Source organism: Affinundibacterium danionis (assembly GCF_042432465.1).
Classification (GTDB): domain Bacteria; phylum Pseudomonadota; class Gammaproteobacteria; order Burkholderiales; family Burkholderiaceae_D; genus Undibacterium; species Undibacterium danionis.
In genome coordinates this window covers 288,358-334,401 of the sequence record NZ_JBHLXJ010000013.1, presented here as the reverse complement: position 1 = coordinate 334,401, position 46,044 = coordinate 288,358, and the positions used below count along the sequence as shown (strand labels likewise).

The window sequence follows — 46,044 nt, the reverse complement described above, 5'->3', positions numbered from 1 at the left end:
AATTCTCCTCAAAATAGTGCCTTCACCGTTGAAGGCTTGAGATAGAATTGTAATTTTGAATTTCGGAGTTGGTATGCTTTGTTTTCTCCGCGTAGCGGCTTCGTCCAACAATTCATTCAAGCCGACGTTGCTTCGCAACGCGGCTTAATTCAGGCGTTATGCTTATGTTTAAGGCTCTTCTTAAAGCGGTAGGTGGAAAATTTTCGAACTCGAAGCTACCAGCGCCGAACGAAATTTTCGTTATAGATTTCTTTACGCAAAAGGGAGAATTGGCAACGCACGGAACAATGTCGCTTAGTAATGGCTTGTCGAAATCAACGTGGACCATTGGTGACGGAACGACAGAAAGAAAATTTCCGGTTTTTGTTGATGAAGAAATGTTTCGCGACATTTGGGATTTCATTGGTAACACTCCGGATTTAGGTCAATTTCAAGTTCTCTCTTCAGAGGCACAACTTGATTTTCGCAAAAATTTTGTGATAGGAATTGTTTTTGATTTTAAAGAGCAAAGTGGTCAAAGAACTTACCTAGTGCCCCATACCTGTCAATCGACCACCATAATGGACTGGATCCTGAAAATCACAGCACTGTCCGAGACTCAATTGGCATAACATGACTTTCGAAAATGACGCGCATAGTGGCGCTTTCTTTAAATTTACAGATTGGCGCGCGCCTTTCAACACGTAAGGTGTAATAGCCAAAGGCGTATTACACCGTTCAACAGCCATTCGATCAACTGCAAAATAATTTCCATCTCACTCTTTTCGTAGGGTGGATTAGCGTCAGCGTAATCCACCGCTCACTGCTTAAATCACGTATAGCACTTGATCTACTGCTTGCGAACAAGTCACTACATTTTTACCCCCCATATTTACCGTCGAACAATCTCATCGTTCACAGGTCGGGTGTGGCCCGACTGCCACTTACTTTTCTTTGCTTCGCCAAAGAAAGAGTAAGCAAAAGAAAGGCGACCACGCTGCCACTGGCCTTCGGCTTCCCAATTGTGCAGGACAAAAAATGGGAAAGCCTTGAAACTCGCTGCGCTCAGACAACAAGGCTTCCTTTATCCATTTTCTGTCCTGCACAATTGGCAGTGTCAGAAGTGGATAAAGGTCAAAAGCAACATCAAAAGCAAAGTCAAAAACAAGGTCAAAAGATCGTAGGCTGGCGCTGCTAAGCCCAGCATCCTTTGATAGTCGTAACTATTGTTGGGCTTCGCTTTGCTCAGCGCCAACCTATTGGTAGCCCAGCTCAATGCACAAAAGGGAATTCACAATCAAAGACTCACATGGTCTAGTAAAAATCGTATCCTCAAAACTCACATTGATTTACATGTCGAATACGAAAGCAATTGACGTGTAAAGCAGGGATCAATAGCTATGCAAGAAGCACGCTCAGCGGCATATCGCTATCGCTGTTGTGCTTCATCTCAGAGTAGCAAATACGGTCGCCTGGTGAACTCAAAGTATTAGAAAAAATTACTATGAGTTGGCACGATGCTTGCTAAAAATAAAAGTTAGTTTCTCCACGAAATGGGCTCTTTCGCTTTTGCACGGGCAAAGCCCAGTGGCCGTGTCAACGTGGTGAAATTAGGCAATTTTAACGTTTTCCTCGCAGCGAGATCGGCGTCAATACGATGTCGATCCGTGTGAAAGCGCGATGATCACGTCACTAAATTGATACAGATAGTCAAACTATTCCTAGGCGATGCTTTCTAAAGAGGAGAACTTCATCATGACCATTCCACAAAATCCTACACCACCGTATCCAGAGTATTCTGACGCAGTGTTAACTGAGCCAGCTGACTACGGCATCTTAGAACAACTGATAGGCACTTGGGTGAATGTGAACCCAGACAATAATAAAACCGGCTGGGGCTTACACACGACTTGTATGCCATCACCGGGCACCAATACTGAAACTATTTTCGGCATCTTTCATTTCTTATGTGAAGACTATACTGAAGAACTCACTTTTACCCCGGTCGAAGGTGGCGTGCGTAATCGAGGCGGTACTAATGAACAATTCATAGGTGCGATCGAGTATAAACAAAGCATACAGCGCGCCAGTGATGGGGTTGGCTTGCACGAAGAAGTCGGCATGTATTTGTGGGTTGACCAAATGTATAACCATGCCGCGACGGAAGAATCGGTCATAGAAGATAATGGCTATCCGCTCATCTCTATAGGCGCTGGTGCAAACGGCCCTAACTTCGTACCGCCCTATGCGATTGCACGCAGCGGTACGATTCCGCACGGCAGCTCCATTATGTTGACCGGCAGTTTTGCACAAGATGTGACGGGCAAACCGCCGTTCCCAACCGGTACTGATAGTTGGACCAAACCATTTGTGGCGTCCTGGCCCACGATTCAAGTCGCCAACGCACCCGATCTCGCTGCTTCACCATTGGCGATCTCACCTAGCATGGGCGCATCCGCGCTGCTGACACCACCAGATGGCTCGACTGCGGTGCCACTCAATTTGGATGAACCAGCACCAGCCTGGGCCTTTGACAAGTCATTGCCTGTCACTCAACCGGACAGCAATTTAACTTACTTCCAGCGCATCGTCGCCGATCCGCATTATCCGTATTCAGTACGTCCCGATTTACGCTTGCGTGATGCGATCAAAGATCAAAACATCAGCAAATACACGCTGATCCAATTGACCAGCAAACACGACGGCGGACCTCAAGGTGGAATTTTGAATACACCGTTCGTGAAGAAGTTCGCTAACGTCACTGAGATGAGTTTAAACATGTGGCTAGAAACCGTGATCGAAGACGACGGCACAGAAGTCTTACAACTGCAATACGAACAAATTCTCTTCTTTGAATTTATGGTCGGATCGAATGGCCAGACTACACGCTGGCCGCATATTCAGATTAATACTTTGCGCAAGAAAGCTGAGTGAGATTGTTAGATGTACAGGCACAAAAATTGTGCCTGTACATCTACTTAGGTTCATCAGGATATTTACTATTAGATGAGGTGCCGCCAGCGCTATATCTGGTTACTAGCGATGCTAGCGCCAACCGTACCAAACGTGTATCAATACGAAGTAGCATATTAAATGGCATGTGAGGCATGCGTACCAAGCTAGGAGCGAATTAGCGCCCCTTAGCACTACGCGCAAGAACTTCATCTAGTGCAACTAACTCGCTATTACTATTCGTCGAGCTTGGAATACCACCGATACTACTTAGCCGTTTTGGATCAAAAAAAATCTTACCCTCCAGCTCGGTAGCGATTGACCAATGTACTCTACCGGCCTCTTCACTAACGACGATCAGCTTATCGGTGACTGGAAAACTTGGCCCCCATTCGCCTATACGCGATTTAAATTGCCTAATCTGTTCTTGGACTACACCGCGATAGATGCGGGCAACCTTCACCTCCATCATTTGACAGCCGCCAGAGTTCGATATGCAAACGGTCTGACTTCCGTCAGCATGAGTTCGCGACGTGACGGGGCAAGGTGGTGGGCAATTCTCAGTCCCTGAAGGTTGAAGAATCACACGTTGCACATGACCAGTCAGCACGATGTCCTGCGCTGATGCGGTTGAGCAGACGACTAAAAGGATGGCAGCGATCAAATTCAATTTGTTCATGTTTTACTTTTTTCAGGATAAGGAATTTATTTCAACCAACGAAGAAAAATGAAATCAAAATTTGATAGCAAATCTACCGACTTTTCATATGCAAAATCGACTCACCGCGGGCTAATTAGTTTAAGTCTAACATGTGACCAATAACATTGATACTGTATCTAAATCATAATAAACATAAAGTGTCTGTCGACACCACAGGCCTCAACCTTGCACCAGCATTACGATGCAAGTCCCACCTAATATTAAACTATCATCACACTGCAAATTGGGCATTCGACTTACCAGCCCAATCTGCTTGTTGCAATCGCTTCCAACGCAATTCCAAAGCAGCGATACTCACGACATACATCGCTACCACAATCACAGGTTGCAAAACGAAGCTGTGTTCAGGATACATAATCCAAGCGAGGGTGCATAAAATGGTGCGTACGACCGCATGAAATACGCCGACCCAATGCTGTATCAACACACTCAGCGGTAACCACATCAAGCCCGTCAAGATCGCTACTGTAAAAGGTAAGCTACGATAGTTTTCCAAGAAAAATGGAATCGCCAATGCATAACATAAAAAGCTCATCGCGACTGCGGAGAGAAACAGGGTATCGAAAAAATTACGCTTTTTATTTGATTTAAATTTCAATTGCTCGCCAGTCAATTTTGCCAAAAACATCGCTACATAAACAATACTGCCAGTACCAACAAATACCGCCAAAACTTGCGCTCTAGGGCTAAGGAATAGGCCAGTAAAAATCAGCGCAAACCACACCAAAATACCCGCCAAAGGCATCGCTAAAAAACGGCGTTGGCGGAATTCGGCTAGTTGTTGATCCAAAGAGATAGTAGAAGCTAAAGATGATGTCATGATGCACTCCTGATTAAATAGGCTGCTCAAACTATTTGTGCAGCGATGGAGACATCATGCAGGAAAACAATTTGCTCGCGTAGTAGCGCTTGTCATGACTTTAAATGACATTTGTCACTTGATCGTAGCACCGATCAATTTAGCTAACTGTGCCCAACTTGCCGCCTAATTTGCCAGCCAAAGCTAGGCCTTGCGCTCCTAGAAAAATGATTTCAGGTGCGACACCAAGTATCACAATTTGAGACTTTACATAAAAATTCCATCACATTTCTACATCCAAGATATGCTCCGTGAACCATCTCACCCCAACAAGGATCATATGAAAATTCTCAAAACTGTCGCCAGCCTAGCGCTCCTACTTTGTGCTCTATTTTCTCTAAGCGGCTGCGCAAGTATGGCCGGACCGCGAGAATCCAAACAAGCCGCCAGCATCGTCGATTATCTCTATCCCAAAGCGACACAAACGCCGCAACTTGCGCCCAGCATCACCTATCTACGACCACCGATACGCGTTGGCATTGCCTTCGCTCCTAACGATCCTAGAGTACACATGCTTCCAGAAACAGAAAAAATAAAATTAATGGAGCGTGTCAAAGTAGCGTTTGCCACGCAGTCTTTCATCGCATCGATCGACATCATTCCGTCGCAATATGTAAAGCCCGCAGGTGGATTCGGTAATATGGAGCAAGTTGCTCGTATGTTTAACGTCGATGTGATGGCAATGGTGTCTTACGATCAGATTCAGTTCACCGACAGTAATTCTCTGTCGTTTTTATACTGGACGGTGATCGGTGCGTATGTCGTCCACGGCAATCAACACGATACCCAAACTATGCTGGACATATCGGTATTTGATGTCGCCAGCCACAAGTTACTCATGCGTGCGGCAGGTACTAGCCAAGTCAAAGGTAGCGCCAATTTATCGAACTTCAGCGAGCGCTCCCGCACCGCCCGCACCGAGGGCTACCATAAAGCCGCTGATCAATTAATTCCTGGCTTGCAGGCTGAGATTGACCTGTTCCGTGAAAATCTCAAAACGAATCGCAATATACGGGTTGAACCTCGTCTCGGATCTAACGATAATAGCAAGCCTCAATAATCTTCCATGACATCTATGTTACCCAAAAATACGACACGCTATCCACTGTCATTCGTGCTTGCTTGCAGCGCATTTTTTTACACAAGTAGCGCCACGGCTCAACAAGGGAATGAAGTCCCAAGCCTCTGCCAAACGGATGAAAGCAACTTAGTAAGTGCATGGATGGGCAATACCGTGAATACTGAAAGTGGCATTCGCAATAAGAAAGACGGCAAAGTGGTTTCCATTTGCACCAACGCAGACAAACCACCTTACAAAAAAGTCGTCTATCGCTATGGACTTCCTGGAAAAATCGAACTCGACATGCCAGCGAGTGAATCAGCGCCGTTTTATATGTTTAATCGTTCCACGGGACCGCACATGGGCGAAGACTTGGTTTTCTTTAAAAACGGCAACTACACCTACTATGTGGTGATCGCAACGGGACAGGGCAATGGCGTCACACTACGTATTTACAATGACAAAAAAATGATTTTTAAACGCTTTTCGGGAAACTTCGACGGCGAGGATTTTATTTTAGGACCAGCAGAAATCGACCTCGAAGCAAAGAAATCATCTATCTATAAAATCAAAAAAGCGACGCACGACTTCTAAATATGCAGTGCTCGCTAAATTATTTTATTCATTAAAAAATCAATCATGTTCAGACAAAGCACTAAGCAACTCCTCTCCCAATTGGCTTGCTACATTTTTTTGATATGCAGTATTGTTTTGACAGGCGGCCAATACGCGCATGCGACAGGAGAGAGCGACTGCTTTCAGATCAACGATAGCAATGCCAAAAATATTTGCCTTGCAAGCGTGAAAAAAGACAGTAGCTATTGCCACCAAATCAGCCACGCCGATAGTAAAAATATCTGCCTCGCAAAAGTCAAAGGCGAGACAAGTTATTGCCATCAAATTAGCGATTACGATGCAAAGAACACCTGTTTAGCTGGGGTGAAAAAAGAAACGTCTTATTGCTATCAAATGAATGACATCAACGCGAAAAATGCCTGCTTGGCGGAAACCAAAAACGAAGTTTCTTACTGCCACCAAATTAATCAAAGTGACGAGAAAAATTTCTGCCTTGCGAAAATAAAGAAAGAAATAAGCTACTGCCACCACATTAGCAATTCTGATTTAAAACGACGCTGCCTAGCGCGTTAAATAGAAAAGAAATAGCGATGGCAAACAGATGGTTTAAGTGAGAAACTTCAGTAATCAGTAAATACGAAAAAGCAGATACGAAAATACAGATCTAGAATTCGTCAAAAAGTCGATGTTGACAAGGATCGTAACTCGGACAAAACCATCTCCCAAGCCGTAGTGGCGGGATCAATCAAAGCAAAGTGACCGCAGTCCGACAGGCGCAGCAATCGCGTTTTCGGAAAAGCCTCGCAATAGGCGACTGCGAGCTTAGGCGGCACAATCTCATCGTCCTCGCCTTGTACGATAGTCACCGCCACCGATGGCGCTGGCAAACACATGGGATTTACGTCCGGGCGATGCACTGGGTCTTGTCCCAAAAAGCGCTGAACCGCACCATCGCCCAAATTCAGTGCATGTGCCATCTGCAAATCGGCCGCCGGTGCTAGTGCTAGTACACCTTGCAAGCTAAGGCTAGGGCTAACACTCGTGCTCTGCACCGCCGCCCATAATGCCAAATGCCCACCAGCGGAATGGCCGATTAATAGAATTTGACCATTATGTCTCTGCACCTGCGCTGGCAATTGCGCTAACGCCGTCTTGACGTCGTCTAAAGTGACATCTGGCTCACCTGAGATTCTTCGATATTCTATAGTCAAGGTCGTCCATCCTGCCTCAGCCAAAGCACATGACATGGCTTCGGCGTGAGTACGGTCATACTCAGGCTTCCAAAAACCACCATGTATCAGCACGATTAATGCTAACTCGCTACCTTTACTTCCATAGCGAATATCGGCGACTTGATCGGCATGTTCACCGTAGCTAAGGGTCAAGTCGGGAGGGTAGGCAGTGCGGCTGAGGATGGATAAATCTTCGGACATATCAGTTTGAATTTAGGTTAGAACAATCCATTCTAACATTCGCTTAGCTACGAATTCAAAACCAACTTGATTGGCTGTTCCTTGCTTTCTTTAGCTACCGAATTTAGTTTCTTAACTGAATTCGTCAATAGCCAAATCAAACCGACTCGGCTATTTCCAAATACCTACAACTACTTAAGCAATTTGGCCGCATCCACCAACTGCACTTCATGCATCATATTCAAATACGCATCGAAGTAAGGCTTATGGGAAGAGCCAACCACAGTTAACACTTTCGCGCCGGGTTGATTGCCAAATGCACTGCGAATATTCGCCACCATACGCAAATTGCGAGTCTCCCACCAAGCGACATATTGGCGACCATAAAGTTCAGGCGTTGCATGTTTAATGCCACCACCAAAATCAGCAGCAATAAAGGCGCGCACTTTGACGGGATCATTATAGAAGCGATACAGGTTCATCACACCTTGTGCAGAATCCAACTTCGCTTCTAATGCGAGCGATTCTTTTTTCTCAGGGATATTGATTTTGCTCCACATATCTTGCAAGGCATCGCCATACTTGGGCCCAGCCTTGTCGGTAATATCGTCCGCAGTATGATCGTCGGTCGCATACACGCGTTCCAAACCTAATCTCGCCGCCAACACCGCTGCTAGCTCATAGTTCTCATTGTATTTAGGCACTTCGCGATTTAAGAATTTCAACATATTTTCAGGAATACCATCCGCAGCCTTACGCTCGCTAGCATCCAGTCGCAACCATTGCACCAAGGCTGAAGCACGATCATTCGCTGCCAAAAACACCGCCACTAAACGACGTCGCGCTGCAGCGCTCGGCGCGGCCTGAGGCTGTTGCACCCACGTCGTAAGAGTCGTTTGAATTTCAACCAAAGCATCTTGCAAACTGAGACCTAAGGCTTTTTGTACTGGCGCAGGGTCCCAGCAATAATCCTTAAAGACATCAGGATGCGTAACTGCATTGGCGCGCACAAATTCGCACTGTTCACCAGATAAAGCTTCAATCGTGATGATATCTGGCTTAAATTGCGCCAATCGATCTAGCAAACCCGATAGATGGGCCGGATTCAATTTATTGCCATAGGCGCTCAAATGCGGCGATCCCAACACCAAGACTTGAGTCGCCGGACCATACACCTCTTTTTTCCATGAACGCGGATCAAAGTCCGCCGTTTGTGCCTGTACAACGGTATGGAAAAAGCCAGCGCAGCAGGCCAAAGCTAACAAGGATTTTTTCATCGTTTGTCTCCTTCAATAATTAAAGTGAGACTAGCTTATCAAGCACGGTAGATGGGTGAAATGGCAGAGCGATAGATTACAAAAACGTGGGATTACGCTGCATAGTTTGAGGAATGAGTGGCAACGAATATTCGTCGCCACTCTGATACAAGGCATGAAGCACGAAGCGCATCCCCAGCGCCATGCTGAGGATGCGGTGATTTCATTTAAAACTTATACTCATAAGTCATACTGAAATTACGTGCGGTCGGTACGGCTCGTCCTGATTGGCTTCTAGTGTTGCCTACGCTGGCGTAAGTGAAGGAATCGTACGCTTTACCGCCTAAGAGATTGTTCAATGCAAAGCGCAATTGACTTTGTTTGTCGAATTTCCATAAGGCGTAGATATCGACGTTCTTAGGTGTCTTCAAGTATTGGCGCTCAGTCAAACTAATTTGCTGCCAATGTGAATCTTGAATTTTGGCGCTGACACCGGCCGTGAGCGGGATATCTTTAGCACGGTAGTTGGCACCAAAAGTCACGACGTATTGATACGGCGTTAGTGAGTTATACGGTGTCGCTAAGTCTTTGACATTCGACCAGAAGTGAGAATAGCTGGCAGAAAAATCCATGTCAGGCGCATTATCCATCCAACGTTTTAATGGAAATTGTGTGGAAAGCTCTAAACTTTGACTTTGTGCAGTCCCTGCATTCACAAATCGTTTCCAATATGCCTTGTCGGCTTCAAATACCACCTCACGGTGAATGTCCTTAATCGCTTGTGCTTTGGCACGAATCGCATAATTGAGCCCATCTTTGCCGTTATGTTCAAACGCGGCATCTAAACTCCATGAAAGCTCAGGACGTAAGTTAGGGTTACCGACAATGTTCGGGCTTTCGATGGAATTATTGATGACATAAATCTTCGGCATCAAGAGTTGTGTGCCTTCTGGTGCTTTAAAGGTACGCGATACACCAAGACGTATCCTTTCCGTATTCTGTGGGTCGAGCTGCCACATAGTTTGGATCACAGGGCTCAATACACTGGCGCGATTAGTCACTTTATCGCCGTCGTTATTTTCGGTACGTATGCCTTGCGATTCCCAACGCAGGCCGAGAGAAACTGAGGAGTTCTTCTTAAATTTCCAGTCGTCTTGTACAAAGAACGCCGCATTATCCATGACCGAATTCGCATTATGTGGACGATAAATCGATGGTTGATTGCTCGCGAATTGATCACTCTGGTTATTGTCGACATCGACGTTCGCACGCCAGCCAGACCAACCCACTACCAAATCGTGTTCTGCATTAGTTGGTATATTTAATTTACCGTTAGTGATACCTACCATCACATGCACATCGGTATTTAAATCACGATTGAACTTAAGTGTGCCATCGGGTTGGTAGTTTTGTGAGTGTGAACGAGCAATAAAGCTTTGAGATTGAAAGCCTGCCGTGACATCAACACCGATTTGATTATCGAGACTAGTGACTGCCTTGAGCGTACTACCAAAATTGGTACCTTGATTTCTGTCTTTGGAAGTTGTTTTTCCGATTTCAAATACGCGGCCTGACAGATTGTTGAACTGACTGGTGCCTTCTGAGTTAAAGCGATTGTGAGCAACGATAGAAGTCGAGGTAAAGTTAATATTCGAATCGGTTTTGTATTGAATACGCGGAGAAATACGCAGAGATTCATCACTACGCCTGCTATTGGTGACGTTCTGAAATTGGCTCTTAGTACCTAATAACACATTTTCATTCACATAATTGGTGGTCGAATCGTCTGATTGACCAGCGCTAATACGATCTTTGGATAAGCTAACACTGACAGTATGTGAGAGATTGCCGTTTTTATCGGAATGAAACCAATCGACGCTACCATTGTTTTGGAACATATGACCGATACTGGCCTTGATACTGTGCTGCTTATTAGACGCCGCTTTTTTGAGAATAATATTGATGGTACCGGCCATCGCTTGCGTACTAAATTGCGCATTCGCTCCGCGATAAATCTCTACGCGATCAATCATATTCAGCGGAATATCTTCCACGGTAATGCCACGCGGTGCTTCACCATCAATCAGAATTTGGGTATAACCAGCCGCCATCCCTAACAGGTGCAATTTGTTATTGGTCACTTGGACACCAGGCACACGTTTCATCGCTTCGACAATATTATTGTCGCCAAAACGCGTGAGTTCAGCATTACTCACGATAGAGCGCGAGGCTGTTTCGGTACGTGCAAATTCTTCTTGAGATTTGCCTTGGATTTCAACGCGCTGCGTTTGTGCTTGCGCTTGAGTCTGTGCTTGGGTCTGCACCTTGGCGTCGCTAGCCTGCTGCGCATGCGCAGAGACAGCTATGACGTTGCAGAGAATAAGAGTGATGACTGAACTTTTTGGTATTTGCATGATTGCCTCAAAAGAAAAAACGGTACTAGCTGCTGTGTAGCTATTAGCTACGTGTTGACGGCTCGCACTGTATCGAATTTGTCTTTTTGTTTTAAGCGACATGCGACGAAACGACAAAAACCGACCCTGAAAAAACAAATTACCGTGTCGAAGTAATTTCAAAGAAATGAAAAATCAGTGTTGAAGAAGCATGCCCAAGCCAGTTTTTGTGCAGGAAGAAATTCAGAAATATCGCTAAACGTTCACCCTAGCCTAAGGGACGTTCCGCAACAGTCGCTGAGTCAATTGAGCTACGAGAAATCATTGAGCACCGTATTTTTCTAAAGATAGAAACGGCATCCAAGGTCTCTACCTATGGCGCTTAGATCTCTCAATTCACGCTACCGATTTCCTAGGTTTTGTCGCCCATTTTCCCTATTTCGTCGGAATTGATTCGTGCAAAAAAGTATAGCCAATTACCATTTTCATGGCGATTCACCTGCTTACGTCGCTAGCATGTCAAACACATGCATAGTCCCAACAAACCAAGTTATTTGGAGCATGCATGATTCACAAGAACAAGTTTAATTCACTGATTTTTTCTCTCTTTATCCTTGCCATATCAATCAGTTCGAGCGCCTTCGCACAGCGTGGTCCTTCGACTGAGGAAGAACGCGCACGGGTCGTCGCACTCGCTAAAGCCTCTGATCTTGATCCCCGTGCCGTCATGGAATCCGAAGATGGAATGTGGTTTTTAAACTGGCGCCGAGAAGTCCCTGAATACGAAATCGGACTCGATAAAGGCGCTTACTGGGCCAAAACCGCAGTCAAAGGCGATCTACGCAAAGCGACGCGCTTTCATCATCTGCTGAGCGTTGCGGCGTTTCAAGTTCAACACCAGATTTTAAACCCCAAAAAAAATCCCGAGGACGAACTTGCAGTAACACAAGCAGGTATCGAAGGCTTGTTGCGTGCTTACGAAAACCTATTACCACGACGTCCAGCAAATTTTTCCAAAAAAATGGATGAAGCGCTCAAGCGCCGCAACATGGTCGATCTGAAAGCATTCGTTATCAACCTGCCGCCGATTCCCGAAGATTGATAAGAAGCATTGATCCACAGGTAATTTTTATTGAGCCCATTTTTCCATCATCCCTATTCCACATCGAAATCAACTATGTCTATCAATTTATCTAGGACGCTCATGAGACGCGCCTTACTCGCTACCTTCAGCCTGACTATATTCAGCCTAAGCTCGCTCAGCCTCACTGCCTCCGCTATCGCACAGGTCAACACATTCACCCCTAAGCAATTACAGGAAGACTTACAGATCGCCAAACAAGCGCTAGAAGAAGGCCATGGTGGCATTTATCGCTACACTTCCAAAGCGATGGTCGATCAACACTTTAGCGATGCGCAACGAGCACTCGATAACAGCACCGATGCTTTGGGCTTTTATCGCCTGCTGAAACCCGTAGTCGCCAGCATTGCTTGCGGTCATACTACAGCCTTACTTCCTAGAACGATCAAAGACGCGCTGAACAAAACCTCGCTATTCCCTATGGATGTGAAACTAATCAAAGGCCGGGTATTCGTTTTCCGAGATTTTGCCGAAGGTGGCAAGCTAGCTGGACGAGAAATTCTAAGCATTAATGGCATACCGACTCAGCAGATAGTCAACACCATGACCGTCGCAATGCACGGCGACGGTAAAATTCCCAGCATGCGTGCCATAGAAGTAGGACGTGCATTCAAAGAGCAGCTCTATACCTTGCTGGATATGCGTGAGCAATTCAAAGTCACCTTACGCGATGCCAAATCTGGTCGCACCGAACAACGTGATATTGCAGGACAGGAATTCAGCAGCTTAAAACAAGCTTCTCTCATGCTGTATCCGCAAGACCAAGATTCGATACGCTATCTCAGCTATGCATTCTTAGACGATGGCAAAATCGCGCACGTTAAAATCGATAATTTCAACGATGCCGAAGCGGACGAGGACGGCGCATCTATGTTGCAAACCGTATTTGAAGCTATCCGCGACAAAGGATCAAAAACCCTCATACTCGACCTGCGCGATAACGGTGGCGGCGAAGATGCATTGGGCAAATTACTCTTCTCGTATTTGGTCGATAAACCGTTTTCTTACTACGACCAACTCACCGTCAAAACGGATCATTACGCCATGAGCCAATACGCGGAAAGACCGATTCAATTAAAAGCAAAATGGCTATCGGCACGCCCCGATGGTCAATTCAACTTTCTAAAACATCCTAATCTCGGCTTACAACAGCCCAGCTTGCCGACGTTTCAAGGACGCGTCTTTATCCTCATCAATGGTGGCAGCTTTTCCACCACAGCCGAATTTCTGACACAAGCGCATACCCATAAGCGCGCCACTTTCATTGGTGAAGAATCAGGCGGCGGCTATTTTGGCAGCACTTCCGGCAACAATATGATTTTGACCTTACCCAACACCAAAGTGCGATTAGTTGTGCCACTCATGACCTACCAATTAAGCACCTTAGGTCCGCATGCAAACGACCGCGGTGTGATGCCTGATTATCCGGTACAACGTACGATAGAGGATTATCTCAAAGGCCGTGATCCCGAATGGGAATTAGCATTAAAACTGGCACGGCTATCGAATGCTAAGGCTGTCAAAAAATAGGCGATTTAGATGACAGAGCGGAGCTGATGAATCGCGTTATCAGCGCAGGTTTTAGCTACTAGTTGTCAGAAAAATGGTTCGAAAAGGCGCTATCAAGTAGTTGAGCGTGATCGCTTCGTTGACGACAACACCTCACGTAAGAGCAAACTACTCGACATGATTTCATCTTCATTCAACGAAGAGAATCCCAACAATAAGCCGGGTGAATATGCGGGACTCACATACTCCGCTCTTGGCGACAGGAAGAACGACAAGGGTCGCAATTCCAAACCCGCAGCCGCGCCAGCTTGCACCACGGCAGCCTCCGAACGTCGCGTCCTAAAATGCACAGCGAGGTCCAGTCCACCATCAGCGTGGCCACAATCTAGCTCGTCTGCGAGATAAAACTGAATGGCGTCCAATAGTGTCGCTTGCCTTTGGGCGTATAGCTTGCGCGTACGTTTGATGTGTCGACCAAAGTGTCCTTCACTAATGAAGTCGGCCAATACCATCTGCGGCACAATCGCGGTATGTCGATCAAGCATCGATTTTGCTTGAATAACGTGAGCCACTAAATCTGTTGGCACGACCATGTAACCAAGACGCAAACCTGGAAATAAGACTTTCGACATGGTGCCGACATAAACCACATTGCCATTGTTGTCCAGGCTTTGCAGCGAAGCGATAGGTGCGCCTTTATAGCGGTATTCGCTGTCATAATCATCTTCAATAATCCACGCCGAATGCGCTTTAGCCCACGCCAATAAATCTAAGCGCCGTTGCAAACTCATGGTCATGCCCAAGGGAAGATGGCGCGATGGCGTGACGCAGACGACTTTTGCATGCAGATAATGTCGTGCCGCAAAATCGACATCGAATCCCTCTTGATCGACAGGTATATGACACACCTCAGCTTGCGCTGCATAAAGGGCAGAAATCGCCCCGCGATAACCTGGCGATTCTACCCATGCACGCTCCCCGGGATCGAGCAAGGTGCTGGCTAATAAATATAAGGCTTGTTGTGAACCCGAGGTAATGATGATTTGCTCTGGCAGGCAATCCACCCCTCTCGACGTTTTTAAATAGACGGCTAATAACTCGCGCAGGCGAGCATCTCCTGCGGGATCACTATAGCCAAGTTTGTTCTCATGATGACGCCAGCGACGTGCTTCCAAGCGCGACCACACATCAAATGGAAACACATCTAAACCGGGCATACTCACTCTAAAGGCGCGCGACTTGTCGTGATGCACTGGTGCCGGACTGGCAAATTCTAGAAATTGTCGTCCTCGCTTCGATAAGGCTGGCGCGATTGGCGTCGTTGTTGTGGTTGGCATAGTTGATTTCGTTGATTTTGTATGCACCAGTGTTCGCTTCGCGGGAGGCTGAGGTAAATCAACATTGACATAAGTGCCTTTGCCGACTGTTCCCGATAGATAGCCTTCTGCTAGCAATAATTCATACGCGTTCAACACCGTTTGTCGGGAGATAGCCAAATGCTGACAAAACTCTCGGCTAGGCGGTAGCTGCATTCCGACTGGCAGCGCGCCGTTCAAGATCGCCTGTTTGATTGCGGCGTACAGTTGCCGAAACAGTGGCGTATCTGAATTGCGCGTGAGCTGTAAGGACGTCAAAAATAAAGAAATATGCATCGTAAGTGCGGTTCACGTTATCGGTATTGCCAAAAAATTGGTAGCTCAATATTAGCTCTAATTGGCACTTTTAAAAAGCCAATCATGTACCTACAATTTCCTGCATTCACACCACAGAGCTACTCCATGCAAACTATTCACTACCGACTCGACGCCAGCATCACGCCAACCCAGCTTGCTGAAATTTTTCAACGTGCGGGCTTAAAACGTCCTACCGAAGATCTAGCAAGAATGGCGCAAATGCTGGAGCATGCCAGCTTATTGATCACGGCTTGGGACGATGAAAAATTAATTGGCGTTGCGCGCTCCCTCAGCGACTTCTGTTTTTGTTGCTACTTATCCGACCTCGCGGTCGATCAAAACTACCAACACAAAGGTATAGGGAAGCAATTAATTCATTTGACGCGAGAAAGTATCGGTACGAAGACGACGCTCCTGCTACTTTCCGTACCAAGCGCCATGACTTACTACCCCAAAGTAGGTTTTACAGCCGTGGCAAATGGATGGACGATACAGCGCACACAATAGCTTCCCACACACAAATAGGCTTTTTGCATTTCTCTTATGGCGAATCAATCGAATCATGTACACCCCAAAACATTTTGAAGTCAGCGATCACGACAGCTTGTTTCAACTGATGCAAAATTATCCTCTGGGAACTTTGATCACAGTCGAAGAAGACGGCATTAACGCTAATCATATTCCGTTCGAAATCGTCACACCGAATACAGAAGCACCGTTTGGCATGCTACGCGGGCATGTCGCGCGCGCCAATCCGGTATGGAAAAATCTCAATGTTTTACACGAAGCCTTAGTCGTGTTCCAAGGACCGCAAGCGTATATAACGCCAGCATGGTACGAGGAGAAACAGCTCAGCGGCAAAGTCGTTCCCACCTATAATTTTGCGGTGGTACATGCCTATGGTCGATTGCAGATCAAAGACGATGCACAATGGCTACGCCAACATCTCGGACACCTCACTGATCAACAAGAACGCCAACAAACCATACCTTGGAAAGTAGATGATGCGCCCAATGATTATGTTCAAAAACTAATGAGCGCGATCGTTGGTATAGAAATCCCACTGACACGCCTAAGTGGTAAATGGAAAACAAGTCAAAACAGATCACAACAAGATCGCATCAATATAGCCGCAGGCTTACGATCTGGCCAAGATGCAACGGCACATGGCATGGCTGAGCTAGTTACACAGCAAAGCTCTTAACTGAAAACAAAAATTATGACTACCGAATAAGCACATTATTTCTGAAAGGACGGCGCGATTGATTGCTATCATGCGTGACATTTCATCTAGCGGATTTTTGGTGAAATTCATTAGGCTAAGCAATATTATATGTACCTAATTATTTGAAGATAGTAGGGTTAGGCTTAGGGTTCACTAGGTTTGTGACCTTATACAAGAAAGGAAATTTTGGTGAATATCGAAGTCACTTTGGTCAATGCATTTACGGCCAATGGAAAAGGCGGAAACCCCGCTGGCGTTGTCTTTAATGCTGATCAATTATCGGATGCGCAAAAACTAAAAATTGCCCAAGCTGTTGGATACTCAGAAACGGCCTTTGTTTCTCAGGATGATGAAGCTGATTTTGAGGTCTCATTCTTTACCACAACAGCTGAAGTAGATTTTTGTGGACACGCGACGCTTGCTACTTTTTCCACCATGTACCAAAAGGGGATGATTACCGCCGGTTCTTATGTACAACGCACGAAAGCTGGCTTGCTATCCGTGCTCATCGAGCCAAATGGCAAGGTAGTCATGGATCAGCAATTACCTCAAATAATAGATTGCTTTTCATACCAAGCAATTTCGAGAGTGATTGGTATTGAAAGTCGCATACTAGAAAGCACACAGTTACCAATTGAAGTTATTTCAACCGGACTACCTGATGTGATGATCCCGGTTCCTAGTGGATATTTGGATGCAATAAAACCTGATGATAAACTGATCGCGGACTTTTGCAAAAAGCATCAAGTGATTGGCTTTCATGTTTTTGAACTATACGAGCAAGGGAGTAAGTTCACCGCAAGTTGTCGTAACTTTGCGCCATTATTTGGAATCTCCGAAGAATCCGCTACCGGTAGCGCCAGCGGTGCCTTAGCCTGTTATCTCGCAGAGCATCTCGCTTTGGGGAATGATTATGTTTTTGAACAAGGCAGGGCAATGAATTGCACATCGATCATTACCGCATCCGTTAAGACGGATAATTCAAGGGTAACTGAAGTAAAAGTAGGCGGCTTTACGGGTAGTGTTGATACTATGTTTATTACTTTATAGTGTGCATTCGTATAGATTGAGACTGCTGTATTGGTAGATCGAACCTGACATCATTTCGCAATTGCACAAACAGCAGTCCGATCTAATACATCGAATGCGGTATGCTGAAACACCTCAATCCCACCAAAAATACCAAACCTCGGCATTCAACAAGCTTGCAGCCAAATTAGAAATCGTCTCGCAACCTTGATCGACAATATCCGTGCAATACCAATATTGTTGCCATGCGAGTTTGATCGCGGCTTCTTTGGTACGCGGGGGATTTGTAACTATGCACTCAATCACATCACCTGAGACGCTCACGATTTCTGCGCCGAATTCTTTTTGCCAGTATTGATGCATCGCACAGTGAACGATGGGATCGGGGCAATCGTTCCAGCCACCATATTTTAAGGTCGCAGGTAAATGCCAAGGCTGGGCAATTTTTACTGCCCCTAAAAAGACCTCAGGCTTCAATTCGCCACTAAGAATATCACGATGTAGTGAAATCGCACCCTTTTCAACAAGGTCATCAGGCCACTCACCTATCACCTCATCGTCACTAAATTCATATTCTTCAGCTTCTGCACGACGTTCTTGAATCCACGCCGCTACGTCCAACTGCGTCGCTTCATCTAGTATTTCATCGACGGACTGTTCGTTATATTCAGCCGCTTCTTGCAAGCGCTCTACATCGGCGGCATCACCGATCAAAAAAGGATAATCGCCTGTTTGAGGATAAGCACCACGCAGTTTCATCAGCGTTTCAATCGCTGCTGCGCCTGTGGTTTTGCTTGTCGTAAAAAGATCTATATTCATATTTTTCAATCAACGATAGAGATACATTTAAGATTGGATTTATGTTGCATCGACACTGTCCTATTTAATAAATGTTATGTCAAGATTTAATGCGTTTTACATGCTCAGGCATTTAACGCATTAAAGTCCCAGACTCAAATCATTATCGCTCCCCCTTCATCACGACATCACCTACGCTTAAATTCAAGACCAACAAACACCAAACCAGCACCGCCACGCTCCAATTCAAAGTGACTGAGTCGCCGGTCACGGTTTTGTTGACGTGCTTGCTGCTCATCACGTTCTGCAAGTTTTTGTGCAATCAAAAGCGCCGCCAATTTTTTATTTGCGTATTGGCTGCGTTCGGTTTGCACCTTCACCGTGATCCCACTTGCCAGATGCGTGGCGCGAATTGCGCTATCGGTCTTGTTGACGTGTTGCCCGCCTGGGCCGCTGGCGCGACAGGCTTGGTAGCTAATCGCGTGATCAGCAGCACGCTGTGCGCACTCAAATAAGCGTACGCCGATAAACCAATTTTTACGCGGGTAACGCAAACGATAAGGGCTTACACATATCCACTGCAGACTACCCTGCCATTCCTGTATCCATGTGGTCGATGAATTCGCATCATCAGCTTCAAGACTCAGCAATAAGGACTTGTAGTTAGCTGCTCGCGCAGCGCTAACGCTCTCGACTAAGTCTAGGCGACAAGCATGGCGCTTGGCTTCGGCTTGCAAAGCTTGCCAGGCTTTCGCCACCCCAAGGCAACATTCTTCGGGTCCTTGACCCGCGGTGATTTGCACTAAGATCATACGCAGCACCCACCCGAAGTTTTATAACTGATCAAAGGCTTGAGCTTAGCGACCAGCTTGATTAAACCCGCCTCTTGCAGCGATTCAATCACACTGTCAATAGGTTTGTAGGCCTCTGGCGCTTCTTCAAAAATCAGCCCTTTATCATGGCACACCACCCGACTATCCAACGCGGTTCTGCTTAATTGCGCCGCGGTGTAGCGCTGCTTAAGACGCGCTTCACATTCGCTACGCATCCACTTTCGCCCAGCGCCATGCGCCAGTGAAAATAAACTATGGCTGGCCAGCTCACCATCTAGCGCTTGCACCACGAACGAATAATCACCACGCGAACCAGGAATCACGATTAAACCTTGATCCGCTGGTGCCGCACCTTTTCTATGCAAAAAGCCGCGCACACCATCAATGCTGACTTCACTCAAAAAATTGTGATGAATGTCTAAGACCGGCTCGGCCTGCATCGCCAAATTCACACAGATACGCTCGGCAATTAAACCCCGATTACATCGCGCAAAATCCAAGGCTTGCTGATGTTGCTGCCAATACGCGCTTGCAGCAGCCTCATCTTCAGCCAGCCCATGATGTCCAAACTGATCAATATGCTCGCGCAAAATCTGCCCACCCAAACCGCGTGAACCACTATGCACCAACAACATCAGCTGTTTGCGATCCAAGCCCTGCGCAGAGAAAATCGCTTGATCAAACACCTCGGTAATTTGCTGTAACTCAGCAAAATGATTACCGCCGCCTATCGTGCCCAAGCTAGCTTCAAAGCCACTATCTTGCAATTGGCAAGCACGCACGCGCTCGTGCCAATAATCGTTTTGCTCGATCAGGGGCGCATCGATATTGCCCAAACGTTTGACTAATTTGTCGAGCGAAAGCTTAGCAATAGGCAGATCGGTTTTTAATAAACGCATACCGCAACCGATGTCGCCACCAATCAATGCGGGATAAAAGCGGCCAATCGAAAAGAAAGCCGCACCCACAGGATAGCCACGCCCCGGATGTAAATCAGGCATACCAACCACCCTGTGCATACCAGGCAGTTTTGCAGTCGTTTGTAATTGCTGGATTGCGCCTCCTTCAATCCATGTTTTTGCTGAGGCGATCACAGAAACATTTTCTGCGATGAGTTGTAATGAGGAATTGCCCATTCGGTTTCAACCTGTAAAAATGCAGGTCACCGCCAGGACGTCTTGGTCGTAATTCTGTTTATCTAAAAATTTTCTGCTCTACAATCTGCTGTATTTGCTTAGTCAGCGTGTAGAAGTGAAAGAACTACGCTTAAGCCTGACGCAACCCGCTAATAAAAAAAGCGTGGAGTGGGAACAGGTTGATTGCATTCATGATGAGCTCCTTTTTATTGTTATTATGAGAGAGTGGGAAATTGAAGTCGCTGTGAACTTCGGGCTTGATTATAGCAAGGATTGTTTTTTTTAAACAAGCGGTGGTTGGATTGCTTGATCCTCGCGTTTAACCTTTCAGCACCGCAGAGCTAGCAAAACTATACTGCAAATTGTCCAACTGAAAACGGAAATTCACGCTCACTAATAGCTTGATTAGGGAGTGAACTCAGTGGGTCAACATCGCTTGATCAGACCATAGACATGGTAAAACCACCAAGAATCACACCCACTGCAGCATGCTAAATGTGTCTGTTTATTGCGATATTTCACATTTCTTAAAGAGTTATAGGTTTAAGATAGAACACATACATCGTGCGAATTCTCATTTTTTCATTATGCGAATTAAAGAATGTCATTCAACAGTTCAATTAAGTTGCAAGTTAGATGCATTAAGTAAATTCTTTAATGCATGCCTTAATTAAAGATACCGTTAAAAATACCGTTTTGTAGTTCGTGCGTCTGAAATTCATCATCAACAATGGACAAGAATACTCAGTCTGGACATGTATGAACCAACAAATGCTTTCGCTGGCGAATTTCACAGAAGATAATCTGCGCGCCATACTTCAAGCTCTGCCCGCACTGATTTGGCTGAAAAACGCCGATGGTGTTTATCTTGCCTGTAACGGGCGCTTCGAACAATTTTTTGGGGCTTTGGAAAAAGACATCATAGGTCGTACTGACTATGATTTTGTCAACAAAGAATTGGCCGATTCTTTCCGCGCCAACGATCTGTTAGCCATGCAAAAAGGCGGCCTGCACATCAACGAAGAATGGATTAGCTTTGCCAATGACGGACACCGCGAACTACTCGAAACCAGTAAAACACCTTTATACACTGCCGACGGCAAACTCATCGGTATTTTAGGTATTGCGCACGACATCACCAAACGCAAACAGCTAGAAAAATACGAAAAATTTCGCAGCTCCACCTTAGAATTACTGGCAAAAAATATCCCCTTACCCAGCGTTTTAGAAGCTATCGTACGCGGCGTTGAGCTACTGCATGCCAACTTCATGTGTAGCATTTTATTGCTCGATAAAGAAGGCAAACATCTAGTCGATGGCGTCGCCCCCAGTTTACCTACGTTCTACAACCAAGCTATCAATGGCGTCGAGATCGGTATAGGCGTTGGCTCATGTGGAACGGCTGCATTTTTAGGTCAGCGTGTGGTGGTGGATGATATCGCCAACCATCCTTATTGGGAGCCGTATGCCGAGCTTGCAGCGCGCGCAGGTTTGGGCTCGTGCTGGTCGCAACCGATACTCTCATCCGAGTTGCAAATATTGGGAACCTTCGCCATCTATCACCGAGAAAAAAATGCGCTCGCTGATTTGGATGTCTACATCATTGAACAATCGGCACAGCTCGCCAGCATCGCGATCGAACGCAAACGGATAGAATTGAAAATGCAGCATATGGCCTTCCATGATGCACTCACTGGTCTGCCGAATCGCAGCCTGCTCGACGATAGGTTAGAACAAACCAAGGCCGCCTGCAGACGTCACCATCGTTTTGCTGCCGTGTTGTTCATCGACCTCGACAATTTCAAACCACTCAATGATGAGCATGGTCATAACGCAGGCGATTTACTGCTGCTAGAAGTCGCACTACGCATCAGCCTCTGCGTACGCGAAGTCGATACCGTCGCGCGCTTCGGTGGTGATGAATTTGTGGTGATCCTCAGCGATTTAGAAAGTGAGCTAACGCATGCCGAACAGCTAGCTTGCGACATCGCAGAAAAAATACGCGCTTCCTTATCCGCGCCTTATCAAATCAATATTTCAAACACGCACAAACAAACCTGCGTTCAACATCATTGCACCGCCAGCATCGGCGTCGTCCTGCTACGCCACCTGCAACACAATGATATCGACATCATCAAATTAGCCGACCAAGCGATGTACCAAGCCAAAGCCACAGGCCGCAACAAAATCTGCTTCCTGGATAGCAAACCCTAAATTCTCGGGCAACATAATTGAAAACTATGTCACGCGGCAATTCAAGTTGGTAGGCTTCTGATCTCCCCATAACCAAGCGTCAATTCTCATCCTACTTATAGACAGCTTGCATTAAAATTGTGCTACTCCCTTGGTTTCACATGAAGGAACTTGCGTGTCTGATCTAAGCCTTCCACTCCCATCGTTTATCAAACCCGAACATGCGAACAGCTATCGCTACATGATGAGCCAGTTGGTACCAACGTCAACTGCTCAAGCACCGTATGCGGCACATGAATTTTTGTTGGGTTTACCTGAGGTAGATGACGACTATTGGCTGGCTAACGTGATTGCATTGGCGGCACAATTGCAAGAGCTTGATGTGGCTCGCTTAACGCAACTGCCGTTGCCCGGAGTGCGAAGTTTGGTGAAGCTATACTGTGTGCTGGCAGGACGTTTGCAGTTTGATGCAATGCAAGGCTATGAGGGTGAAATTTGTCGCGCCGCGATTGAAGGCCGATTGGGTAAGGATGAATTAGCCACCATGCCCGTGCGCAGACTACTGGCCGAACGCGGATTATTGGAACAAGCCCAGCTCAATTATGTACAACAGCACTTTGCGATCGATCAACGTGAAGTTTTACCCGCTGGACAAGGCATTTGGCTAGGCTGTGATGCCAATGTGGTTGGCTTAAACTTTGCGCTGGAGGCCATTGCTGCGCAGTCACATGCTGCGTTAGACCGAGTAGGCCTGATCCTGTTAACCCGCAATGGAACCGCCATTCCCGCCATGTTGGAGGCCGCCAAGAAATTTAAAAATGCGGTGATGATCCACTACACTTGTGAAGCTGAATTAGTGGAAAGCTTGCGCGCAAAAAAGATGCGGGTGTTTATCGAGTTGCATGGCTTGCAGAATCCAGTAACGTTTATTGAGTTGTTAAAAAGCGGCGTCGCGAATACCCAATTGACTTGGGCTGGCGTGGCTGAAAGTTGTCCTTTGCCCTTCATTGACGGTCAGCTATTAGACCCAGTTCTATCGCAGTCACCGATCGCCTCATGCCGGGCGCTACCTTTGCGATGCTGGTTGCCGCCACCGACCAATTTTATCCACATCCGGCGTGGTACGGCGCTTGGGATCTGGAGTGTCACCCCTAAAATATCGAAGAGTTTTCTGTATTTTGCGGCACAACTAGCGGCACGGCTGGCTTGCAAACTACAGTTGTGGACCATCACACCCCATCCTTACCTCGGGACGTTGCCGGAGAATGTAGAAATCGTTTCCCAATTTACGGATTTTTGCCCAGCGGTGTTGCTCGATACAATTCCCCTCAGTGGCGGTAGCTCTTGCTTGTTTGCCCTTCAAAACGGGATTCCGGTCGTGACCATGCCCGGTACCAGCATTTCCTCGCGATTGGGGGCCAGTATTTTATTGCATTATGGTTTTGCCGAAGGCGTCGTCGCGAGTCTTGACGAATATGCCGAACGTGTCGTGGAATTTTATAAGCTAAGCACAATGCCCCGCGTTCCAAGGCAAATTGATTGGGAATTCGTGAGTACGGTCGATCGATTTTTTCCGGCAGATAAATGATTTTCACTGAAAAATCGTACAGGAAAGCCGGATCAGTTTTAACACTAAGAGATCCATCATAAATCCCTTTTTGCAACCCACACCGCTCTAATCGCGATCATCTGATGCACGTCAAAATAGCTCGCGATTTCTGCCATTGTGTAAGTACCGAATTGTTAGGCTGCGACCATTGCAGCATTACGATTGTCGGCTTGTTCTGAGCATCCCAATAATCCAATTCCGACTTACCTTACGCCAAACACAACACCGTGCTTAAGTCATCAATGTGTTATGTCAAGACTTGGCTCTGTTCTCGGGGGTGATGGAGTAACGGAGTCAAACAAGAATATTCATTTGATCGAGTTTGGATTGTGAATTACAGAAATGGCAAGCTCAGGCTTGTCTTATTTTTATGGCTTTGTCGATTAAATGTCGTCAGATTTTTTATTCGACTGAACATGTACTGACGATCTGGCGATTGGCTTGAATATTTCGGCTATGCGATCTAATATATTAATAGTATACTTAATTTATGCGCTCATTGCCTTGCTTGAATTTCCTTTGCTTCTTGGTGAAAGGAAATATGATGAGTGGGTGTTTGTTATTTCAGTTGTTCAGATATAGAAGTTAAAAGTGCGATCTCGATAGCAAAGACAATATGCGCTCAGGGAGCGACCGAAGTTTGGCAAGTTTTGGCATGTAATGGGCTTAGAGCATTAATTTAAGCCTTTGACGGCGTAACCCAATAAGCCTCCAGTTTTACCGAATGTGGTTCAACTGCTATGACCTATTTGGTGGAATTTATATGTAATGTTTTTAAATGTAGGGCTTACGCAAAATTGCGCTAGCTAGGTGTGTCGCCAAAGACAGTACATTTCTACGGCGAGGTGACAACAACGACGCTAGTGTCTGTTTTGCGTAAGTCCTAAAATAATGGGAAATATGATGGAAACAAATAGCAAAGATTGGCGATATACGGTGATGCCAGCGGTGTTCACATGGCTAAAAGAGTCAGAATCAGGTGCTCTCGAAATTGATTTTGATGAGACAAAAAGACAAGCCGCATTGGTTTTAAGAGCACAAGGCCAGGGCGGCAGCCGATTTGGTGGATTGGTCGCCTCTGGTACGCTAGGTGAAAACAGTTACCTGACTCCCGAGCAGCGTCTTGCTTTACTCAAATCCCTATCTGCAGTTGCTAAAGAATACGATGTCCCATTGATCAGTGGTGCCGCAGCAGAAACCAAGGAAGCGCTTGCGACTATCATTGAAGGACTCGCAGCGGTTGGTGTGAATACCGTCATGGTCATGCCACCAAAAACCAAGGAAGCGCCTACGGATGAAGAAATGTATGCCTACTATGCGCTTGCCGCAGCCACTGCAAAAAAAGTAGGCGTCACCATCATGCCGTATAACAATCCAGATGCAGCCGGCTATCATGCACTGTCAACCGATCTACTCAGAAAACTGTCTGCACTACCAGAAGTCGTCGCTCTTAAAATATCGACACTCGATGTGTCAATTATCGAAACGCTGATAGTAGAAAACAAAGATTTAAAAATCTTGGCAGGTGTGGATTCCGTCACGGTACATGCAGGATTAGCTGGCGCATGCGGTGGGATTACCGGTGTAGGGACGATCTTCCCCAAAGCAAGTATTACGATGCAAGAACATGTCCTAAAAGGCGAATGGGCTGAGGCCAACAAAATTTCTCAAGCTCTCAATTCCATTTCCTATCTCGATGCGCAGCCTTTGCTGTTGGAATATCTGAAGCTTGCTATGGGCATTCATCATAATGATACCGAAGGTGGACTGCGCACCTATGGTAAGAAATTAACGCAACAGCAAATTGATGATGTCCGCGCAAGATATCTGCTTGCAAAACAAAGACTGGAACTTCTCGGTTTGGCGGACTGATACTTCCAAATAGAGGACTTACGCAACATTGCACTACCTAACGCCCGCCCCCGAATGCTTGAGTCGGGGGCGAGGCGTCGAAGAAAGATCACTTGTACGGCAAACGCTAGCGTCTGCTTTGCGCGAATGGGTGGCTCCTGCCTTCTCGCAATCACGAATCTAAGGCATCAGGCTTCTTCAAAACTTTCTTATCTGCCGCACTCAAGCGACGCTCAACTTTTTTCACGTCTTCGCTTGGAGGCAAACTTTCAGGACGAATGCCACGCTGTAGTAAAGTGTCACGCACTGCTTGGTTGTTCGTGACATGTTCTTTAGAAATCGCGGTTTCACTATCCATCTGATGCTGCTTGGCGTTGAAGATAGTAATCTCCGCAGCGAAATCTTTTGCTTTCAAAATGATAGTGGGCGCAAAGTCTGCCAATGGCCGATTGTCTGGCACTTGCCATTGTGCTTTCATGGCTTGCGTCGTTTTACCAAAAAGTGCGTGATCACCTTTACTGCGAATTAATGCAAAATCTTGATTGCCACCTGTTTGCTCGTAGATCACTGCCGATAATTCTTTTTCTGTCTCAGATAACTTCTTGCGCGCTGTCACACGTTCAGTTTCTAACAAGCGTTGCTCGATCAATTCGGCTTTACGCGTTTGTACGGCAAAGTAGGTTTGCGCGAAGGCAATTTCTGGTTTGCGCGGGTCACCATTTTGCGCAATCAAATAACAAGCGTAACGAGTCAACATCAAATCATCAACTTCACGCTGGCTTCCTGAGCCTAAGTCGACCATTTTCCTGACGTCAGGAAAATGGTTCTCTATGACATGTCCAGAGACCTCGCAGGCTGTCTTCGCTTTACTGAGCACATTAAGAAAATTTTCCCACTTGGAATAACCTAACAGGTGCTGAATATCCCGTGCCAACCAAAATTCCACGCCTTGATCGGTGCGCTGCGCATGCGCTTCAAAATTGGTTGTGAGCGATTGAATAATTTCGGTTTTCATAAGTTATTTAAAGTGCGTGATGAACGATAGCAAAAGTATATTACACCACCCGACAGATGCTTGATCAAGCGTCAATAAATTATTTGGTTTTAACGCCGTCAACATATGACGCAATGCACTCTTGACTATTGACGCTCGGCGGGCAGGGCAAAGGGGCAGATCTTACATTTGACATTCAACAATCAATCCACACCACGCTCTTTCTGTTTCACAGCACGACTAACCGTCGCGTAACTCACCCCAAAATGACTACCTACTTGCTCTAATGTGTAGTGCCCACTTAAGTAGGCCATTGCCATATTTTCGTTTCGCGCATTTCCCAAATTGGCAAAATAATCCAATGGTTTGATCGGCGCTTGTTTTTGTTTTTTGGGGATGTCTTTGAGTGATTGTTCGGGATCGAGCTTACATTGCATATCGAGTACAAAATCGTCGTCACCGAGATAAATTTGATTCTTCAGGCTCTGCCAAGGCGAAGGCTGTCCTTTGCCCTGCTGTACAAATTCACGATAGCGCTGTTGGGCGATATTCTTGGTCTTGGCAAATCCACCCAGAACCCAATCGGTCGTCAAACATGCCGCGCCTTCTGCCAATCCTGCAGTAGCCCGATAACTACTCCACGGCCAATCTTTGGCACTACGCACCATGCCAGCACGCACCGGATTTAAGGCGATGTAGCGCGCCAATTCAAACAGATAGGATTCTTTCTGCGCCAAAATCGCTTTAAATCGACCCTGTACAAAAATGGGATCAGTTCTAACATTCAAACATAGTGTATGAATGTTAGAACTGATCCCCTTGCTGTGCTCAGGCTCATGTCAAATGTAAGGTCTGTCCCCGTACTTGTTAATCGTGTTCAAATGCCCATTCTCCGCTGAAGCCATTGTTGTTAAACCAAGTACCAAATAAAGTCTGCGGCGAAGGAAATTGTCCATTAAAGGTTGCGCTTGTTTCTTTTCCCATTTTTAAGTTAAATGTGATTGTAGCGTCTTCTTTAACTAATCCAGATATTAAAAAAGTACCGGCTTTTGCTCCGTTGCAGCTTCCACTGATAACACCCGAAATATCAATTTTCAACTTGCAATTTCCTTGATCATTGCCAGAATATTGACCTGTCCAATCTCCAGCATAGCTAGCAATTGGCGGATTTTTTTTCCCTAGCCCTGCTATTGAGTAGCCTACTAGTTCATTGCTGTTTACTCCTGGGTAACTAGCACTTGGAAGTTGATCACATCTGACATTCAGCCCAGTAACTGTGTCTTTCCAGCAATTTACTATTGCACTTGGGTTACTTTCAATGTTTGCAGATTTCAAAGTAATTTCGTACTTAAGTGTGTTGAAAGTCCCTGCTGGAACTGTAATTGTCTCTAAACCTAAAACTTTGCCTTGATAAGTTGTTGTAAAAGAATCTGGTATTCCATCAACTGAACAGTTTGCCTTTGTCTCAATTGACCAAATTAATCCAACTGTAAGTAGGTTAGGCTCCCTCCTAAATGGTGGAGTGTATCTGCATTCATATTGGTCTTTAAAAATATAAAAAGCACTTAATCCGTGATCAGAACTAAAAAAAACTTGTGCTTTTGTATTTTGTATTCGTTCTGGCAGCGAGTTAGGGGTGGGATAATAACCATGGGAAGTTTCAGTCTGCTTGTAGGAACTATCCGCATTTACGAAAACGACTCTATTAGTGGTAAATTCTCCATAAGGGACATAAGTGTAAGGCGGAGCATTTCCCCTTCTAAGTTCCGCTTTCCTCTGATAAGTTACAAAGTCACCAGCGGTTGGAGTCGGCCTTGAGATTGAGGTGGGCTTGATGTTTTGTGTACCACCACTGCCATTTTCAACGCTGCTTCCCCCACCTCCACAGCCGGTTAAAATAAATAAAATTATAATTTTCACAACGAAAATACGATACATATTACATTCCCAATTTGCTATTTAATTCAACATTCTAATCGAGTTCTTGTCACAAATGTTGCATTTATGAAATTCTTTTACCGTGAAGAACAATATTTACGTAAAGGACAAAGCATTTGTAGTGAATAATGGGAATTGTCTATTGCGCCGTATGGCGAATTTAATCGCATAACAGACTAGGCAAATGGAGCCAGTTCCAACATTAATACATCCATCAAAATGGCCCTTCCCCCTTACTGCTGTCTGTTTAGTTTTTAAAGCCAGACAAAACCGAAAAGTATCGAATATTTTTAATTGATGCTGACCCCTTTGGTTAAAAACACAGGGTTTAAGTATCGAGAGCAACAAAAGAGTGATTTGATTAAACGTCTATTTCGAAATCATTCAAATGCCTCAGAGGGGCATTCTGTGAATAGCGATCTGCTCTTTTCAATTGTGTCATGTCAAGACTTGACCCTTTTTTTCCCTCAGTATGCCAGTACCATACTTCCGTTCGCTGGTTTCCTAAATTGATAGAGTAATTCGATGGTTTGAAGATAAGCGTTCATTGACATGTCTAAATTAAGACTTTAAACTGACTTTTGATCATTTATTCAAGAGAGCTTGCCATGCGCCTTTCAGAACAAGTCAAACCTATTAGCTATTTTAAAGATAACGCCGCTAAAGCTATTGCTGAAATGACGGAGACGCATGAACCTTTGATCATTACTCAAAATGGCGAAGCGACTTGTGTCATACAAGATATTAAGAGCTATGAAGACACAAAAAACACCATGGCTCTGCTGAAAATATTGGCGCTTGGTCGCAAGCAAATTGAAGAAGGTCAATTTAAACCTGCTCGCAAAGTCTTCGCAAAAATGGACAAGGAAATACTCAAGTGAGTTACACCGTGTACATGCTGGACGATGCGGAAGACGACTTATGGAACATCCATAGTTACATCAAGAACCAGTTCTCCAAAACCTTGGCAGATCAAATTTATGTCAACATTCGCGACAGCATTCTCCTGTTAGAAACAAACCCACTGTTGGGAACAAGCATTCCGCAGCTCGCCGCATTAGGAATGACGCAATGGCGCCAAATGGTCGTCATGGAAAAAAATAGAATAGTCTATGAGGTTGAAAAAAATCGCCAGCATATTTATGTCTATTTAATCTGCACAGAACGGCAAGACTACGATGCTTTTCTTCAACAAAGAATTTTTAAGAGATAAAGAGGATTACCCGTTCTAGTTAAAAGACTAGCCCCCAATTTCTAGAGCAGAGTAAGATTTACTTTTCAGAGTCGGTTTCTTCACAACATCCTTAGCATTCATGTTTAAAAACTTGCTCAAAATATTGCGCTTACCAATTTCCATTGAAGAACTACGGAACTGCGAAGAATGGTTTAACTTCACGGCTTGGTGCGCAAGCAAATAGTAGATCGTGTAATCCGGGGACAGTGCTTTAGCAGATTCACCGACCATCCATCGCTGCGCTTAGAGACAGGCGTGCAGAAATCACCGAAATCCGCAGCGACTGTGTCACCGATCCAAAAAATCCCCTATGGCGTCACCTTCATCGTTCGCCTATTCGACGAAGCCATCATCTCCCGCGCTAGCTTGGCTTTGGAAAAACATTTTGTCGTCGCGGGAGAGAGGCCGCCCGAGTTTTGAGCGTGGCTTTTTGAAATTGAATGGTTCCTTGATACGTATATTGAAAGCGAATGTTGAAAAGACACCCGCTCAACACGCGCTCAAGGAAGCTACTTTTCTATCTTACAAATGGGTATCCGAAGTTTTTGCAGTTTTCTTGGTCGACGCATCAACCTCAAGTCCATTTTTGTCCAAAACTTTGATGTACGGTTGATCCTTGTTATCGACACCTATCAAGATACGATCCTTCCCTTCTCGATCTTTAATGACAAGCGATGCTACATTCTCTTCCACACCAAGTGTAATTCGATCGACCATCAATGACTGTAGTTTCTTCATTTCTTCAGGATCGTTCACCTTGATTTTCTTTACGTCGACCGTATCCTTTGGATTGTCCATTACCTTCAGCATCGCGCTTTGACCTGTTTTCCCTTGATAGGTTGCAAGTCCAATTGCCTCGATCGGGGTATCTCGATAATCAAGAGCAACCGTTGTATGGCGTGAAGATACGCCAATCCCACCAACCTCATTTCCTTTTGGATCTGTAAAGATCATTCCTGACATGCCAGGCGGCACCGTTCTGGCAATAAATTCGCCTTGTATCGGAGCCAATGGTGCAGTGTTTGACAGAATGAACCTTTTAACGCCGTCCTCTCCCGCTATATTTAATGTCGACAACGTTTGCTCGCTCGCGTCCTTGCTTAGTTTCTTTTGGTCGAGAGTCAGTTTGACTAATAATCCACCAGAAACAGCAAAGGATGCGATGCAGAGCAAAGCAAGCATGCGATTTCTCGTCTCCAATTTTTCCAAACGTTTTACGAAATCAAAATTTTCCAATTTAGTACCTTTCACGTATTGATAATAAAAAATGCTCTTTCAAATTCTATTGAGAAGAAAATCCATTTTCTTAAAATTTTCGAACAATTCTCGAACCCACTCCGCAGCTAGCCGTGTTTCACAGTTGTTGCGGGTACACATTGACTTTTCTAATAGTTAAAAGTTCCATTAAGACGCGATTCTGAGGTGGCCCCGTGCTTGTACTGCACGTCTCAAACTATAGCCTTCGAAGACGTGCGTTTTTTTAATATATGATTCGAAATTTGAAGGAAGCCAAAATGACTTTCGTGTTAGAAGAAATTTCCCCATCGGATCATGAAAAATATCAATTGACGGACAAAAATCCATTCACTCATAACAGAGTACTGGCATATGTATGGATGATAGATCGCGAACGGAATATGTATCTCAGAGAGTTAGGTGGGAGACAGCGTGACGATCCCTATACTCTTGAATTTCATTGTTTCTGGCGCGGCGCTTTACTAGCGATTTGTTTTGATTGTAGGTTAGAGTACATCACCCCAAGAGACGTAAAAGTGAAATGGAGATACGGTGGTGGCGATTCCTTGCCTGTGAATTTAAGACCTTATGTCAATGAATTTTACGCAGATTTGAAGGAGGCTTTGACCTTATATAAATCTTCAGGGCTTGCGTCACCATTCGATTCCTATGTTGTTGAATTTGATTTTTAAGACTGGCGAAAAGTGTCGACATTTTTTAGAGCCATGTTTAGGATCAAGCCTTGATATGCAAGCTCACTAAACCTAACTCGCAGGTTGAGTCACTGCCGAGCAAAACAAAATTGGAATAAGTGGTTCAGAGGTCGAGCCCATTTTTCTACGATTCACCTCACGCCTAATTCAATCACTATCATATGAATTAAGGGCCAAGCCTTACATTCGATATTCAACAATCAAACAACACCACGCTCTTTCTGTCTCACAGCCCGACTAACCGTCGCATAACTTACCCCAAAATGACTACCTACTTGCTCTAATGTGTAGTACCCACTTAAGTAGGCCATTGCCATATTTTCGTTTCGCGTATTTCCCAAATTGGCAAAGTAATCCAATGGTTTGATCGGGGCTTGTTTTTGTTTTTTCGGGATGTCTTTGAGCGATTGTTCGGGATCGAGCTTGCATTGCATATCAAGTACAAAATCGTCGTCACCGAGATAAATTTGGTTCTTCAGGCTCTGCCAAGGAGAAGGCTGTCCTTTGCCCTGCTGTACAAATTCACGATAGCGCTGCTGTGCGATATGCTTGGTCTTGGCAAATCCACCCAGAACCCAATCGGTCGTTAAACACGCAGCACCTTCTGCCATGCCTGCGGTAGCGCGATAACTGCTCCACGGCCAATCTTTAGCGTTGCGAACCATGCCAGCACGTACCGGATTTAAGGCGATGTAGCGCGCCAATTCAAGCAAGTAGGATTCCTTCTGCACCAAAATCGCTTTAAATCGCCCCTGAAAAACATGGCCGACGCGCTGATACTGCCGATTGACGTACTGGGTATAAGAACCATTGAGCAATTTCATACCGTCAGACAAACTTGCGCGGTTTGTTTCAATCAACAGGTGGTAGTGATTGTCCATCAAACAGTAAGCGTGGCAATACCAATCATAGCGATCCACTGCGATTTTCAACAGCGATAAAAACCGCTGTCTATCGTCGTCATTCGCATAAATATTCGCGCGTGCATTCCCGCGGGCAGTGACGTGATACAAAGCACCTGCAAATTCTATGCGTAAGGGTCTCGCCATTTCAATCTCCCGTTGATTTAGTTCCGGTAGAGTTTAGGATGATAAACGAGGAATGTCAAATGTAAGGCCTGACCCCATGCTTGTGCGGTCGAGTGTAGGATGGTGAAAGGGAAATGTCAAATGTAAGGCCTGACCCCGTGCTGTTTGGTTCGGCTACTTGACTACCGGGGGCTAATGGGTGCACCCGTGCTTTTCGCGAAAATCTCAAACCAGATACAAAAATTCGAGACTTGGACGAGTTCTCCCCCGCAGTACCGTAAAATAATGGCTCGAAAACTCAAAAAAAAGAAACAAAAACAATGAAAACGATACTTAGGTGGTCTGGAAGTAAAACGCGACTTCTTCCCGACCTACTGAAATCAAAGCCAAAAAATTACGAGAGATATGTCGAGCCGTTCGCCGGTTCTGCTTCGTTATTTTTTTCAATCGAACCCAACGAAGCAATACTAGGTGACCTGAACACCTGTGTGATGGAAGTATATCAAGCAGTGCGTGATGATCCTACGGGAGTTCATGAGACATTATGCAGCATTCCGAAAACCAAAGATGCCTACTATATGTTACGTGGGCTGTCACCTTCTGACTTAACAAGACTACAAAGAGCCGCAAGATTGATATTTTTGATGAAAGCTTGCTTTAATGGTGTTTACAGAACGAATCAACTTGGCCAATTCAATGTTCCGATGGGCGATAAGATCTACTCCCTCCCTTCAAAAGAAGAGCTACTCATCGCGCAGTCACTTCTCCAAAGAACCCAACTATATAATCAAGACTTTTCAAAAACTACGGCGCTATGCAAACCCAATGATTGGGTATATTTCGATCCACCATACAAGGCGGTGAAGCGATACCGAGGCGAATATGGCTACGAATCAAAATCACACAATGTACTTTTCGATGAGCTAGTAAATGACGCGCAACGCTTGGCGGAAATTGGGTGTTATGTAACAATCTCTTACGCCTTTGATGAAGAATTGATTGGTAAGTTTTGCGGCTGGAATTTTTTACATGTAAATGCAAGAAGAAGTGTTTCCGGAAGTATGAAAGAGCGAAAATTGGCAAAAGAACTCATTATCCAAAACTACTAGGATTCAATATGACAGAGCTTATAAAATTTCTAGTAGTGAGTGATATTCACGCGTTTGTCGACAAGAAAAAAAATGATGGATCACTTTTGGACTACTCAGGAGACAGTAGAACATCTACGAATCCGTTGAAGGACCTCATAAAAGTCGCTAGTGCGCAGAGTATTAAGGTTGATGCACTTGTTTGTGCTGGAGACATATGCAACAAAGCAGATCCTGCTGGACTTGCGGCGGCTTGGAGCGATCTTCATTGCCTCGCTAGCACGCTTGGAAATGCAACATTACTAGCAACGAATGGTAATCATGACTTAGACTCTCGGCACCTGACCGAAGACGTAGATCCCGATCCCAAAGGCGCACTTCTAGCGTTAGAACCACCGTTCCCTTTCGAGGACATCGCTCTAAGCAATCAGTATTGGGCTAGAAATTTTGTTTTTGTGCCGCAAAAAGAGGATGTTCTTACGGTCATTCTAAACACTAGCGCTTACCATGGTGGGCAACAAAACGAAATAGATCATGGAAGAGTCAGCAAAAAAACAATTCAATCTTTATGTGAATCACTTAAAAGAGAGAGAAAATATCGCGCTTATGTCCTAATCTGTCACCATCATCCGATTCCACAGGACGGTTGGGGAGGTCGTACGGATGGTGAATTCATTCTAAATGGCACAGAGCTCTTAAACTCAATTGTTAGTGCTACTGGAAGTTCTTGGCTCGTTGTTCATGGACATAGGCATCAACCGAAACTTGTACACGGAACCTCGGTGAACAACGACGTGCCTTTCGTACTTGGAGTCGGAAGTCTCGGCGCACGCATTACAGGTGTATCAAACCAATTCCATATCGTCACACTCTACGAATCGAATGAAAGTACCTTTGCGTCAATTTCTGGCGTTGTCGAAACCTGGTCCTGGTCAGATGTTGATGGATGGGAACAAGAAAGTAGAAGCAAAGGACTACCAACGGAATGTGGTTTCGGATATCTAGGGCGCGTACCTCAATTAGCGATGTTGATACGAGACCTCTTAAATAACCATAAACAACCATTTATGGAGTGGACTCAAGTCGCTCAACACCACCCAGAAGTGAAATTCTTGTTACCAGAGACGCTCAAGTCTTTTGAGAGAGAACTAGATACTTTCGGACTCAAATTAATGCAGCATCGCGGTCGAATTTACCAGGTTGGAGCGTAATAAATGCAAACGGAAAATACGAATAGCGGATTCTTCGCTAGCTTCAATGCACGGCATCTTGATACGGTCCAAGTTGCTCAATCTTTTGTGCCAAATTCAAAGTTCACCCAGCTCGTCGGGTTGCAGCATTCTCTACTTGTAGGTGCTCGTGGGAGCGGCAAAACGCACATGCTAAAAATGCTCCAACCAAAAGCTCTTAACCGTTGGACACATTCAACCGCAGACTCTATTCGTAACGCAATTCCATACTTTGGAGTTTTCATTCCTGCCGATGAGGCTTGGCGGCAGCAGGTAGAAATAACTTCTGAAGCGATACCGGGTGAATTGCAAAATTCGTATAGGATGGCTGTATTCACAACGCATGTACAACGATCTCTTGTAGACTGTTTTATTCAATTGACTCGCGATCGAAGCAATACACAGTGCAGCTTCGGGAATGTAACACTTGACGCAAATGGTGAATCTGAAATTTGCAAAACATTGGCAGTTAGCTGGAAACTCACTCCTCGAATTCATTCGTTCTTTGGTGTAAGGCAAGCTTTAGTCGATCGACTAGGTGATTTATATGACGCTGCAGAAAACCCTCAACTAACGAACCCCTTACTAGCACTATGCCAACGCCAGCCGGTACAAGCGGTGTTGCAAGGAACAGGGGCATTTGACACGCAAATCGGAAGATTCGAAGGTCGATGGTGCTTGATGTTTGACGAATTAGAAATTGCTCCAATTGAAATTCAAAAGATATTATTTCGGAGCTTAAGATCAACAGATCAAAGTATTCTTTTTAAATTGGCTTTGAGTCCGTCTGCACAGGCTGCTTCAGTTTTTCGCGAAGTACTTGGCCCCTCAGTTGGCAATGACTTTGACGAAATTTCACTATATTCGGATTCAAAAGAAACACAGGTGTTTTGCGAAGCACTCTGGGATAAATTGACTATCGGAACAAACGCAGAACACCTTAAGCCAACAGCTGTACTAAGCCACTCTCTATTTTACGAACCAGATGCAGCAAATCCATACAGTAAAACGGGACGTTGGCAAGCTGCGTCGACAAGCTTGGCAAAAAAAGACGCTTCTTATGTCAAGTTTCTGTCCCGATACGGTATAGACCCAAATGACCTATGGTCCTCAGCGCCAAACTTAAAAAATACCGTCATTCGAAAAATAGGACCAATTGTTGGTTATAGAGATCATCTTTACCATTTCAACCCAAAATCACAAACAGTAAAGATTCGTAACGATAAGTCCAAGCCAGCAACGATATATAGTGGTTGGGAGGTGTTGTGTTTAGTAACAGAGGGGAATCCTCGTTGGTTCACAGGCATCGTACGAAATCTGCTAATAAAGCGAGATAGTTCAGTTTCAAAAAAAGAGCTTTCAAAAGAAGCTCAGTACGACAGCCTATTGGCGGCGTCACAAAAATTCATGGATTATGTTTCAACCATCCCGAGTAAGACTAAATTGTCATCTAACATATCGAACAACAGCCTAAGTCAAATGATCGAGACACTAATTACAAGATTTCGCACCGAATTGCTTGAAGATGATTTTTCTCTTGATCCGGTTTTTAGTTTCCAAGTTGACGAGGGAAATGAAGATTTATGGCAGTCAATAATCGATGGTCTTTATGCAGGCGCATTTATACCCGTCGGTGGCTTAGAACGCAAATTTGCTTTTTCGAAAGATCTTTCTGGACAACGTTTGCGCTTGACTTATTTACTCGCACCACTAAAAGTACTCCCACTCAGAGCTGGAAAATCTCGAACACTATCAAGCTTACTCCAGCAAAGTCAGACTATTTTTCCAAGGAAAAATAGTCGAGAGTTAGATGGAGCGCCAGATGACCAGCCCAGCCTATTCAATGATTGAGGAAATCAGATGAAATATACAACGATAGAATCTGATTCGCTCGATGCAACCAAGTATAAACTTCTCGTTTCCGCGCTGGGATTTGAAAGTCGATCAACTGCCGTATCTGAAAAACTGGCACACAAAACTGAGAATCGCATAGCGTTGGGTTTTGATCATAACTTGACATGCTCATATTCTCGAAATCTCAGTTGGTTCAAAGAAAATGACTTTCAAGTGATATCAGAAATAAGTGCAGAAAAATTTTCAGGAGTGTTCGAACATGAGGTCGGTAAATTTCTCAATGAACGATCGGAACAAGACGCGACCGTTAAAATTGCCATAGATATTTCCTGTTTTGATCGTCGGAGAATGGCTGAAATACTTCAATTTTTGTTGTCCAATAAGTCACCAAATATTGAAATCGACTTCTGGTATTGTATTGGCAAGTTCCAACCGCCTCAAAATGAATTGAGCAGAAACGAAGTTGCTGGCCCCATCCACAAAAAATACACTGGTAGATTCACAGAACCAGGAAAACCACTTGCGCTTGTTGCAGGTTTAGGCTACGAACCAGGTCGAGTAATGGGTGCTGCAGAGTATCTTCAAGCATCTACAGTCGTAGCGTTCCTTCCGCAGTCGCCCATATCGGAATACTTTGAAGTTGTGAAAACTTCGAACAAAACAATGTTAGAGGAAATTGAACAGAGAAGGACTCTAGATTACGATGTTACCGACCCAGGGCGACTAATTGCCACACTCGATTCAATCATTAGAGGACTAAACGACAAACATAACATCATATTATTACCGGGCGGCCCAAAAATCTTCGCCCTTTGCGCATTGATAGCTGGTACATTAAATCGTCAGGTCGGCGTTTGGCGAGTTAGTTCGTGTGCATCCTTAAATCCAAATGATGTTGAATCAAGTGGGGTCTTCCTAGGTTTAAGACTTTCTTCACATACGGATGACTGAGACGAAATTGGCTGTGACTAATAGCATCACAGCCAATTTCATGTCGGTATCAAGCCAACCCACGCAACTCCCTTAACGCCACAGACACAGGCGCCAAATCCGCACCCTGCGTCGTAATCGTCGCCAACAATTGATTCAACTTCGCAATCGCTGCGGTGTGTTGCTCGCGCCAGGTTGCGATGTCTTCTTGGCGTGATAGCAGTGATTTGGTGACTTGGCTGGCGATGGAGTACACGTCGTCGCGGGCGCTGCCGCGGGCTTGTGTTTGCCATAGCGTATCGGTTGGTAGGCGATTGATTTGATCGCGCCAGCCGGTTAAGCCAAGTTCGGCATCGACACCAAAATAGGTGCGCGCTGCTTTTTCTAAATCGCTGCTTGTGCTTTGTGCGAGGTCGACTAAATCCAGCGCTGGGAAGATGAATTCCAAGGCGGCGAGATTTTCGGCGAGACCTGCTTCGACACCGGCTTGGACCAAGGCTGCGCTGGCTTCTTGCAAGCTGGCGTAGGCCGCTGCTGGCAACCATGTGGAGACGTTGGCGCGTAGTTCGCGTGCGCCTGGTTGGTAGCGTTGGATCAGCGTTGGCAAGTCGGCGTTTTGGGTGCGGGCACGTAGCATCCAACGTGAGGCGCGTTGCGCGATCGCTGTGAGTTTGCTGAGCAAGTCTAATTGCAGTTTGGAATCGACTTTGTAATCCAAGGCGTCGATTTGATCCCACAAGGCTTCTAAGTCAAAAATCTCGCGTGCTAAGGTGAAGGCGCGGATCACATCGGCAGCGGAAGCGGCGGCTTCTGAGGCGATGAAATTGACAAAGGTCGCGCCAGTGCGATTGACCACGGTGTTGGTGATGAAGGTGGCGATGATCTCGCGTTTCAACTGGTGATTGGCAATCGCTTCTGGGAATTTCTCGGATAAAACTTGCGGGAAGTAGGCCTTCAAAGCGCGGCTGAAGAATGGGTCGTCTGGCAAATTAGACGCGACCAATTCATCAAACACCGCCATCTTGGCGTAGGCTAAGACGACTGCGTTTTCTGGTGCGGTGAGGCCTTGTTTGTGGGCGCGACGACGGGCGATTTCTTCATCCGATGGGAGGAATTCAATCGCACGGTTTAAGCGACCTTGGCGCTCTAAGGTTTGCATCAAACGTTGCTGACCATCGAGTACATACAGCGGACGATGGCAAGCGATGTCGAGTGCTTGGCCTTGGTAGTAGTTGTCGGTTAACACTAAGTGGCCGACTTCATCGGTCATCGAGGCTAACAAATCATTACGTTGTTTGAGCGTGAGATCGCCTGCTTCGGTGATCGCGCCAACCAAAATCTTGATATTGACTTCGTGATCGGAGCAATCGACACCGGCGGAGTTATCAATCGCGTCGGTGTAGATGCGGCCACCTTTTTGCGCGAATTCGATACGACCGTTTTGGGTGCAACCGAGGTTACCGCCCTCTGCTAAAACTTTGCAGCGCAGCTCGTTACCATTGACGCGGAAGGCATCGCTGGATTTGTCACCGACTTGGGCGTGGGTTTCAAACGTGGCTTTGACGTAGGTACCGATACCGCCGTTGTAGAGCAAATCGACAGGCGCTTGCAAGATCGCTTTGAGCAATTCGACAGGCGTGAGTTCTGCGGTCTCGATACCTAATACGGCGCGGGCTTCTGGACTGAGGCTAATCGATTTCGCACCACGTGGATAGACGCCACCGCCTTTGGAAATTAAGTCTTTGTTGTAATCATCCCAGCTGGAGCGCGGCAGATTGAACATGCGTTGGCGTTCAGCGAATGACTTAGCGACATCGGGATTTGGGTCGATGAAAATATGGCGGTGATCAAATGCCAGTACCAATTTAATTTGTTCGGATAAGAGCATGCCGTTACCAAACACGTCGCCCGACATATCGCCGATACCCGCCACCGTGAATGGCGTGGTTTGTGTGTTGTGACCGAAAGAGCGGAAATGACGTTTGACCGACTCCCATGCACCACGTGCGGTGATGCCCATTTTTTTGTGGTCGTAACCGACCGAGCCACCAGAGGCAAACGCATCGCCTAGCCAGAAACCGTAATCGGCTGAAACTCCATTGGCGATATCAGAGAAAGTTGCCGTGCCTTTGTCGGCAGCGACGACCAAATATGGATCATCTGGATCATGGCGCACGACTTTGGTCGGTGGTACGACATTGCCTTTGACGATGTTGTCGGTCACGTCTAACAGACCAGACAAGAAGATCTTGTAGCACGCCACGCCTTCGGCTTGATAGGCTTCGCGGTCTGTCATCGGTGGCGCATTCTTCAAGACGAAACCGCCTTTAGAACCGACTGGCACGATGACGGTATTTTTGACTTGCTGCGCTTTGACCAAACCAAGAATCTCGGTACGGAAATCTTCACGGCGATCTGACCAACGCAGACCACCGCGCGCGACTTTGCCGCCTCGTAAATGCACGCCTTCGACACGTGGGGAATAGACCCAGATTTCGAATAATGGTTTTGGTTCTGGCACGCCTGGCACTTCGCGTGGATTGAGTTTGAAACTCATGTAAGGCTTGAACGCGCCAGTCTCGGTGGTTTGCCATAAGTTAGTACGCAAGGTCGCCAAAATTGTGGCGATGAATTGGCGCAAGATGCGGTCTTCATCCAAACTGGCAACTTGGCTCATCGCTGCTTCGATTTGTTCGCGGATATGTTTTTGTGCTGCATCACGATCGCCCACAAAATCAGGCTTAAAGCGTGCGCCGAATAATTCTGCGATCAATTGCGTGATGCCGCAGTTTTTGTTCAATGCCGCTTCGATGTAGTTTTGGCTGTAGGCGAAACCGAGTTGTTTGAAATAACGTGAGCATGCGCGCAAGACTGCGATAGAGCGGGCATCGAGCGCGGTGTTGAGTACGAGACGATTCAGATCATCGCTCTCAACTTCGCCACGCCATGCTTGACAGAACAGTTCTTCAAAACGGGCTTTGACTGCAGCCAGATCAGTTTCGACTGGCAATTGCAAACCCAGATCATGAATCCACAATTCGCTAGCGCCATCTGCTACGTGGTAAGGATGTTCGTCGAGTACACGTGCGCCCATGCGTTCTAGCACAGGTAGAGAATCGGACAAGGCGACTTTAGAGGTGTTGTAAATCTTAAATCGCAACAAACCCGCGACGGCATCTAAAGGACGATACAGCTTAACTGCCAATGGCGCGGCATTTGATAAGCCAGCCAAGATATCGGCATCTTCAGCACCGGCTTGTGGCGAGAAGTCTTCGCGATACGCGCTTGGGAAAGCATTCGCAAAACGATTCGCCAAATCTAAGCCACGGCCTTCGCCATGGGTGCGCAAGAGTTCGTTGCTGCAATCGTCTTCCCAACGTTGCGCGAGTTTGGCGATGCGAGCTTCGAGCGCAGACACGTTCACGTTCAAAGGTGCATCGGCTTTGGCACGCACCAAATAGTGAATACGCGCTAACGGGCTATCGGTCAGCATCGGTGTGAATTCGATCGATTGACCATCTAAGGCGCTCATCAATTCGCTACTGATCTTGACGCGCAATTCGGTGTTGTAGCGATCACGTGGCACAAACACTTGCGCTGAAGTGAAGCGACCAAACGGATCACGGCGCAAGAACAAACGCACACGCTGACGTTCTTGCAAACGCAAAATACCAATCGCGTGATCGGTCAAAGTGGCGGTATCGACTTGGAATAATTCATCACGTGGATAATCATCAAGAATCGATTGCAATGCTTTAGCGGCATGGCTCTCTGGCACTACACCTGCCGCACTCATCACGGCAGCAGTGCGTTGACGTACTTGTGGAATCTCGCTCACTGCTGCGGAATACGCGGTCGAAGTGTAGAGACCGAGGAAGCGCGATTCACCAATCACTTGACCGGCATCATTAAAGCGTTTGACCGCAATGTAATCGAGCCATGCTGGGCGATGCACGGTGGCACGTGTCATTGCTTTGGTGACTAAGACCGTTTCGTCGGAATCGATCAATGCCACAACTTCAGGCGGCAATAAGGTTTCGTTGGTATTGACCTTGCCACGCAAAATGCCGAGGCCGGAATCGGGCAATGCGACCAAGCTAACTTGATTGCCATTGCGTTTAAGTTCGTAATCACGCGCACCCAAGAAGGTGAAATGACGGTCTTCTAACCAACGTAAAAAGGCGATACCTTCGCCATGGCTGTGGTGCGTGCCGGTGAATTTTTCTGAGGCGGTGATGAGTTCTTTGACACGGCCTAACATTGGCTGCCAATCAACCACGGCACTACGCACATCAGCGAGCACGTGCATCAAGTCATCAACTAAGGCTTGTTGGTCGGCGGCGCTGAGGATGCGATCGCATTCGACCAAGATCAAGGATTCCACCGGATCATGACGGCCAGCGGCAGTTGCCGCAGCGACGGTACTGACTTCGGCAATACTGCCATCGGCATTGCGCGCCACGCTCATCAAAGGATGCACAATCCAGTGCGCGGTACGACCGCTGCGGTTAATCGCCATCGTGACGGAATCGACTAAGAACGGCATATTGTCGTTCACGATCTGTACGACTGTGTGTTCGCTGACAAAGCCATCTTCTGCCAAACTAGGGTTAAACACGCGGATCTTCGGCGTATTCGCTGCGCGCGGTGTATCTAGCAAGCGCCAATGCGCGTTCGCCAAGGCAAACAAATTCGCCGCGCCACGGGCGGTGATTTCATCGGGATCGGTATTTTCAAAATAGGCAGCGATAAAGCCGCCTTGACGTTTGCTGGCTGAGCCAGAATGTTCTTGGGCATATGCCATGAGTTCGGCAAAATGGGATGAGGTCATGCTTGTTCCTTACTTGTTTAAAGTTCAAGAAGTGCCAATTTCATTATCGGTTTTTATGTTTTGCGAACGCCTCTTTTGGATAAAAAGAAGTTTCGCCGAGCTTACGCTATTCTTAGTGGGGATTCTCTAGAAATTCCCATATTGCAAGTATCCTCCAATCACGAGGGAATGACAAATCCGGCACGAAAATTCCGACAGCGAGAAGACCACTAGGCAAAGTGCCGCTAGTGTAGCTTTAATTGTATTGTTCAGGCGGTAAGACCAGATGGTGCAAGAACTTAGTTTGGCTTAGATCAAAGTGCGCCTGGGAGTTCCTGCACTTTCAAGGCTAGGTTTCTACACAAATCGGTGCACCACTGAAAGTCCCCTCCCTTTCAAGGGGAGGGCTAGGGTGGGGATGGGTTATAGGGACGTAATCAACAGTCTTGATTTCACGACCAAGACCCATCCCCATCCCGACCTTCCCCTTGAAGGGGAAGGAGAAAAACCAATCTGTCATCAGTTCCGAACTATATCTTGATTTTGATTGACACCTATGGGATTGCGCCAGCCACATTCCACTCCCACTTGCATGTCCAAAAGGCTACAATCACTACTCCATCAGTTGCCTCTATTGCGTCAGCTCATTCTGGATAAATAAAACAGTTCAATGAAACCAACGATAATCGACGCGCTTACCGCACCATTACAGAGACGTAATAGCAGCCCTGGCTGGAGCTTTGCAATGGCGGTTATCTGGTTATTGTTAGGATGGCAGGCATACAACTTTCAGCAAGACCAAATCACGCAAGCACGCTTGCAATCGCCAGCGCAAGCGAAAGTGCAATTTGTCAGTGCCAAGTGCCGCGATAAAAGTAGCCGCAACTCGCCCATTTACCTGAGTAAAACTTATACCTACCAAACTTCACCGCAAACGCAAGCTTACGAAGTTGATGACTTGATTCGCTATCCGTCGATGGCGCAATGTGAAGCTGATTTAGCAAGAGCGCACACTCTCTCACCACGACAAGTGGTTTGGTTCGATCAAACACAAGCTGCCAAAGCACGCTGGGATTTAGAAGAAGCCTCGCCAGCAGTGATCTTTTGGTTCTTCGGGATTAGCATATTTATCTTGCTGGCGTTTGGGATCACTGGACTCAGACATAACAAGTCTTTGAGGGATCAGTATAGACACTAACACTGCAGTGATTTGAGCAACGACGGAGAGCTCCCGCACCGCATGTCGTTCTACGGATGGATTAGGTTCCCGCCCTTTCAAGGGGCGGGCTAGGGTGGGGATGGGGTTGGTTGCTCCGCGCGGGCTGCACCTGTCCTACATAACTAGAGACGATTAAGACTTGCTTATGCAAGCTTAACTATCTTTACACCATCGACTTGATCATCAGCTTGCCCTAGCATTTGCGCGCGCACTCGATTGCGCCCCGCATTCTTAGCAGCGTATAGTGCGGCGTCGGCACGTGCTACTAGGTCTTTGCCGGTATCGCCCTCTTGATACGTCGATACACCTAGGCTGATGGTGATGTGTTGCTCATGGGTGAATTGCTGCTGTTCGACTGTGGCACGTAGGTCTTCTGCGAGTGATAAAGCACCTTCTAAATTGGTGTAAGGGCAAATGACGATGAATTCTTCGCCGCCCCAACGACCGACTAAATCAATTTCGCGCGTTCTTTGACGAAGTAGTTCTGCTACGCTGACCAATAGCTGATCGCCAGCTTGATGCCCATAAACATCATTAACCCGCTTGAAAAAATCAATGTCTAGCATGATTACGCTCATGACTTGTGCTGCGCGTTGCGCGCGATGGATTTCGATATTAAGGGTTTGATCAATTTTAAGGCGGTTGTATAAACCTGTAAGTTGATCGGTCTCGGCGAGGTGGATCAATTTGCGATTAAGTTGACTGAGCTTACGATTCCAATAGAAAACGATCAGTAATAGCACAACGGCGACACCCAATACTTTCCAAAATAATCGATAGTCGACACCTTGCTGCACTTTGACCGAAACGTGGCGATTTGAAATCATTTCTCGCTCTTGCGGTGTGATGGTGCGCGCGCCTTTGTCTAAGATGCTCAACAGCAGCGTCTCATCTTTGAGAACGCCGATACGTAATTGATTGACGAACTGAGGCACTTGGCCAGCAATCTTGAGATTAAACAAACCTTCTTTTTTGATCGCATAGGCCGCCACGATTAAAGAACGTACCGTCAAATCCGCCTTACGCGTCGAAACAAGTTCTACTGCTTCATCTTCGGTATTGGTCAACACCACACGCAAGTTGGGAAACTCTTGCCGAATCCGCTCTTCCACCATGGTGCCGCGTGGAAGTGCCAACACCTCGTTCGACAATCCACGCAGATCACCAACGTAGGCGTGCTCTTCTCGTGTCACTAAGATATTGGGGTCTAGAAAAATCGGTGTCGTGAACTGCAGCCAAACGGCACGACTAGCACTTTCATTCAAAAAACTGGTGATCTGACAACGACCTGCTTTTGATGCCGCTAGGCTCTCTTCCCAAGTTTTGGTCGGCACCAATTGCAGTTGTAAACCAACCCGCTGCGCCACCAACTGTACCAAGTCGGCGCCAATGCCTTCATGTTTCCCTTCGGGGGTAATGCGTTCAAACGGCACCCAATCTGGGTCCACGCACATAGTAATTGGCTTGGCTTTTTGGATATAGGCGCTTTCCTCAGAAGTAAAGCTAATAGTCACCGATGTGGGGGTTTCATTGGCAACGCTTGCAGGCGTATTGGCCGACACGTCT

General features: G+C 46.2%; 40 protein-coding genes (1 of these 40 only partly in view). 23 read left to right on the top strand and 17 right to left on the bottom strand.

Annotated features, from left to right (window positions below; translation table 11 throughout):
- Positions 1-164: 164 nt before the first annotated feature.
- From ACFFJH_RS12765 to ACFFJH_RS12750, 4 genes are all read left to right on the top strand, one after another.
- Complete coding sequence (locus ACFFJH_RS12765; RefSeq protein WP_390213189.1) at positions 165-611, top strand: hypothetical protein; 447 nt, start codon at positions 165-167, stop codon at positions 609-611.
- Between the two features lie 296 nt (positions 612-907).
- A complete protein-coding gene (locus ACFFJH_RS12760; protein ID WP_390213188.1) occupies positions 908-1,177 on the top strand; it encodes a hypothetical protein in 270 nt (89 codons plus the stop codon).
- 557 nt (positions 1,178-1,734) lie between these two features.
- Positions 1,735-2,913, top strand: a complete 1,179-nt coding sequence (locus ACFFJH_RS12755) for a peroxidase, FMP-type (RefSeq protein ID WP_390213186.1) — start codon at positions 1,735-1,737, stop codon at positions 2,911-2,913.
- Positions 2,910-3,083 (top strand): hypothetical protein, encoded by a 174-nt coding sequence (locus ACFFJH_RS12750; RefSeq protein WP_390213185.1) that lies wholly within the window; start codon positions 2,910-2,912, stop codon positions 3,081-3,083. Before ACFFJH_RS12755 ends, ACFFJH_RS12750 begins: the two co-directional genes overlap by 4 nt.
- Before the next feature lie 26 nt (positions 3,084-3,109).
- On the opposite strand, the gene ACFFJH_RS12745 is transcribed toward ACFFJH_RS12750, so the two are convergent.
- A complete protein-coding gene (locus tag ACFFJH_RS12745; protein WP_390213183.1) occupies positions 3,110-3,610 on the bottom strand; it encodes a hypothetical protein in 501 nt (166 codons plus the stop codon).
- Between the two features lie 253 nt (positions 3,611-3,863).
- Positions 3,864-4,472, bottom strand: a complete 609-nt coding sequence (locus ACFFJH_RS12740) for a DUF7010 family protein (RefSeq protein WP_390213182.1) — start codon at positions 4,470-4,472, stop codon at positions 3,864-3,866.
- 319 nt (positions 4,473-4,791) lie between these two features.
- On the opposite strand from ACFFJH_RS12740, the gene rhlP reads away from it, so the two are divergent.
- Both rhlP and ACFFJH_RS12730 read left to right on the top strand, forming a co-directional pair.
- Positions 4,792-5,571 (top strand): rhombotarget lipoprotein, encoded by a 780-nt coding sequence (rhlP, locus tag ACFFJH_RS12735; RefSeq protein WP_390213181.1) that lies wholly within the window; start codon positions 4,792-4,794, stop codon positions 5,569-5,571.
- Positions 5,572-5,586: 15 nt separating this feature from the next.
- Entirely contained in the window at positions 5,587-6,165 is a 579-nt protein-coding gene (locus ACFFJH_RS12730; protein ID WP_390213179.1) for a hypothetical protein, read from the top strand.
- A 39-nt stretch (positions 6,166-6,204) separates the two neighbouring features.
- Here the strand turns inward: ACFFJH_RS12730 and ACFFJH_RS12725 are convergent, their stop codons facing one another.
- From ACFFJH_RS12725 to ACFFJH_RS12710, 4 genes are all read right to left on the bottom strand, one after another.
- Positions 6,205-6,471 (bottom strand): hypothetical protein, encoded by a 267-nt coding sequence (locus ACFFJH_RS12725; protein ID WP_390213177.1) that lies wholly within the window; start codon positions 6,469-6,471, stop codon positions 6,205-6,207.
- Between the two features lie 350 nt (positions 6,472-6,821).
- Positions 6,822-7,580, bottom strand: coding sequence for an alpha/beta hydrolase (locus tag ACFFJH_RS12720; RefSeq protein WP_390213175.1), 759 nt, complete (start codon positions 7,578-7,580; stop codon positions 6,822-6,824).
- 170 nt (positions 7,581-7,750) lie between these two features.
- Positions 7,751-8,836, bottom strand: a complete 1,086-nt coding sequence (locus ACFFJH_RS12715) for a DUF5694 domain-containing protein (RefSeq protein WP_390213174.1) — start codon at positions 8,834-8,836, stop codon at positions 7,751-7,753.
- Between the two features lie 206 nt (positions 8,837-9,042).
- On the bottom strand, positions 9,043-11,229 hold the full coding sequence (locus ACFFJH_RS12710; RefSeq protein WP_390213172.1) for a TonB-dependent receptor plug domain-containing protein: 2,187 nt from the start codon (positions 11,227-11,229) through the stop codon (positions 9,043-9,045).
- A gap of 544 nt (positions 11,230-11,773) precedes the next feature.
- Between ACFFJH_RS12710 and ACFFJH_RS12705 the strand changes: the two genes are divergently transcribed.
- Both ACFFJH_RS12705 and ACFFJH_RS12700 read left to right on the top strand, forming a co-directional pair.
- Positions 11,774-12,310 (top strand): hypothetical protein, encoded by a 537-nt coding sequence (locus tag ACFFJH_RS12705; RefSeq protein WP_390213171.1) that lies wholly within the window; start codon positions 11,774-11,776, stop codon positions 12,308-12,310.
- 102 nt (positions 12,311-12,412) lie between these two features.
- Positions 12,413-13,879: a S41 family peptidase gene (locus ACFFJH_RS12700; protein WP_390213170.1), complete on the top strand. Its 1,467-nt coding sequence runs from the start codon at positions 12,413-12,415 to the stop codon at positions 13,877-13,879.
- 92 nt (positions 13,880-13,971) lie between these two features.
- Here ACFFJH_RS12700 and pdxR read toward each other — a convergent pair whose 3' ends face one another.
- Entirely contained in the window at positions 13,972-15,510 is a 1,539-nt protein-coding gene (gene pdxR, locus ACFFJH_RS12695; RefSeq protein WP_390213169.1) for a MocR-like pyridoxine biosynthesis transcription factor PdxR, read from the bottom strand.
- 84 nt (positions 15,511-15,594) lie between these two features.
- On the opposite strand from pdxR, the gene ACFFJH_RS12690 reads away from it, so the two are divergent.
- The 3 genes from ACFFJH_RS12690 to ACFFJH_RS12680 all read left to right on the top strand — a co-directional run bounded on the left by ACFFJH_RS12690 (position 15,595) and on the right by ACFFJH_RS12680 (position 17,806).
- A complete protein-coding gene (locus ACFFJH_RS12690; RefSeq protein ID WP_390213168.1) occupies positions 15,595-16,038 on the top strand; it encodes a GNAT family N-acetyltransferase in 444 nt (147 codons plus the stop codon).
- Positions 16,039-16,093: 55 nt separating this feature from the next.
- Entirely contained in the window at positions 16,094-16,735 is a 642-nt protein-coding gene (locus tag ACFFJH_RS12685) for an FMN-binding negative transcriptional regulator (RefSeq protein ID WP_390213167.1), read from the top strand.
- Between the two features lie 210 nt (positions 16,736-16,945).
- Entirely contained in the window at positions 16,946-17,806 is an 861-nt protein-coding gene (locus ACFFJH_RS12680; protein WP_390213166.1) for a PhzF family phenazine biosynthesis protein, read from the top strand.
- A gap of 114 nt (positions 17,807-17,920) precedes the next feature.
- Here ACFFJH_RS12680 and ACFFJH_RS12675 read toward each other — a convergent pair whose 3' ends face one another.
- The 3 genes from ACFFJH_RS12675 to ACFFJH_RS12665 all read right to left on the bottom strand — a co-directional run bounded on the left by ACFFJH_RS12675 (position 17,921) and on the right by ACFFJH_RS12665 (position 20,552).
- Positions 17,921-18,604, bottom strand: a complete 684-nt coding sequence (locus tag ACFFJH_RS12675) for a DUF4253 domain-containing protein (RefSeq protein WP_390213165.1) — start codon at positions 18,602-18,604, stop codon at positions 17,921-17,923.
- Between the two features lie 167 nt (positions 18,605-18,771).
- Positions 18,772-19,395 carry a peptide chain release factor H gene (gene prfH / locus ACFFJH_RS12670; protein WP_390213163.1) on the bottom strand — a complete coding sequence of 208 codons (624 nt, stop codon included), beginning with the start codon at positions 19,393-19,395 and terminating at the stop codon, positions 18,772-18,774.
- Complete coding sequence (locus ACFFJH_RS12665; RefSeq protein WP_390213162.1) at positions 19,392-20,552, bottom strand: RNA ligase RtcB family protein; 1,161 nt, start codon at positions 20,550-20,552, stop codon at positions 19,392-19,394. Before ACFFJH_RS12665 ends, prfH begins: the two co-directional genes overlap by 4 nt.
- Before the next feature lie 759 nt (positions 20,553-21,311).
- On the opposite strand from ACFFJH_RS12665, the gene ACFFJH_RS12660 reads away from it, so the two are divergent.
- The 3 genes from ACFFJH_RS12660 to ACFFJH_RS12650 all read left to right on the top strand — a co-directional run bounded on the left by ACFFJH_RS12660 (position 21,312) and on the right by ACFFJH_RS12650 (position 26,226).
- The gene (locus ACFFJH_RS12660) at positions 21,312-22,766 is read left to right on the top strand and encodes a sensor domain-containing protein (protein WP_390213161.1); all 1,455 of its coding nucleotides are present in this window, start codon (positions 21,312-21,314) and stop codon (positions 22,764-22,766) included.
- Between the two features lie 154 nt (positions 22,767-22,920).
- Positions 22,921-24,333 carry a hypothetical protein gene (locus ACFFJH_RS12655; protein WP_390213160.1) on the top strand — a complete coding sequence of 471 codons (1,413 nt, stop codon included), beginning with the start codon at positions 22,921-22,923 and terminating at the stop codon, positions 24,331-24,333.
- Between the two features lie 921 nt (positions 24,334-25,254).
- Positions 25,255-26,226, top strand: a complete 972-nt coding sequence (locus tag ACFFJH_RS12650) for a dihydrodipicolinate synthase family protein (RefSeq protein ID WP_390213158.1) — start codon at positions 25,255-25,257, stop codon at positions 26,224-26,226.
- Positions 26,227-26,377: 151 nt separating this feature from the next.
- On the opposite strand, the gene dinD is transcribed toward ACFFJH_RS12650, so the two are convergent.
- The 3 genes from dinD to ACFFJH_RS12635 all read right to left on the bottom strand — a co-directional run bounded on the left by dinD (position 26,378) and on the right by ACFFJH_RS12635 (position 29,137).
- The gene (gene dinD, locus ACFFJH_RS12645) at positions 26,378-27,220 is read right to left on the bottom strand and encodes a DNA damage-inducible protein D (RefSeq protein ID WP_390213157.1); all 843 of its coding nucleotides are present in this window, start codon (positions 27,218-27,220) and stop codon (positions 26,378-26,380) included.
- Positions 27,221-27,402: 182 nt separating this feature from the next.
- The gene (locus ACFFJH_RS12640) at positions 27,403-27,987 is read right to left on the bottom strand and encodes a transposase (RefSeq protein WP_390213156.1); all 585 of its coding nucleotides are present in this window, start codon (positions 27,985-27,987) and stop codon (positions 27,403-27,405) included.
- A 79-nt stretch (positions 27,988-28,066) separates the two neighbouring features.
- Positions 28,067-29,137: a hypothetical protein gene (locus tag ACFFJH_RS12635; protein WP_390213155.1), complete on the bottom strand. Its 1,071-nt coding sequence runs from the start codon at positions 29,135-29,137 to the stop codon at positions 28,067-28,069.
- 608 nt (positions 29,138-29,745) lie between these two features.
- On the opposite strand from ACFFJH_RS12635, the gene ACFFJH_RS12630 reads away from it, so the two are divergent.
- From ACFFJH_RS12630 to ACFFJH_RS12620, 3 genes are all read left to right on the top strand, one after another.
- Positions 29,746-30,018, top strand: a complete 273-nt coding sequence (locus tag ACFFJH_RS12630; protein WP_186922967.1) for a type II toxin-antitoxin system Phd/YefM family antitoxin — start codon at positions 29,746-29,748, stop codon at positions 30,016-30,018.
- Positions 30,015-30,350 carry a type II toxin-antitoxin system RelE/ParE family toxin gene (locus ACFFJH_RS12625; RefSeq protein ID WP_390213153.1) on the top strand — a complete coding sequence of 112 codons (336 nt, stop codon included), beginning with the start codon at positions 30,015-30,017 and terminating at the stop codon, positions 30,348-30,350. Before ACFFJH_RS12630 ends, ACFFJH_RS12625 begins: the two co-directional genes overlap by 4 nt.
- Positions 30,351-30,626: 276 nt before the next feature.
- On the top strand, positions 30,627-30,791 hold the full coding sequence (locus tag ACFFJH_RS12620) for a hypothetical protein (RefSeq protein ID WP_390213151.1): 165 nt from the start codon (positions 30,627-30,629) through the stop codon (positions 30,789-30,791).
- Between the two features lie 102 nt (positions 30,792-30,893).
- On the opposite strand, the gene ACFFJH_RS12615 is transcribed toward ACFFJH_RS12620, so the two are convergent.
- Complete coding sequence (locus ACFFJH_RS12615) at positions 30,894-31,607, bottom strand: hypothetical protein (RefSeq protein WP_390213150.1); 714 nt, start codon at positions 31,605-31,607, stop codon at positions 30,894-30,896.
- A gap of 278 nt (positions 31,608-31,885) precedes the next feature.
- Between ACFFJH_RS12615 and ACFFJH_RS12610 the strand changes: the two genes are divergently transcribed.
- Positions 31,886-32,299: a hypothetical protein gene (locus tag ACFFJH_RS12610; RefSeq protein WP_390213148.1), complete on the top strand. Its 414-nt coding sequence runs from the start codon at positions 31,886-31,888 to the stop codon at positions 32,297-32,299.
- Between the two features lie 221 nt (positions 32,300-32,520).
- Here the strand turns inward: ACFFJH_RS12610 and ACFFJH_RS12605 are convergent, their stop codons facing one another.
- Positions 32,521-33,369, bottom strand: coding sequence for an REP-associated tyrosine transposase (locus ACFFJH_RS12605; protein WP_390213147.1), 849 nt, complete (start codon positions 33,367-33,369; stop codon positions 32,521-32,523).
- A gap of 299 nt (positions 33,370-33,668) precedes the next feature.
- On the opposite strand from ACFFJH_RS12605, the gene ACFFJH_RS12600 reads away from it, so the two are divergent.
- The 4 genes from ACFFJH_RS12600 to ACFFJH_RS12585 are packed head-to-tail and all read left to right on the top strand — an operon-like array spanning position 33,669 to position 38,470.
- The gene (locus ACFFJH_RS12600; protein WP_390213146.1) at positions 33,669-34,457 is read left to right on the top strand and encodes a DNA adenine methylase; all 789 of its coding nucleotides are present in this window, start codon (positions 33,669-33,671) and stop codon (positions 34,455-34,457) included.
- A gap of 8 nt (positions 34,458-34,465) precedes the next feature.
- The gene (locus tag ACFFJH_RS12595) at positions 34,466-35,647 is read left to right on the top strand and encodes a metallophosphoesterase family protein (protein WP_390213144.1); all 1,182 of its coding nucleotides are present in this window, start codon (positions 34,466-34,468) and stop codon (positions 35,645-35,647) included.
- 3 nt (positions 35,648-35,650) lie between these two features.
- Positions 35,651-37,516 carry an ORC-CDC6 family AAA ATPase gene (locus tag ACFFJH_RS12590; protein ID WP_390213142.1) on the top strand — a complete coding sequence of 622 codons (1,866 nt, stop codon included), beginning with the start codon at positions 35,651-35,653 and terminating at the stop codon, positions 37,514-37,516.
- Positions 37,517-37,525: 9 nt separating this feature from the next.
- Entirely contained in the window at positions 37,526-38,470 is a 945-nt protein-coding gene (locus ACFFJH_RS12585; RefSeq protein ID WP_390213140.1) for a hypothetical protein, read from the top strand.
- 49 nt (positions 38,471-38,519) lie between these two features.
- On the opposite strand, the gene ACFFJH_RS12580 is transcribed toward ACFFJH_RS12585, so the two are convergent.
- Positions 38,520-43,280: an NAD-glutamate dehydrogenase gene (locus ACFFJH_RS12580; RefSeq protein ID WP_390213137.1), complete on the bottom strand. Its 4,761-nt coding sequence runs from the start codon at positions 43,278-43,280 to the stop codon at positions 38,520-38,522.
- Positions 43,281-43,929: 649 nt separating this feature from the next.
- On the opposite strand from ACFFJH_RS12580, the gene ACFFJH_RS12575 reads away from it, so the two are divergent.
- Positions 43,930-44,457, top strand: a complete 528-nt coding sequence (locus ACFFJH_RS12575; protein WP_390213136.1) for a hypothetical protein — start codon at positions 43,930-43,932, stop codon at positions 44,455-44,457.
- 164 nt (positions 44,458-44,621) lie between these two features.
- Here the strand turns inward: ACFFJH_RS12575 and ACFFJH_RS12570 are convergent, their stop codons facing one another.
- Positions 44,622-46,044, bottom strand: partial view of a diguanylate cyclase gene (locus ACFFJH_RS12570; RefSeq protein ID WP_390213134.1) — the 3' portion only. Its footprint extends 77 nt past the window's final position; the window shows 1,423 of its 1,500 coding nt (coding positions 78-1,500); its start codon lies beyond the right edge, outside the window; its stop codon occupies positions 44,622-44,624.

Coding starts and splice junctions, on each gene's coding strand:
- ACFFJH_RS12600 (WP_390213146.1), top strand. CDS start 33,669: ATGAAAACGATACTTAGGTGGTCTGGAAGTAAAACGCGACTTCTTCCC.
- ACFFJH_RS12705 (WP_390213171.1), top strand. CDS start 11,774: ATGATTCACAAGAACAAGTTTAATTCACTGATTTTTTCTCTCTTTATC.
- ACFFJH_RS12650 (WP_390213158.1), top strand. CDS start 25,255: ATGATGGAAACAAATAGCAAAGATTGGCGATATACGGTGATGCCAGCG.
- ACFFJH_RS12755 (WP_390213186.1), top strand. CDS start 1,735: ATGACCATTCCACAAAATCCTACACCACCGTATCCAGAGTATTCTGAC.
- ACFFJH_RS12675 (WP_390213165.1), bottom strand. CDS start 18,604: ATGAATATAGATCTTTTTACGACAAGCAAAACCACAGGCGCAGCAGCG.
- ACFFJH_RS12580 (WP_390213137.1), bottom strand. CDS start 43,280: ATGACCTCATCCCATTTTGCCGAACTCATGGCATATGCCCAAGAACAT.
- prfH (WP_390213163.1), bottom strand. CDS start 19,395: ATGATCTTAGTGCAAATCACCGCGGGTCAAGGACCCGAAGAATGTTGC.
- ACFFJH_RS12715 (WP_390213174.1), bottom strand. CDS start 8,836: ATGAAAAAATCCTTGTTAGCTTTGGCCTGCTGCGCTGGCTTTTTCCAT.
- ACFFJH_RS12585 (WP_390213140.1), top strand. CDS start 37,526: ATGAAATATACAACGATAGAATCTGATTCGCTCGATGCAACCAAGTAT.
- ACFFJH_RS12590 (WP_390213142.1), top strand. CDS start 35,651: ATGCAAACGGAAAATACGAATAGCGGATTCTTCGCTAGCTTCAATGCA.
- ACFFJH_RS12720 (WP_390213175.1), bottom strand. CDS start 7,580: ATGTCCGAAGATTTATCCATCCTCAGCCGCACTGCCTACCCTCCCGAC.
- ACFFJH_RS12710 (WP_390213172.1), bottom strand. CDS start 11,229: ATGCAAATACCAAAAAGTTCAGTCATCACTCTTATTCTCTGCAACGTC.
- ACFFJH_RS12690 (WP_390213168.1), top strand. CDS start 15,595: ATGTACCTACAATTTCCTGCATTCACACCACAGAGCTACTCCATGCAA.
- dinD (WP_390213157.1), bottom strand. CDS start 27,220: ATGAAAACCGAAATTATTCAATCGCTCACAACCAATTTTGAAGCGCAT.
- ACFFJH_RS12660 (WP_390213161.1), top strand. CDS start 21,312: ATGAACCAACAAATGCTTTCGCTGGCGAATTTCACAGAAGATAATCTG.
- ACFFJH_RS12575 (WP_390213136.1), top strand. CDS start 43,930: ATGAAACCAACGATAATCGACGCGCTTACCGCACCATTACAGAGACGT.
- ACFFJH_RS12665 (WP_390213162.1), bottom strand. CDS start 20,552: ATGGGCAATTCCTCATTACAACTCATCGCAGAAAATGTTTCTGTGATC.
- pdxR (WP_390213169.1), bottom strand. CDS start 15,510: ATGCATATTTCTTTATTTTTGACGTCCTTACAGCTCACGCGCAATTCA.
- ACFFJH_RS12685 (WP_390213167.1), top strand. CDS start 16,094: ATGTACACCCCAAAACATTTTGAAGTCAGCGATCACGACAGCTTGTTT.
- ACFFJH_RS12740 (WP_390213182.1), bottom strand. CDS start 4,472: ATGACATCATCTTTAGCTTCTACTATCTCTTTGGATCAACAACTAGCC.
- ACFFJH_RS12730 (WP_390213179.1), top strand. CDS start 5,587: ATGTTACCCAAAAATACGACACGCTATCCACTGTCATTCGTGCTTGCT.
- ACFFJH_RS12635 (WP_390213155.1), bottom strand. CDS start 29,137: ATGTATCGTATTTTCGTTGTGAAAATTATAATTTTATTTATTTTAACC.
- ACFFJH_RS12765 (WP_390213189.1), top strand. CDS start 165: ATGTTTAAGGCTCTTCTTAAAGCGGTAGGTGGAAAATTTTCGAACTCG.
- ACFFJH_RS12745 (WP_390213183.1), bottom strand. CDS start 3,610: ATGAACAAATTGAATTTGATCGCTGCCATCCTTTTAGTCGTCTGCTCA.
- rhlP (WP_390213181.1), top strand. CDS start 4,792: ATGAAAATTCTCAAAACTGTCGCCAGCCTAGCGCTCCTACTTTGTGCT.
- ACFFJH_RS12630 (WP_186922967.1), top strand. CDS start 29,746: ATGCGCCTTTCAGAACAAGTCAAACCTATTAGCTATTTTAAAGATAAC.
- ACFFJH_RS12595 (WP_390213144.1), top strand. CDS start 34,466: ATGACAGAGCTTATAAAATTTCTAGTAGTGAGTGATATTCACGCGTTT.
- ACFFJH_RS12605 (WP_390213147.1), bottom strand. CDS start 33,369: ATGGCGAGACCCTTACGCATAGAATTTGCAGGTGCTTTGTATCACGTC.
- ACFFJH_RS12610 (WP_390213148.1), top strand. CDS start 31,886: ATGACTTTCGTGTTAGAAGAAATTTCCCCATCGGATCATGAAAAATAT.
- ACFFJH_RS12700 (WP_390213170.1), top strand. CDS start 12,413: ATGAGACGCGCCTTACTCGCTACCTTCAGCCTGACTATATTCAGCCTA.